The organism is Rhizobium sp. LjRoot30, from assembly GCF_964253915.1.
Taxonomy (GTDB): Bacteria; Pseudomonadota; Alphaproteobacteria; order Rhizobiales; family Rhizobiaceae; genus Metarhizobium.
On record NZ_CAXUSG020000004.1, the window covers coordinates 1 to 56,577 of the forward strand.

Annotated in this window: 52 protein-coding genes (1 of these 52 only partly in view); 29 read left to right on the forward strand and 23 right to left on the reverse strand. The window is 62.1% G+C overall.

All coding sequences use genetic code 11. From position 1 onward, the window contains the following. The coding region (locus ACSQ3I_RS09820) for a LysR family transcriptional regulator substrate-binding protein (RefSeq protein WP_435998356.1) at nucleotides 1-723 on the forward strand (723 nt) is incomplete at its 5' end. Nucleotides 724-749: 26 nt separating this feature from the next. Here ACSQ3I_RS09820 and ACSQ3I_RS09825 read toward each other — a convergent pair. Genes ACSQ3I_RS09825 through ACSQ3I_RS09840 form a run of 4 tightly spaced genes read right to left on the reverse strand, consistent with a single transcriptional unit; the run spans nucleotide 750 to nucleotide 5,308 of the window. Then, entirely contained in the window at nucleotides 750-1,691 is a 942-nt protein-coding gene (locus ACSQ3I_RS09825) for an ABC transporter permease (RefSeq protein WP_435998358.1), read from the reverse strand. Further along, nucleotides 1,688-2,758, reverse strand: coding sequence for an ABC transporter permease (locus tag ACSQ3I_RS09830; protein WP_435998360.1), 1,071 nt, complete (start codon nucleotides 2,756-2,758; stop codon nucleotides 1,688-1,690). Before ACSQ3I_RS09830 ends, ACSQ3I_RS09825 begins: the two co-directional genes overlap by 4 nt. Next, entirely contained in the window at nucleotides 2,755-4,287 is a 1,533-nt protein-coding gene (locus tag ACSQ3I_RS09835) for an ABC transporter ATP-binding protein (RefSeq protein ID WP_435998361.1), read from the reverse strand. Before ACSQ3I_RS09835 ends, ACSQ3I_RS09830 begins: the two co-directional genes overlap by 4 nt. 22 nt (nucleotides 4,288-4,309) lie before the next feature. Then, nucleotides 4,310-5,308 (reverse strand): BMP family protein, encoded by a 999-nt coding sequence (locus ACSQ3I_RS09840; protein ID WP_435998363.1) that lies wholly within the window; start codon nucleotides 5,306-5,308, stop codon nucleotides 4,310-4,312. Nucleotides 5,309-5,510: 202 nt separating this feature from the next. Here ACSQ3I_RS09840 and ACSQ3I_RS09845 point away from each other — a divergent pair, with 202 nt between their 5' ends. Continuing rightward, complete coding sequence (locus tag ACSQ3I_RS09845; protein WP_435998365.1) at nucleotides 5,511-6,290, forward strand: N-acyl homoserine lactonase family protein; 780 nt, start codon at nucleotides 5,511-5,513, stop codon at nucleotides 6,288-6,290. A 113-nt stretch (nucleotides 6,291-6,403) separates the two neighbouring features. Here the strand turns inward: ACSQ3I_RS09845 and ACSQ3I_RS09850 are convergent, their stop codons facing one another. Continuing rightward, on the reverse strand, nucleotides 6,404-6,871 hold the full coding sequence (locus ACSQ3I_RS09850; protein ID WP_435998366.1) for an Lrp/AsnC family transcriptional regulator: 468 nt from the start codon (nucleotides 6,869-6,871) through the stop codon (nucleotides 6,404-6,406). 153 nt (nucleotides 6,872-7,024) lie between these two features. Here ACSQ3I_RS09850 and ACSQ3I_RS09855 point away from each other — a divergent pair, with 153 nt between their 5' ends. The 17 genes from ACSQ3I_RS09855 to ACSQ3I_RS09935 all read left to right on the forward strand — a co-directional run bounded on the left by ACSQ3I_RS09855 (nucleotide 7,025) and on the right by ACSQ3I_RS09935 (nucleotide 23,815). Further along, nucleotides 7,025-8,002 carry a thiamine pyrophosphate-dependent dehydrogenase E1 component subunit alpha gene (locus ACSQ3I_RS09855; RefSeq protein WP_435998368.1) on the forward strand — a complete coding sequence of 326 codons (978 nt, stop codon included), beginning with the start codon at nucleotides 7,025-7,027 and terminating at the stop codon, nucleotides 8,000-8,002. An 11-nt stretch (nucleotides 8,003-8,013) separates the two neighbouring features. Next, entirely contained in the window at nucleotides 8,014-9,027 is a 1,014-nt protein-coding gene (locus ACSQ3I_RS09860) for an alpha-ketoacid dehydrogenase subunit beta (RefSeq protein ID WP_435998370.1), read from the forward strand. Nucleotides 9,028-9,032: 5 nt separating this feature from the next. Beyond that, a complete protein-coding gene (locus tag ACSQ3I_RS09865; RefSeq protein ID WP_435998372.1) occupies nucleotides 9,033-10,163 on the forward strand; it encodes an acetoin dehydrogenase dihydrolipoyllysine-residue acetyltransferase subunit in 1,131 nt (376 codons plus the stop codon). A 2-nt stretch (nucleotides 10,164-10,165) separates the two neighbouring features. Further along, nucleotides 10,166-10,756 carry a VOC family protein gene (locus ACSQ3I_RS09870; protein ID WP_435998374.1) on the forward strand — a complete coding sequence of 197 codons (591 nt, stop codon included), beginning with the start codon at nucleotides 10,166-10,168 and terminating at the stop codon, nucleotides 10,754-10,756. After that, nucleotides 10,753-11,445, forward strand: coding sequence for an amino acid ABC transporter permease (locus tag ACSQ3I_RS09875; RefSeq protein ID WP_435998376.1), 693 nt, complete (start codon nucleotides 10,753-10,755; stop codon nucleotides 11,443-11,445). Before ACSQ3I_RS09870 ends, ACSQ3I_RS09875 begins: the two co-directional genes overlap by 4 nt. Next, on the forward strand, nucleotides 11,435-12,085 hold the full coding sequence (locus ACSQ3I_RS09880) for an amino acid ABC transporter permease (protein ID WP_435998378.1): 651 nt from the start codon (nucleotides 11,435-11,437) through the stop codon (nucleotides 12,083-12,085). The genes ACSQ3I_RS09875 and ACSQ3I_RS09880 overlap by 11 nt, the downstream gene beginning before the upstream one ends. Before the next feature lie 99 nt (nucleotides 12,086-12,184). Further along, complete coding sequence (locus ACSQ3I_RS09885) at nucleotides 12,185-13,006, forward strand: transporter substrate-binding domain-containing protein (RefSeq protein ID WP_435998380.1); 822 nt, start codon at nucleotides 12,185-12,187, stop codon at nucleotides 13,004-13,006. A gap of 65 nt (nucleotides 13,007-13,071) precedes the next feature. Further along, nucleotides 13,072-14,289 (forward strand): diaminopropionate ammonia-lyase, encoded by a 1,218-nt coding sequence (locus ACSQ3I_RS09890; protein WP_435998382.1) that lies wholly within the window; start codon nucleotides 13,072-13,074, stop codon nucleotides 14,287-14,289. Between the two features lie 12 nt (nucleotides 14,290-14,301). After that, nucleotides 14,302-15,096, forward strand: a complete 795-nt coding sequence (locus ACSQ3I_RS09895) for an SDR family NAD(P)-dependent oxidoreductase (protein ID WP_435998383.1) — start codon at nucleotides 14,302-14,304, stop codon at nucleotides 15,094-15,096. After that, the gene (locus ACSQ3I_RS09900; RefSeq protein ID WP_435998385.1) at nucleotides 15,096-16,328 is read left to right on the forward strand and encodes a M20/M25/M40 family metallo-hydrolase; all 1,233 of its coding nucleotides are present in this window, start codon (nucleotides 15,096-15,098) and stop codon (nucleotides 16,326-16,328) included. Before ACSQ3I_RS09895 ends, ACSQ3I_RS09900 begins: the two co-directional genes overlap by 1 nt. A 3-nt stretch (nucleotides 16,329-16,331) precedes the next feature. Continuing rightward, nucleotides 16,332-17,075, forward strand: a complete 744-nt coding sequence (locus tag ACSQ3I_RS09905) for an SDR family NAD(P)-dependent oxidoreductase (RefSeq protein ID WP_435998387.1) — start codon at nucleotides 16,332-16,334, stop codon at nucleotides 17,073-17,075. Then, a complete protein-coding gene (locus ACSQ3I_RS09910; protein WP_435998388.1) occupies nucleotides 17,072-18,568 on the forward strand; it encodes a gamma-glutamyltransferase in 1,497 nt (498 codons plus the stop codon). The genes ACSQ3I_RS09905 and ACSQ3I_RS09910 overlap by 4 nt, the downstream gene beginning before the upstream one ends. A gap of 108 nt (nucleotides 18,569-18,676) precedes the next feature. Next, the gene (locus ACSQ3I_RS09915) at nucleotides 18,677-19,165 is read left to right on the forward strand and encodes a hypothetical protein (protein WP_435998390.1); all 489 of its coding nucleotides are present in this window, start codon (nucleotides 18,677-18,679) and stop codon (nucleotides 19,163-19,165) included. A 344-nt stretch (nucleotides 19,166-19,509) separates the two neighbouring features. Continuing rightward, nucleotides 19,510-20,346 carry an ABC transporter permease gene (locus ACSQ3I_RS09920; RefSeq protein ID WP_435998392.1) on the forward strand — a complete coding sequence of 279 codons (837 nt, stop codon included), beginning with the start codon at nucleotides 19,510-19,512 and terminating at the stop codon, nucleotides 20,344-20,346. Between the two features lie 56 nt (nucleotides 20,347-20,402). After that, nucleotides 20,403-21,464: an ABC transporter substrate-binding protein gene (locus tag ACSQ3I_RS09925; RefSeq protein WP_435998394.1), complete on the forward strand. Its 1,062-nt coding sequence runs from the start codon at nucleotides 20,403-20,405 to the stop codon at nucleotides 21,462-21,464. 94 nt (nucleotides 21,465-21,558) lie between these two features. Next, entirely contained in the window at nucleotides 21,559-22,413 is an 855-nt protein-coding gene (locus ACSQ3I_RS09930; protein WP_435998396.1) for an ABC transporter ATP-binding protein, read from the forward strand. A 10-nt stretch (nucleotides 22,414-22,423) separates the two neighbouring features. Continuing rightward, nucleotides 22,424-23,815, forward strand: coding sequence for an LLM class flavin-dependent oxidoreductase (locus tag ACSQ3I_RS09935; protein WP_435998398.1), 1,392 nt, complete (start codon nucleotides 22,424-22,426; stop codon nucleotides 23,813-23,815). Between the two features lie 83 nt (nucleotides 23,816-23,898). Here ACSQ3I_RS09935 and ACSQ3I_RS09940 read toward each other — a convergent pair whose 3' ends face one another. From ACSQ3I_RS09940 to ACSQ3I_RS09955, 4 genes are all read right to left on the reverse strand, one after another. After that, the gene (locus ACSQ3I_RS09940; protein WP_435998399.1) at nucleotides 23,899-24,201 is read right to left on the reverse strand and encodes a hypothetical protein; all 303 of its coding nucleotides are present in this window, start codon (nucleotides 24,199-24,201) and stop codon (nucleotides 23,899-23,901) included. Nucleotides 24,202-24,288: 87 nt separating this feature from the next. Beyond that, on the reverse strand, nucleotides 24,289-24,441 hold the full coding sequence (locus ACSQ3I_RS09945) for a hypothetical protein (protein ID WP_435998401.1): 153 nt from the start codon (nucleotides 24,439-24,441) through the stop codon (nucleotides 24,289-24,291). 12 nt (nucleotides 24,442-24,453) lie between these two features. Then, on the reverse strand, nucleotides 24,454-24,627 hold the full coding sequence (locus ACSQ3I_RS09950; protein ID WP_435998403.1) for a hypothetical protein: 174 nt from the start codon (nucleotides 24,625-24,627) through the stop codon (nucleotides 24,454-24,456). Then, nucleotides 24,617-24,853 (reverse strand): hypothetical protein, encoded by a 237-nt coding sequence (locus tag ACSQ3I_RS09955; protein ID WP_435998404.1) that lies wholly within the window; start codon nucleotides 24,851-24,853, stop codon nucleotides 24,617-24,619. The genes ACSQ3I_RS09950 and ACSQ3I_RS09955 overlap by 11 nt, the downstream gene beginning before the upstream one ends. A 448-nt stretch (nucleotides 24,854-25,301) precedes the next feature. Here ACSQ3I_RS09955 and ACSQ3I_RS09960 point away from each other — a divergent pair, with 448 nt between their 5' ends. The 7 genes from ACSQ3I_RS09960 to ACSQ3I_RS09990 all read left to right on the forward strand — a co-directional run bounded on the left by ACSQ3I_RS09960 (nucleotide 25,302) and on the right by ACSQ3I_RS09990 (nucleotide 33,130). Beyond that, nucleotides 25,302-26,351: a peptidase M29 gene (locus tag ACSQ3I_RS09960; protein ID WP_435998406.1), complete on the forward strand. Its 1,050-nt coding sequence runs from the start codon at nucleotides 25,302-25,304 to the stop codon at nucleotides 26,349-26,351. Nucleotides 26,352-26,425: 74 nt separating this feature from the next. Then, entirely contained in the window at nucleotides 26,426-27,736 is a 1,311-nt protein-coding gene (locus tag ACSQ3I_RS09965; RefSeq protein ID WP_435998408.1) for an acyl-CoA dehydrogenase family protein, read from the forward strand. Nucleotides 27,737-27,739: 3 nt separating this feature from the next. Next, a complete protein-coding gene (locus ACSQ3I_RS09970; protein WP_435998410.1) occupies nucleotides 27,740-29,056 on the forward strand; it encodes an alpha/beta fold hydrolase in 1,317 nt (438 codons plus the stop codon). Further along, the gene (locus ACSQ3I_RS09975) at nucleotides 29,053-29,736 is read left to right on the forward strand and encodes a TetR/AcrR family transcriptional regulator (RefSeq protein WP_435998412.1); all 684 of its coding nucleotides are present in this window, start codon (nucleotides 29,053-29,055) and stop codon (nucleotides 29,734-29,736) included. Before ACSQ3I_RS09970 ends, ACSQ3I_RS09975 begins: the two co-directional genes overlap by 4 nt. Then, nucleotides 29,733-31,076: a glutamine synthetase family protein gene (locus ACSQ3I_RS09980; RefSeq protein ID WP_435998414.1), complete on the forward strand. Its 1,344-nt coding sequence runs from the start codon at nucleotides 29,733-29,735 to the stop codon at nucleotides 31,074-31,076. The genes ACSQ3I_RS09975 and ACSQ3I_RS09980 overlap by 4 nt, the downstream gene beginning before the upstream one ends. 4 nt (nucleotides 31,077-31,080) lie before the next feature. Beyond that, nucleotides 31,081-31,596, forward strand: coding sequence for a flavin reductase family protein (locus ACSQ3I_RS09985; RefSeq protein WP_435998415.1), 516 nt, complete (start codon nucleotides 31,081-31,083; stop codon nucleotides 31,594-31,596). Nucleotides 31,597-31,687: 91 nt separating this feature from the next. After that, nucleotides 31,688-33,130: an APC family permease gene (locus ACSQ3I_RS09990; protein ID WP_435998417.1), complete on the forward strand. Its 1,443-nt coding sequence runs from the start codon at nucleotides 31,688-31,690 to the stop codon at nucleotides 33,128-33,130. Between the two features lie 171 nt (nucleotides 33,131-33,301). On the opposite strand, the gene ACSQ3I_RS09995 is transcribed toward ACSQ3I_RS09990, so the two are convergent. The 3 genes from ACSQ3I_RS09995 to ggt form a co-directional block, all read right to left on the reverse strand. Further along, nucleotides 33,302-35,863 carry a GcvT family protein gene (locus ACSQ3I_RS09995; protein WP_435998419.1) on the reverse strand — a complete coding sequence of 854 codons (2,562 nt, stop codon included), beginning with the start codon at nucleotides 35,861-35,863 and terminating at the stop codon, nucleotides 33,302-33,304. A 245-nt stretch (nucleotides 35,864-36,108) separates the two neighbouring features. Further along, on the reverse strand, nucleotides 36,109-36,588 hold the full coding sequence (locus ACSQ3I_RS10000) for a DUF2938 domain-containing protein (RefSeq protein WP_435998421.1): 480 nt from the start codon (nucleotides 36,586-36,588) through the stop codon (nucleotides 36,109-36,111). Nucleotides 36,589-36,774: 186 nt separating this feature from the next. Continuing rightward, nucleotides 36,775-38,358: a gamma-glutamyltransferase gene (ggt, locus tag ACSQ3I_RS10005; protein ID WP_435998985.1), complete on the reverse strand. Its 1,584-nt coding sequence runs from the start codon at nucleotides 38,356-38,358 to the stop codon at nucleotides 36,775-36,777. A gap of 451 nt (nucleotides 38,359-38,809) precedes the next feature. On the opposite strand from ggt, the gene ACSQ3I_RS10010 reads away from it, so the two are divergent. The 3 genes from ACSQ3I_RS10010 to ACSQ3I_RS10020 all read left to right on the forward strand — a co-directional run bounded on the left by ACSQ3I_RS10010 (nucleotide 38,810) and on the right by ACSQ3I_RS10020 (nucleotide 41,424). Continuing rightward, nucleotides 38,810-39,514 carry a WecB/TagA/CpsF family glycosyltransferase gene (locus ACSQ3I_RS10010; protein ID WP_435998987.1) on the forward strand — a complete coding sequence of 235 codons (705 nt, stop codon included), beginning with the start codon at nucleotides 38,810-38,812 and terminating at the stop codon, nucleotides 39,512-39,514. Between the two features lie 78 nt (nucleotides 39,515-39,592). Further along, a complete protein-coding gene (locus ACSQ3I_RS10015; RefSeq protein ID WP_435998422.1) occupies nucleotides 39,593-40,669 on the forward strand; it encodes a glycosyltransferase family 4 protein in 1,077 nt (358 codons plus the stop codon). Between the two features lie 8 nt (nucleotides 40,670-40,677). Beyond that, nucleotides 40,678-41,424, forward strand: a complete 747-nt coding sequence (locus ACSQ3I_RS10020) for a polysaccharide deacetylase family protein (protein WP_435998423.1) — start codon at nucleotides 40,678-40,680, stop codon at nucleotides 41,422-41,424. Here ACSQ3I_RS10020 and ACSQ3I_RS10025 read toward each other — a convergent pair. The 11 genes from ACSQ3I_RS10025 to ACSQ3I_RS10075 all read right to left on the reverse strand — a co-directional run. Next, nucleotides 41,419-42,249: an MBL fold metallo-hydrolase gene (locus tag ACSQ3I_RS10025; protein ID WP_435998424.1), complete on the reverse strand. Its 831-nt coding sequence runs from the start codon at nucleotides 42,247-42,249 to the stop codon at nucleotides 41,419-41,421. The genes ACSQ3I_RS10020 and ACSQ3I_RS10025 overlap by 6 nt on opposite strands. A 243-nt stretch (nucleotides 42,250-42,492) precedes the next feature. Beyond that, nucleotides 42,493-42,951 (reverse strand): cyclic nucleotide-binding domain-containing protein, encoded by a 459-nt coding sequence (locus tag ACSQ3I_RS10030; protein ID WP_435998426.1) that lies wholly within the window; start codon nucleotides 42,949-42,951, stop codon nucleotides 42,493-42,495. 45 nt (nucleotides 42,952-42,996) lie between these two features. Further along, nucleotides 42,997-45,696: an ABC transporter transmembrane domain-containing protein gene (locus tag ACSQ3I_RS10035; RefSeq protein WP_435998428.1), complete on the reverse strand. Its 2,700-nt coding sequence runs from the start codon at nucleotides 45,694-45,696 to the stop codon at nucleotides 42,997-42,999. 380 nt (nucleotides 45,697-46,076) lie between these two features. After that, on the reverse strand, nucleotides 46,077-47,225 hold the full coding sequence (locus tag ACSQ3I_RS10040; protein ID WP_435998430.1) for a glycosyltransferase family protein: 1,149 nt from the start codon (nucleotides 47,223-47,225) through the stop codon (nucleotides 46,077-46,079). Then, the gene (locus ACSQ3I_RS10045) at nucleotides 47,222-48,466 is read right to left on the reverse strand and encodes a glycosyltransferase (RefSeq protein ID WP_435998432.1); all 1,245 of its coding nucleotides are present in this window, start codon (nucleotides 48,464-48,466) and stop codon (nucleotides 47,222-47,224) included. The genes ACSQ3I_RS10040 and ACSQ3I_RS10045 overlap by 4 nt, the downstream gene beginning before the upstream one ends. A gap of 9 nt (nucleotides 48,467-48,475) precedes the next feature. After that, nucleotides 48,476-49,687, reverse strand: coding sequence for a glycosyltransferase family protein (locus tag ACSQ3I_RS10050; protein ID WP_435998434.1), 1,212 nt, complete (start codon nucleotides 49,685-49,687; stop codon nucleotides 48,476-48,478). A gap of 70 nt (nucleotides 49,688-49,757) precedes the next feature. Beyond that, on the reverse strand, nucleotides 49,758-50,849 hold the full coding sequence (locus tag ACSQ3I_RS10055) for an ABC transporter permease (protein WP_435998989.1): 1,092 nt from the start codon (nucleotides 50,847-50,849) through the stop codon (nucleotides 49,758-49,760). An 83-nt stretch (nucleotides 50,850-50,932) separates the two neighbouring features. Continuing rightward, on the reverse strand, nucleotides 50,933-51,931 hold the full coding sequence (locus ACSQ3I_RS10060) for an ABC transporter permease (RefSeq protein WP_435998991.1): 999 nt from the start codon (nucleotides 51,929-51,931) through the stop codon (nucleotides 50,933-50,935). 2 nt (nucleotides 51,932-51,933) lie between these two features. Further along, on the reverse strand, nucleotides 51,934-53,838 hold the full coding sequence (locus tag ACSQ3I_RS10065; protein ID WP_435998435.1) for an ABC transporter substrate-binding protein: 1,905 nt from the start codon (nucleotides 53,836-53,838) through the stop codon (nucleotides 51,934-51,936). Further along, nucleotides 53,835-55,727, reverse strand: coding sequence for an ABC transporter ATP-binding protein (locus tag ACSQ3I_RS10070; RefSeq protein ID WP_435998437.1), 1,893 nt, complete (start codon nucleotides 55,725-55,727; stop codon nucleotides 53,835-53,837). The genes ACSQ3I_RS10065 and ACSQ3I_RS10070 overlap by 4 nt, the downstream gene beginning before the upstream one ends. Nucleotides 55,728-55,875: 148 nt before the next feature. Next, nucleotides 55,876-56,577: the 3' portion of a polysaccharide lyase gene (locus tag ACSQ3I_RS10075; RefSeq protein ID WP_435998439.1), read on the reverse strand. It continues 267 nt past the right edge of the window; the window shows 702 of its 969 coding nt (coding positions 268-969); its start codon lies off the right edge, out of view — the gene reads right to left on this strand; its stop codon occupies nucleotides 55,876-55,878.

Consider the following 56,577-nt stretch of genomic DNA (forward strand, 5'->3'; position numbering starts at 1 on the left):
GGGAAGCGCATCCTGCTGACGGAACTCGGCCTGCGGCTGAGGCCATTTATCACCCAGATGGCCGAACAGGCGGAAAGCGTTCGCCAGGCCGCGAAGGATTTTCGCCTGCTGCGTCAGGTGCCGCTCAAAATCGGCATCATGAACACGATCGGGCCGATGCGGCTGTCGGCCCTGCTCGCAGGTTTCAAGGAGCAGCATCCGGGCGTCGAACTCGGTGTCCATGAGGGTGGCTTGGACGAGCTCCAGGCCAAACTTGATTCCGGCGAGATCGACATGGCGGTGCTGCACGCGCCGGGGGGCTATCCGCCATCGGTGCGGGCGATGCCGCTCTATCGCGAGCGTTATGTCGTGATCGTGCCGCCGGGTCATCCGTTTGAACGCCAGGATACCGTGCGGCTCGGCGACACCAAGCAGAAGGCCTATGTCGACCGCCTTGCCTGCGAGATGCGTGAGACGGTGATGCATGTCTGCGGGCAGAACAGCATCGAACTCTATGCAACATTCCGCTCTGAACGCGAGGACTGGATTCAGGGAATGGTGATGGCCGGCATGGGGTTCGCGTTCATGCCCGAATACTCGGTCACCCACACGGGCATCCTGCGCCGCCCCTTGGTAGAGCCCTCGGTCGAGCGCGAAGTTTGCCTCGTCAACATCGCTGGCCGGCAGCTCTCCCCGGCCGGTCAAGCCTTCACCCGAGCCACGCAGGCGCATCGTTGGGGATAGCTCGCGCGTTGGCTCCTGCCAAGCGTCTATCGTTGTTCGGCGTCGTAAGGCTGCATCAGGGCGGCGGGGCCGCCGCTGCGTCTGGAATTCAAGATCATCGCCACCAATGTTGCTGCATAGGGTAGAGCAAGAAGAAGTTGGTAGGGCAGATCGACCGAGCCGCTGGCCTGCAGGCGGAGTTGGAAGGCGTCGATGGCGCCGAATAGCAGCGCGGCGCAGGCGCAGCCTATCGGGTTCCAGCGTCCAAGCACGACAAGCGCCAGGCAGATCCATCCCCGTCCCGAGATGATTCCGAAGGTGAACGAGCCGAAGGCGGCGAGGTTGAGATAGGCACCGGCAAGTCCGGCAAGCCCGCCGGCAAAGATGAGCGCCAGCACTCGTATCCGGATGGGGTCGATACCGGCGGCGGAGGCGGCCTTAGGGTTTTCGCCGACGGTGCGCAGCGAAAGACCCGCCGGTGTCCTGTAGAGGAAGAAGGCCAGGGCGGGCACGAGCAGATAGGCGGCATAGGTCAGCGCGTACTGGTTGAAGAAGACCTGGCCGATCACCGGAATGTCGGACAGGAAGGGCAGTGGAATGGACTTGAACGGCGTGATCGACGGCGGGGTGCTGCTCTCGCCGAAACCCAGGCGGTAGCTATAGAAGACAAGACCGGTGGCCGCCATGCTGACACCGAGGCCGGTTACGGTCTGGTCGAGCCGCAAATGCACCACAAGCACTGCCATGAAGGCGCCCAGCAGCATGCCGATAGCTATCGCGGCACCCACGCCCAGCCACAGTGAACCGGTGGCGAAGGCGGTGCCAAAACCGGCAAGCGCACCCGACAGCATCATGCCCTCGATGCCCAGATTGAGCACGCCGGAGCGTTCGGCGGTGAGTTCGCTGAGCGTGCCGAGAAGCAGGGGGATGGACAGTCTTACGGCTGCTGCGAGGAAGCCGACGTCCAGGATCAGGTCGAAGATGCTCACGGAGTTGCCTTGCTTTCGGGGGACATGCGGAAACGGATCCGGTAGCGGGAGAGCATCATCGCCGCCAGGACTGCGATCAGGCAGATCCCCTGCATCGCATCGGCGATGAAGAAAGGCACGCCTGTCTGACGGGACATTTCGTCCGCACCGGTGGTGATGGCAGCAATGAAGAGTGCTGCCGGTATGATTCCGACGGCTGACAATCGCGCAAGCATCGCCACGACGATGCCCGCATAACCATAGCCGGATGAGATCGAGGCTATGACCTGGAACTGGATGCCGCCAATTTCGCCGGCGCCGGCCAGGCCTGCAAGAGCTCCCGACAGGAGTGCCGCCAGCAGCGTTACGCGGGAAACGTTCAAGCCGGCGTGCCGCGCGGCTTTCGGGTTTTCTCCGACGATCTTCATCGACAGGCCGAAAGTTGTCCGCTTCATGATCAGGCTGATGACACCAACGGACAGGAAAGCCAGCAGGACGCCCAGGTGCAGTCGGGTGCCTTTCCACAAGATCGGAAATTCTGCCGCCGGCAGAATGCTGGGGCTGTTCGTCCATCCTGTCACCGGGTCCTTCCATGGCCCGGAGAGCAGCGCCTGCATGAGATACATGACGATGAAATTCAGCATCAGCGTGCAGACGACCTCGTCGACGCCGAACCGGGTCTTGAGGGATGCCGGGACGGCCGCGAGGGTCGCCCCCGCCAGTGCGCCGCCGACAAGCATGGCGGGAATGAAGAGCGGTGCCGGCAGGCTGAGAGCACCGATCCAGGCGGCTGCCATGGCGCCGACGATGATCTGGCCTTCGCCGCCGATGTTCCAGAAACGTGTGCGAAACGCGACCAGCGCCGCAAGGCCCGACAGCATCAGCGGGGCAGCGCGCGCAAGTGTTTCGGTCAAGGCGAACTTCCCCCAGAAAGCCGCCGATATCATGATGCCGAAGGCCTCGATCGGGTTCGCGCCGGCCAGCAGGATAAGGATGGCACAGATCAGCAGACTGACGCCGACGGCCGCAACCGGCATCATGGCGTCATGGAGCGGGGAATTCCTGTCGGGTTTGGCGATCAGTCTCATGCTGCCTGCCTCCCCGCCGTCCGGCCTTCCGTCATGGTCAGGCCGACCGTGGAAATGCTGGCCTGTTCCACCGGGAGGTCACGGATGATCTCTCCTTCGTACATGACCGCGATACGGTCCGAGAGTTGGAAGAGTTCGTCGAGATCGTCCGAGATCAGCATGATGGCACAGCCTTCATTCCGCAAATTCATCAGTGCCCGGTGAACGAATGCGATGGCCGAAACATCCAGCCCCCGGGTTGGCTGGGCGATGACCAGAACACGGGGAGAAAAGGCCAGTTCTCGAGCGATGATGGCCTTTTGCTGGTTTCCGCCGGAAAACAGTCCGACCGGCATATGCGGATCGGGCGGGCGCACGTCGTAGGATGCGATCTGCTTGGCGGCGAAGTCGAGGATCGCCCGCCAGTTCAGCCAGCCCCGGTTTGCGAACGGTGCCTCGACATAACGCGACAGGACCATGTTTTCCAGGAGCGGCAAAGAGCCGACGAGGCCCGCGCCGATCCGGTCCTCGGGAATATAGGCGAGGCCTCTGGCCTGCATCTGTCTTGGAGAGGGATTCTTGACGATGCTTCCATCGATCCTGATTTCACCGGCGAGGGCCGCTTCCACGCCGGCCACGGTTTCGGCGAGCCGCACCTGTCCATTGCCGGAGACGCCGGCAATGCCGACGATTTCGCCGGCGTGGATGTCGAGATCGATAGGCTCCTTTGTATCGTTGTGCTTCGCATGGCTGAGCGTCAGGCCTTTGAGAGAAAGCCGCACATCGCCTTTCCGGGCGGGTTCGCGCACCACCCGTTCGGGCTCGTGCCCACACATCAGCGACGCCAGCCCGATGTTGGTGAGCGTCCCGTCATTCGGCATGTCGGCCACCACTTCCCCCCGGCGCATGACCACGATGCGGTTGGTGATCGCCCGGACTTCGTTGAGCTTGTGGCTGATGAACACGATCCCGACATTGTCGTCCCTGAGTGCCCGCAGGGCGGTGAACAGGCCTTCCGTTTCCCGTGGCGTCAGCACGGAGGTCGGTTCGTCCAGGATCAGCACGCGCGCCCTGCGGAAGAGCGCGCGGAGAATGTCGAGCCGTTGCTGTTCGCCGACCGCCAGATCGCCGGCCAGCCGGTCCGGATCGAGGTGGAGGCCGTAGGCATCCCGGATCTCGGACAATCTGTGCAGCGCGGAACGGCGGTCGAGAAGGCCGCGGCGCCCGGGCAGGCCGGTCATCAGGTTTTCCAGCACAGTGTGGCGGGCCACGGCGTGGCTGTGTTGATGAACCATGCCGATGCCCAGCGCAATCGCATCTGCGGTCGTGTTGATGCCGACGGGCTTGCCATCGATCCGGATCGTACCCTCATCCGGCTGGTAGAGGCCGAAAACCACGTTCATGAGCGTGGTCTTGCCGGCACCGTTCTCGCCCAGCAGGCCAACGATTTCTCCCTTGCCGAGGTCAAAATTCACTGCCCTGTTTGCTGTAGCACTACCGAAACGCTTGGTGATGCCGGTGAGTGACAGGATCGGCGTGTCTGTGGACATATCTGCTGCCTCCGAGGGCCCGTCAGTCGGATTTCACTTCGCCTTCTTCGTAAACGACCTTGGTCGCTCCGCTTGCGATTTCCTTGGACTTCGCGTCGATCGCGGCCTTGAGCTCGGCCGGCACCTTGTCCTCGAAGCTCTTGTAAGACGCGAGGTAGTTGACGCCATGGGCGATGTTCTCGAGTTCGCTGTAGTCCTTGGCAGCGAAAGTACCGGAGGCAACGGCTTCGGCCGATGCCTTGATGATCGGATAGGGATCCCACATCGCGCTGCTGACGACGGTTTGCGGGCTGATCGCCGACTGATCCGTCATGTTGCCGATTGCAAGCATTCCTCGTTCGGTGGCGGCCTCGATGACACCCATACGTTCGGCGAAAACCACGTCGACCCCCATGTCAGCCATGGCAATCGTTGCTTCCTTGGCCTTCGGCGGATCGAACATCGAGCCGATATAGGCAACTTTCATCTGGATGTCGGACTTCGTTGCCCTGGCGCCGGCGCGATAGGCGTTGAGCAGGCCATAGGTGGTCGGAACGGCAATGCCGGCGACGACGCCGATCTTTCCGGATTTCGAAAGTCCCGCTGCCAGCATGCCGGCGAGATAGGCGGCCTCGTAGTTCTGCCCATAGAAGGTCGAGACGTTGGGGGCCGTCGGACCCATCGCCGAGCCGAGGGTGAAGGCCGTATCGGCATAGCCGGCGGCAACGCGCCGACACATCTGCTCGGTGCCATAGGCGTCGCCGACGATGAGTTCGATCCCTTCCTCGCACCATTGGCGCAGGACCCGCGGGAAATCGGCGGCTTTCACGGATTCGGAATATTTGTAGTCAAGGCCGTTTTCCGACGCGACCCGCGTCATCGCCAGGTGAAGCTGGGTGACAAACGGTTCCTCCATGGGAGTCTCGAAAATGGCGCGGATGCGTGGCGCCGTGCCGGCAGCCCGTGCGGCCGGCAGGCCGGTTGCCCATATCCCCAGACCGACTGTGGTCAGTTTAAGCAGATCGCGTCGCTTGTGGTTCATTCCATCCTCCCGATTTCCCACTTGCTTTTTCCCCTCGACAACAAGTTAGCATCGCAGCAATGCGCAAAATTTGTGAAACACGCCTTCAAACGCCATAAAATCGCGTGATTTTTAGAAAAATGCAAAAAAACTGCGTAAGTTTGCGGGCACATTTCAAGTGCTGGGCGCAATCCCGGCAGACGGAGCGGACAAGGAGAGAGTTGTGACGCTTGCCAGAAAAATCACCGTCCTTCTCCTCGGCTACGAGGTCATTCCGAAGACGGTTTCGACCCGGAACCGGGGCAGCCGTTTCGTCATGGCCGAGCCGATCTGTGCCTATCTGATTGAAACCGCGCGGGGTTTTGTGCTGTTCGATACCGGCGTGAATGTCGACAACATCCGCGATCCCGTTCGGTGCGAGGATTATTTCATGAGCCGTGGCTGGCTGGCGCCGCCGATCGTCCTGCCGGAACATGATTTCCTGACGCAATTGGCGTCTATCGGCGTATCACCGTCCGATATCAACGATGTCGTGCTGAGCCACGTCCATTGCGATCATACCGGCAATCTCAAGCATTTCCGGCACGCACGGATCTGGATCCAGCGGCTGGAGCACGAATTCGCTTTCTCCGATCATGGCAGTCCCGCCGTGTTCAACGACGATTTCGATTTTCCGGATATGCGCTGGCAGATCGTCGACGGCGATTGGGAATTGATGCCGGGGATCGAAGGCATCTTTACCCGTGGCCATATGCCGGGGCATCAGTCGCTTGTCGTGACCTTGCCGAAGGAAGGCGTCAAGGTGTTGACAGCGGATGCCGGCGATCTCTGGGAAAACTTCGAGGAAGAGATCATTCCCGGCGAAAGCTGTGATGATGAAGCCGCTCTTGTGTCAATCCGCCGGCTGAAGGCGATCGCCCGGGAGCGTTCTGCCGAGATGATCCTGTTGCACGATCCGGTCAGGGTACAGACGCTGCGATTGGCACCGGAATTCTATAGCTAGACACTTGCCTGCGAAGCGCGAAAATCCTCCATATCCGGCATTGGCCCGCTTCCGGAGACCAAGCCGGCCTCCAGCCAGGGGCGGGGTGGCTCGGACAACGAGCCGTCGGCGTGTCAGCTTTCCTCGTCCAGGGGAACCGCCAGGCTTACCTTCACGCGATCCATGACGACGAGCGTGTTGAAGCGCTTGATGTTCTTGTTATTGAACAGAAAGTCGTTGGTGAAGGCCTCGTAGTCGCTCATGCTCTTGACCGCGACGATCAGGATGAAATCCACCTCACCCGTCACGTAGTAGCACTGAATGACTTCAGGCGTCATGCGCATCGCCTTCTTGAAGTCGCTCATGATGTCCGGCCGTTCCCGCTCCAGCGAGACTTCGACAACCATGGTGAGCCGGTGCCCGACAGCCGCCGGTGCGACCACGGCAATCTCGGCTTCGATGACGCCTGTCTCGCGCAGGCGGTTCAGCCGGCGCATGCACGCCGATGGCGACAGTCCGATTGCCTCGGACAGGTCCTGGGCCGTGCGCCGGGTGTCCGTCTGCATCAGATTGAGGAGTTTGATATCAAATTTATCAAGCATGCCCAAATCGCTTTATTTTTGCGCCTATCCAAATTTATTGCGTAAATTTCTCGAGAATGCAAGAAATTTGAGAAATTTACGCGCCACCTGCCTTTAGTATCCATGGCACGGCACCTTTAGTCCCATGAACCATTGCCCACACCGGAGTTCGCCATGAGTGGAATGCAGCTGTCACGAGAAAAATTGTTGGAGGCATACCATTTGATGCGGACGATCCGCGTCTTCGAGGATCGCGTCAGCAGTGAGATGGCGAGTGGCGACATTCCGGGCAACACGCACCTCTATGCCGGTCAGGAAGCTTCCGCCGTCGGCGTCTGCATGCACCTCACGCAGACCGACCACATCGCCTCGACGCATCGCGGCCACGGGCACAGCATCGCCAAAGGGTGTGATGTGGACGGCATGATGGCTGAAATTTTTGGCAAGGACACCGGTATCTGCCGTGGCAAGGGCGGTTCGATGCACATCGCCGACCTCTCGAAAGGCATGCTCGGCGCCAACGGCATCGTCGGCGGCGGTCCGCCGCTGGCGTGCGGCGCAGCCTTGACCGCCCAGGTTCTCGGCCGGGACGACGTGTCCGTCGTTTTCACCGGTGACGGGGCCATCAACCAGGGCACGACCGCCGAAAGCATGAACCTTGCCCAGGTATGGAAGCTGCCGGTGATCTTTGCCGTGGAAGACAACGGATTTGGCGAAGCGACGGCGAGTTCGTTTGTCGTCGCCGGCGAGATCGTCAAGCGTGCCGATGCACTGGGCATGGCCTTTGCGAAGGTGGACGGCGTCGACTTTTTCGCTGTTTACGACGCCATGGCCGAGGCGGTGGCACGGGCGCGCCGGGGTGAAGGCCCGACGCTGCTGCACATCGAGACGCCGCGCTACTACGGCCATTTCAGCGGCGATCCCGACAATTACCGCAGCGCCGAAGAGAAGGCGGCCATGCGCCGCGACCGCGATTGCCTGACGACCTTCCGTCGCCGCGTCGGCGAGACGAAGTTGCTTGCAGAGAGCGACCTGGATGCCGTCGATGCCGAGGTTCAGGCCCAGATCGACAGCGCCGTCAAGGCTGCCAGGGCTGCGCCGCAGCCTTCCCTCGATACACTTACCACCGACGTCTACGTCCGTTACGTCTAAGCGAGAGCGATATGCCGCAGAAATCCTACCGCCAGGCCCTCAACGAGGCCCTTCACCACGAAATGGCTCGCGACCCGCGCATGATCGTCCTCGGCGAGGACATTGCCGGCGGTGCGGGCGCATCCGGCCAGCAAGATGCCTGGGGTGGCGCTTTCGGCGTGACCAAGGGCCTGCTCGGCGCCTTTGGCCCCTCCCGGGTACGCGATACGCCGATTTCCGAGAGCGCCTTTGTCGGTGCCGCGGCCGGCGCGGCCCTCACCGGCCTGCGCCCGGTGGTCGAGATCATGTTTGTCGACTTTCTCGGCGTCTGTTTCGACCAGATCTTCAACCAGGCCGCCAAGTTCCGCTACATGTTCGGTGGCCGGGCGGTGACGCCTTTCGTTCTGCGCGCCACATACGGCGCCGGCACGCGGTCGGCCAGCCAGCACAGCCAGGCGCTCTACCCGATCTTTACCCATGTTCCCGGCCTGAAGGTGGTGATCCCGTCGAACCCCTATGACGCGAAGGGTCTGTTGATCCAGGCAATTCGCGACGACGACCCGGTGATCTTCCTGGAGAACAAGCTCCTCTACGATACGGTCGGGGAAGTTCCCGATGGGGCCTATTCCATTCCCTTTGGCGAAGCCAATGTCCTGAAGGAAGGTGACGACGCCACCATCATCGCCTTCGGTCGCATGGTGCATTTCGCAAAGGAAGCTGCTGCCATCCTGGCCGCCGAGGGCATCGATTGCACGGTGGTCGATCCCAGGACGACCTCACCGCTGGATGAGGACACAATTCTCGAGATGACGGAGGCAACGGGCCGCGTGGTCATCGTTGACGAAGCCAATCCGCGCTGCGGCATGGCTGCCGACATTTCTTCCATTATCGCCGAGAACGCCTTCGGTGCGCTGAAGGCCCCGATCATGAAGGTGACCGCGCCGCACACACCGGTGCCCTACGCCCCCAATCTCGAAGCGGCTTACCTGCCGGATGCCAAGAAGATCGCCGACGCGGTCCGCAAGACCATGGCCTACAGGAGATAACGAGCATGGACACTGAGATGCAAGCAATCACCATGCCCAAATGGGGCATGACCATGACCGAAGGCCGTCTCGCTGCGTGGCTCGTCAAGGAAGGTGAGCGGATCTCGACGGGCCAGGAAATCATGGAGGTCGAGACGGAGAAGATCACCAACGTGGTCGAGGGACTGGTATCCGGCCTGCTTCGGCGCGTCGTCGTCGAGGAAGGCGCGGTTGTTCCGGTTGGCGCTCTGCTCGCCGTTGTCGCCGAGACGAGCATTTCCGACGGCGAGATCGATACTTTCGTCGCCGGCTATGCCGAGCGTGCCGGAACGACCGGTTCAGATGCGAACGCCTATCCTGCGCCACGCATCGTTGAAGCCGGCGCTCACAGGCTCAATATTCTCAGCCTCGGCGCCGGCGCCGGCGCCACGCCCGTCGTGCTGGTTCATGGTTTCGGTGGGGATGCCGGTACCTGGCTGTTCACCCAGGATGCGCTTGCCAAGGACAGGCCGGTCCATGTCATCGATCTGCCCGCCCATGGCAGTTCGGCGCCAACCGTGCCTTCGGGCAGTGTCGATGCGCTTGCCGCATCGGTCATCGCCGCGCTGGACGCGCTGGGTATCGAGAAGGCGCATCTGGTCGGCCATTCGCTGGGAGGTGCCGTGGCATTGTCCGCGGCGGCCAGCGCACCGGAGCGTGTCCGTTCGCTCAGCCTGCTGGCGCCCGCGGGCCTGGGACCGGAGATCTCGACGGACTACATCGACGGTTTCCTTGCGGCCGACCGGCGCAGGCCCATGAAGGATGTCCTTTCCAAGCTGTTTGCCGATCCGGGCGCGATGAGTTCGGAAATGGTCGAAAACGTACTGAAATTCAAGCGACTGGAAGGCGTCCCGGAAGCACTGGCCTCCATTGCGGCGGGGCTTGTGGCCGATGGCCGTCAGGCCGTCGACCTGCGGGAGGCGCTTTCCGCCGCATCGGTTCCCGTGCTGGTCATCTGGGGGGAGAAGGACAGCGTCATACCGGCCAGCCAGGCCGACACCCTGCCGGAGAGTGTTCAGGTCGAGCGTCTGGCCGATGTCGGGCACATGCCGATGATGGAAGCGGCCGCCGCGGTCAATCGCCTCCTCGTTTCTCACCTGAACCAGGCGGATCGCTGACCATGCCGGCGTCAACAGGATTGCCGGGACTGCAAGGAGCCGAGCATATCGGCATAACGGTGCCCGACTTCGATGCCGCGATCGATTTTTTCGTCCGCGTCATCGGCTGCGAGTTCATTCTCGACGGGGGTTCTTATGCCGACCCAGACTTCATGGAGCGTCAAATCGGCGTCGACCGGCGTTCCAGTTTCCGCTGGGGTTTCGTGCGCTGCGCAAACGGATTGAACTTCGAGGTCTTCGAGTATTCGGCGCCGGAGCAGGCTGCCGTACCGCCGCGCAACAGCGATATCGGCGGCCATCATGTGGCGTTCTACGTCGATGACATCGATGCAGCCGTCGCGCATCTGCGTGCGCAAGGCGTGACCGTACAGGGAGAGGTGCAACGGATCGATTCCGGCCCGGCAAAGGGTTCGTTGTGGATCTACTTCCAATCTCCCTGGGGCATGCAGTTCGAACTGGTGAGCTATCCGGACGGCAAGGGCGACGCGGATTCTCCCGCTCGTCGCTTGTGGCATCCACGGCTTTCCGCGGCGGCGAAAGCGCAGGCCGGCCAAAACCCCTCCGAAAACGCACGAGTCGAGCAACAACGATGATCGATTATGCCTTTCTGCAATCACTGGATTTCACGGTCGCATGGACCTACCTGCCGGTGCTGCTGGGGGGCTTGCTGATCAACATCCTGTTGACCGCCATCGGCTTTCTCGGCGGCGGGGTCTTTGTCGGTACTTTCCTGGCGATAGCCAATCTGTCGCCCCATCGGATCATTCGCTGGCCGGCGCTGGGTTTCGTCGAGTTCTGGCGATCGACGCCGCTGCTCGTCCAGGCCATCTGGGTGCATTTTTCCGTCCCCGGTTTGACAGGTCTTTCGACAACCCCTTTCCAGAGCGCATCCATCGCATTGATCTTCAATGTCGCCGCCTATTGCAGCGAGATCATTCGAGGCGGCATCCTCGGTGTCGGGAAAGGCCAGTTCGAAGCCGCAAAGGCACTCGGAATGCGCGCTTATCCGACCTGGCGTACCGTGATCATTCCACAGGCGATCCGCCTGATGCTGCCTCCGTTGATCGGCACGATCATCAGCATCTTCAAGGCGACGGCGATCCTTTCCGTCCTCGCTATCGACGACCTGCTTCGGACCTCCAGCCGGCTGTCGAACTATACATTCCAGCCGGTCGAGATCTACACGACGGCGGCAGTTCTCGCCTTTGCCGTCGGGGCTGCCATCAGTCTTGCCGGCTATTTTGCGGAAAGCGCTCTGAAGGGGGCCTCCCATGGACGTTGATCTCATTTTGCGCAACAGCGGCGCATTGTTCGACGGTGTCAAAGTGACGCTCGCCATCACGCTGATCGGCGTCCTGATCGCCCTGGTCGGTGGCGGCCTGATCTGTGCGATGCGGCTTTCGACCTCTGCCGTCCTGCGCGCCTTTGCACGCTGCTACATCCTGTTCTTCCGCATCACACCTGAAGTCATCCTGATCTTCTGGGCCTACTACTGCATTCCGCTGATCTTCGGCACGACGGTCTCCGGTTTCTGGTCGGGATCGGTGGTGCTTGGGTTGATCGGTGCGGCCTATCTCGCGGAGATTTTTCGCGCCGGCATCGCGGCCGTGCCGCGTGGACAGAAGGAGGCGGCAGAAGCGCTCGGGCTCGGCGTGTTCCCGAAGTGGTCCATCGTCATCCTTCCCCAGGCGCTGAAGCTGGTGATTGCGCCGCTGGTGAACTACTTCACGGAGTTCCTGAAAGGCACGACCTTGCTTTCCGCCATCGGCGTCATGGACCTTTCATTGCAGGCCTATCTGCTTGGCGGTCAAACATTCCAATACGTTACATTCCTGTCCGCGATCGCGATCATCTATTTCGCGATCATTTTCCCCGTCACACTTTATGCGCGCCGACTTGAGAGGCGACTCGCCAAACGGTGACGAGATCACAGCACTGCCCGCGAAACTGGCTCGACATGGTTCGCCATGCGCAGACAGGCAGCTCTCTACAAGCATGAAAAACCAGAAAAGGGGAATGACATGAAATCACTTATGCATCGGTTAGGGCTCATAAAAGTTCTGCTCGTCCTGGCTTTGGCCTGGTTTGCCGCGCCCGCGATGGCCGACGACCTGATCAAGGAGATCAAGGAACGGGGCGTCTTCAAGGTCGGCATGGCCGAAAGCCCGCCATGGCAGGCACCGAACCCGGTCTCGGGGCAATATGAAGGCTTCAACGTCGACATGGCGCAACAGATCGCAAAGATCCTCGGTGTCGAACTCGAAATCGTCCCTGCGACCTGGGCGACCCTTATCCCGGGTCTCGAGGCGAAACAGTATGACATCGTCTGCGCCAATCTTTTCGCCACGCCCGAGCGTGCCGTTGTGGTCGATTTCACGGAGCCTTATGACACTTACGGCTTCCACCTCGTGACCAATGCCAAAAAGGGCATCACGTCCATTGACGCTCTCAATTCGCCCGATGTGACATTTGTCGGTCAAAGCGGCACCGTCGAGGAAAGCTATCCGAAGGAACTCTTTCCGCAGGCCAAGGTTCGCGGCGTCGTGACAAACGACATCGCTGCCTGGATCAGCGAAGTCGCCTCGGGCCAGGCGGATGCCGCCTTCCTGGATCCCGGCACGCTTATGCTTCTCAAGACCCGTAGCCCGGCGCTGACGGAACGGCTGACGATTCTCAACAAGGAAGATGCCCTGGTGAAGCCCGTCGGTTTGGCCTACGCCGTCCGCCCCGGCGACCCCCATCTGCTCAACTTCCTCAATACGTTCATCCGCAATGCCGTGCGCAGCGGAGACAATGTGAAGTTGCGCGACAAGTGGTTCGCTGAACTGGCCAAGCAAAAATAATCGAACCCCGGGGCCGGGCATGGAGCTGCCCGGCCTATCTCGGGCCCAATCTTTCGGAGGTGATTATGGAACTTAAACGCTTCGACGCACTGGCAATCCAAAATGCCCACTCAGACCGTTCTCGTCCCTATGGCGAGTGCGAGCGACGCGTTCTGAACCAGGAAGGCTTCCGCAAAGCCTATGCCGAGATTTCGTCCTGGCCGGGGTACAAGGAGACGCCCCTCATAAAGCTCGAAGGAATGGCGCAGCAACTGGGCGTCGGGGAAATATTCTACAAGGATGAAGGCCAGCGCCTCGGGCTGAAAAGCTTCAAGGCCATCGGCGGCGCCTATGCGGTGCTGGCGATTCTGCAGCGCTATCTGGCGGCGCAGGGAATTACGGAGCATGTGACCGCTGCCGACCTGATTGCAAAGAAACATCGCGCCGAAGTGGAGAAGGTGATCGTCGCGGCTGCGACCGACGGCAACCACGGCCGTTCCGTCGCCTGGGGTGCGCAGATGTTTGGTTGCCAGTGCGTCATCTATCTGCACGAGCATGTCAGTCTCACCCGGGAACAGGAAATCGCCCGCTACGGCGCGCGGATTGTCCGCGTCGCGGGGCACTATGACGACTCGGTTCTTGCCTGTGCGGCGGATTCGGCCGTCAACGGCTGGTATGTCGCCGGGGATACATCGAACGACGTCGGCGCGGATGTTCCATCGTTGATCATGCAGGGTTACACCCTCGTTGCGGCCGAGATCCTCAGCCAGCTTGCAGAGCGGAAGCCGACGCACGTTTTCGTGCAAGCTGGCGTCGGCGGATTGGCGGCTGCGGTCGCAGGACATTATTGGGAATTGCTTGGCACCGAGCGCCCGAACATCGTCGTGGTCGAGCCGCAACGGGCGGACTGTGTTTTTCGCAGCATCGCAGCCGGCCGGCCGACTCAGGTGCCGGGCGACACCAACACCGTCATGGCCTGCCTGGCGGCTGGCGAGGTGTCCGCGCCTGCCTGGGTCATCCTGCAACATGCCGTCGATAGCGTCATCGCACTGCCGGAGAGCGCCGCTGCGCCGACGATGCAGGTCCTGGCTGCCGGGATTGCGGGCGATCCGCCGATCGTCGCCGGTGAATCGGGTTGCGCCGCGACGGCGGGCCTGATCGCGGCGGCGTTGGATCCACGGCTGCGCGACATGCTCGGCATTGGACCGCAATCGCGCATCGTCACGATCGGGAGTGAAGGCGCGACGGATGAAGATGCCTATCAGCGTATCGTCGGCCGTGCGTCCGAGAGCGTTGCAGCCTGACAGGAGGATAACATGGACGTTCAAAACAATCTTCTTTCCGGAAAGAGGGCGTTTGTCACCGGTGGCGCCCAGGGCATCGGCCTTGCGGTGGCCGAGGCGTTCCTTCGGCAGGGTGCCAGGGTCGTCATTGCCGATATCGACAGGCGCACCCTTGATGCGGCCCAGGCACATCTGGATTCCGTGGCGCCCGGACAGGCTGAAGCCGTCGTTCTCGACGTTGCCGACTTCGATGCCACGGAACGTCTCGCCGATACCCTGTTTGCGGACGGCGGTGTCGATATCGTCGTGCCGAATGCCGGCATACTCGCCCTGAAGCACGGCATCGACACGGATATTGCAACCTGGCGCAAGGTTCTGGATGTCAATCTCACCGGCGCCTTCATCACTGCAACCTCGTTTGCACGACGCATGGTGTCGGCCGGGCGTACGGGCCGCATCATCTTCACCGCTTCGATTTTCGGATTGCGCGGCGGACGCGAAAACAGCGCCTATTCTGCATCGAAGTTCGGCATGATCGGGCTGATGCAATGCCTTGCGGCCGAGCTTGCCGGAAAGGGCATTCTCGTCAACTGCGTCTGCCCCGGGCAAATCGAGAGCAAGATGCTCCATTCGCTGTTTGACGAACGGGCCGATCTCCAGGGCGTAAGTGCCGCGACGCTGTATCAGGCGTTCGAGGCAAAGATCCCTATCGGCAAGCTCGGCACGGTGGAGGATGTGGCGGGAACCTATGTCTACCTCGCCTCCGATCTCGGGCGTTACGTTGCGGGGCAGTCGCTGGTCACCGACGGCGGCTGGCAGGTCGGCTGATGATCCCGACGCTAGACGATGGCGCGCTTGCAAAACGTTTTGCCCAGGACGGCCGGGAGATTCTGGTCGATCTGTGCGCCCGGTTGGTGGAGGCGCGCAGCCCGCAGCCGGTGGGGGACACCACCGCGCCGGTGACGGTGATCAAAGCGTTCCTCGAACAGGCCGGGCTGCAGCCGCGCATCGTCGCTGCCATGCCGAACAAACCCAATCTCGTGTGTTCGTTCGAGGGCACGCAGGCCGGTCCTCATCTTGTCCTCAACGGCCATCTCGATACCTTGAATGCCGGGGACGAGGCGGCCTGGACGGTGCCGGTCTTCCAAATGGCTCGAAACGCCGGCCGGCTGACCGGGCTTGGCATCGGAAACATGAAGGCGGGTTCGGCAGCGCTCGCGATGGCCTTTGTCGGGCTGTACCAGCAGCGATCCCGGTTGCACGGGCGCATCACGCTGACCCTCGTTGCCGACGAAGTGGTGTTCGGTCCCCATGGCGCGGCATTCCTGCTGGACAATGAGCCGGATCTCACCGGTGATCTGCTGATCAATGCCGAGGGGCCGGGTTTTATGAACCTTGCCGTGGCGGAAAAAGGTTTGCTTTGGGTCGCGGTGGAGGCCTCCGCGCCGGCGGGGCAGGGCATGCTGACGCGGGCCGGCGCGTCGGCGACAGCGCGGCTGGCGCGATTTCTCACCATTGTCGATGCCTGGAACGAAGAGCGGGTGGCTCCCCCGGCCGGTATGGAGGATCTGGCCGAGGGTCAGCACGGCCTCCGTCTTTCCGTCAATGCAGGCACCTTGCAGGCGGCTGGATTCGTGAGCCAAGTGGCGACCAGCGCCACGGCCGAGATCGATTTCCGTGTTCCGCCGGGAATGACAATCGAGGCGATCGAGGAGCGGCTGAATATCGAGGCGGGGCGCATTGGCGGTATCGAAGTCCGGCGCATCAAAGGTTGGAACCCGAACTGGACGGCAATCGATCATCCCCTCTGCCGGACGGTGCGCGCCGCCAGCGAAAGCGTGCGCGGCAAGCCGCCTTTGTCGGTCGTCAGGCTGCCCGCCAGCGATGCGGCGCGCTGGCGGGCGCGTGGCGTTCCGGCCGTGTGCTACGGGCCGCAGGCCGAGCTGGCCTCCGGTCTCGACGACTATGTTTTCGAGGACGACGTGGTGGACTGCGCGGCCGTTTACATGGCGGCCGGGCTCGGCCTTTGCGCGCCGTCCGATCAGGATCGGGAGGAGTGATCGATGGGTGTTGTTCTGATTGCCGGCGGATCGTCGGGCATCGGTCTGGCGGCCTTGCGTGCCTTTCGCGCCCAAGGTGACAAGGTGCTGCTCGCCGATATCGACGGCGCGCGTGCCGCAGAGGTGGCGGCGGAACCCGGTGCCGGCGAGGTAAGGGCCTTCCCCTGCGACCTGTCCACCGACGAAGGTCCTCGGGCGGCGGTTGAGGCAGCGCTCGATGCCTTCGGTGGGCTTGATTGCGTCTTCTCCAATGCGGCAGTGCTGGAATCGGCGCCCCTGCAGGACTGGACGCCGCAACGCTGGCAGAGATCCCTGTCTCTCAACCTGTCGAGCCCGTTCTTTCTGGCCCAGGCTGCGGCTCCGGCGCTGGCGCGCTCCGACAATGGCAGCATCATCTTCACGGCCTCGACCGGCGCATTGCGCGGCCATGCCGGAATGCCTGCCTATCATGCGACGAAGTCGGGTTTGCTCGGATTATGCCGGGCACTTGCCGACGAGCTTGCGGGGCAGGGGACGCGCGTTAACTGCCTGCTGCCGGGCTGGATCGACACGCCTTTCAACGACTCGTTCTGGTCGTTCCAGGCCGATCCGGCGGCAGCAGAGCGGGAGCTTCTGCGCCAGATTCCAATGCGGCGGCAGGGAACGCCGGAAGATGTCGCCGGAACGGTATTGTTTCTGGCTTCGCCGGCGTCACGCTACGTGACCGGCACGTCGATTGTCGTTGATGGGGGATATACAGCGGTATGACGAGACCTTGGGAGAAGTCGATGATTGCCGATGCTTTTGCATCCAAGGAAAGACCGGTTCTGACCGGACGCGGCGGCGCGGTCGCTGCGGCCAATCCCTTCGCCGTGGCGGCAGCCCAGGAAATCCTGAACGCCGGCGGAACGGCGGCCGACGGTTTGGTGGCGGCGCAGGCGGTGCTTGCCGTCGTCGCACCGGATGCCTGCGGACTGGGCGGGGATATGCTGTGCCTCGTACGCGAAGCCAACGGGCGGACGCGGGCGTTCAACGGCACCGGTGCTGCGCCCCAAAACCTCAAGACGGTCTCGGATGAAGGTGGGGCAAGCGTCACGGTGCCGGGCATGGTCGGCGCCTGGTTTTCGCTTCTCGACGCGTATGGGCGCCTGCCGCCGCATGTCGTGATGCAGCCTGCCATTCGGCTTGCGCGGCAGAAGATGCCCATGCCGCCATCGCTGGCCGCAGCGCTTCAGCGTCATCGCGCCCGGCTGGAACGCTACGGTGCCGGGCAATGGTCGCTTCTTTCCGCGGTGGCCGGGGATCTGGTCGTGCAGGAAGAGCTGGCGACATTGCTGGACCGCATTGTCAAGGAGAAGGACCACGCCTTCTATTCCGGCATCTGCGCGGAGGCCATCGTCAAGGCGGTGCAGGCGCATGGCGGCGCCATGAACATGGACGACCTGCAGTCGCATCGCACCGTCGTTGCCGACCCCGTTTCCGTCGATTTCCGCGGGCTGCGACTGCATGTCCAGCCGCCGGTCACGCAAGGCATATTGCTTGCCATGTCGATCAAGGCGCTTTCGGCGCTCGGCGACATCCCGCGCAATCGCATAGACCATGCCGGCATCGAACTGACCGATGCCAGCTTTGCTTTCCGGGACCGTGCCGCCGAGGGGGAGCGCCTGCTGGCAGAACCTCTGACGCTCGACATGAACAAGGCGGGAAACCGGGGTGGCCCGCGCGCCTATCTCCACACGGCCGGAGTGGCGGTCGCCGATCGGCACGGCTGCTGCATCTCCTCGCTGGTCAGTGTGTTCGACGATTTCGGGTCCGGGGTCTTCGTGCCGGAATTCGGCTTCACGCTCAACAACAGGGCTGGTGGCTTCACCTCCGCTCCCAATGATGCTGCTCCGGGCAAACGTCCGGTTCACACGCTGGCGCCGGCGATCCTCGAGACGCCGCGTGGGCCGCTTGCCTTGTCGACCCCCGGTGCGGACGGGCAAGTTCAGACGCTGCTCCAGGTCATCAGTGGCCTCGCAATCGAAAAGATCGATCTGGCGAAAGCGATCGACCGCCCGCGCTGGCGTAGTGAAAACGGTCGGCTGCTCATCGAGAAGAGCCATCCCCAGCGGGCGGAACTGGCCGCGCTGGGCCACGATGTGGTCGAGATGGCCGATGGCGACATGCGTGCCGGGGCGGTGACCGTTGCCGGTATAGTCGACGGACTGCCGGTCGCCTGCGGTGACTGGCGCCGGACGACCTGGGCGGGTGTTGTCTAGAGCAGTTCCGGCAAAAGCACGTCGCGAATTTTTTTCGTAAAAACAAAAGGATAGAACGGTTTCGCGATCTGGAGAAAAGCGGAAGCGTTCTAAGTATGGAGGTAGCTTGTGGCATCGATCTTGAACGAAACATTGGCGCGACGAGCCTTCGAGAAGGTTCTGCCGGCGCTCGAATTGATGATGCAGCAATCGATGCCGGACCGCCATGGATGCGCGATCGTCGTTGCGGCAACGGATGCGATCAGTGCCGAACGTGCCGGACAGGTGAGCTTCCGGGAGCGTTGCTACCTGGTTGCGTCTATCGGTGACCTGTCGCGTTCTCCCTACCCGAACATGGAAATCGCCCTGAAGAAGGCGGAGATGTCCGCGCGGACCGCATTGCCGACCTCCGCGCTTGCGCCGCATCATCTGCAGGCCGGTGATACGGTCTATTCCGGCAGCGCCGTATTGGAAGGGATCGTTGTGGCCTGTGCCGGACTGGAACCGCGCGATGACGAGATGTTCTCGTATTGGGTTGCAGCAGCGGTGAAGTCCGAGGCGGACCGCGCCCTTGCCGTCTATCTTGCCGACAGAGGCGATGCCGACTTCATCGATTGAACCCAGCGAGATCGCGGAACGGGTCGTGTCTGGACTTTCCACGAACTCTCCGAGACGGGATTGCTCGTCGCCACAAGAGCGTAGGCGTCATGCAAAGAAGCTATCTCCGTGCTGCACGACCCGCGTCTTGGCCGCAAGGAGCTCTCCGCACGATTTCTTGTCGCACTGCCATTCCGTCCACTTGCCGACGCCTTCCTGGCCGGCGTGACGGTGGCAGCCGGTCAATCCTCTTTCCGCCGATCGGTGCGAGCAAAAAAAATAACAATCTACAAATTTTATAGATTATTATTGCTCTCCAGTCGACGCGACTTTCCTTAGCTTAATCCGAAAGCGAGGGATTGGCGATGACAATAGAAGCGCATGGTTATGATCAGACGGATGCCCGACCGTACAACCGGGTCAACCTCTTCGACGTCTGGCGGCGGATTGAGCCATATGTGCGCGGTTCGGTAGCGCTTTTCCTGTTTCTGCTCCTGTGGGAATATGCGCCGCGGCTGGGCTGGATCAACCGGACGTTCTTTCCGCCGATCTCGGAAGTGGTAATCAAGGGCATCGAATTTGCTGCCAGTGGCCAGTTATGGCCACAGGTGCTGGTCAGTGTTGGCAGGGCGCTCGGCGGCTTTGCCCTCGGCGTCGTCACGGCGGTGCCGCTCGGCATCGTGCTCGGCTGGTCGAAATCGCTGGAAGCCTATCTCAATCCGCTGCTGCAGCTTCTGCGGCAGACAAATCCGGTTTCGCTTTTCCCGGTCTTTATCCTGTTCTTCGGCATCGGTTACGCCACCAACATCGCGATCATCTATTGGGTCGTCGTCTGGCCGATCCTGCTCGGCACGGTCAACGGCGTGCGTTATGTCGATCCGGCGCTGGTGAAATATGCCCGCTCCGTCGGCCTGCCGAGCTGGAAGATCTTCGTGAAGGTGGTTGCGCCTTCAGCCGTGCCGTCGATCATCACCGGCATGCGGCTGGCGGCGACCTATTCCTTCATGATGCTGGTGGTGTCCGAAATGGTCGGCGCCAGCAGCGGGCTCGGATACCTGATCGTCAATGCCCAGTACCTGATGAGTGTCCACCTGCTGTATGTCGGCGTCATCATCCTGGCGCTGCTCGGCATCGCCAGCAATTGGGGTCTCGCTTCGCTGGAGCGTTACCTCACCGCCTGGAAGCAGGACGTCAATCCCTAAACACCGATAGCGACGGCGCGCATTCGCCGGCCACGATTTTCCCAATGGAGGTTATCATGACGCAGATTACACGGCGGCAGCTCATTTCCCGCGCCGCAACGACAGCCGCAATCGCAGCCGGTGCCGGCACCGGATTGTTGCCCTTGCCAGGCATCATCGGCAGGGTGAAGGCGGAAGATCTTCCGTCGGTCAAGATCTTCTTCCCGCCCCTCAACCAGGGCTGGACGGCAGGCTATGAACTGATCGAAGTCGCCGATGCGACAGGCCTGTTCACCAAGCATGGCGTCAAGGCCGATCTCGCGGTCGTTCCCTGGGACCAGTATACGGTCGCGCTCGACAGCGGCGCGCTCGATCTGGCGCCTTTCTCGGACTATGCCTACTTCATCAACGTCTTCGACAAGGGCTTGAAGGCGAAAGAGATCGTCTCCTCGACCCTGCCTTTCAACCCGAGCAATGCGGGAGACGGCCTGATCGTCCTCGATGATGGCCCGATCAAGGGACCGGAGGATCTGCGCGGTAAGAAGATCGGGACGCAATGGCCGACCTTCTCCGGCGTCTGGTTTGCTCTCGACTGGTTGAGCAAGCATGGCGTCAAGAAGGACGAGGTGACGATCGTGCCGGTGCCGCAGGCGCAATATGAGCAGGTCCTGCAACAGGGCGGCATCGATGCGATCATCGCCTATTCGCCGCTTGATATCGAGTTCCGACGCAAGGGCGGGTTCCGCCAGCTGTTTTCCGTGGCCGACATTGCCGGTCGCTTCATCACCCGCGGCGGCACGATGGCGACCGACAAGTTCATCGCCGAACATCCCGATCGCGTCAAAGCCTATGTTGCGGCAATCGCAGAAGCGGCTGATTGGGCCAACAGCAATCCGGCCGAAGTCATCAAGATCGGTCTTGAACGTGGCCGGCTGGACAAGAAATACCTGCCGGATCTCTACAACAAGGACGGCAAGGAAGATTACAGCCATCTCCGCTGGTCGGAGCACGGGCTGAATGTCGAGGAAGATCTGGCATTCTGGCTAAAACTGGTGGAAGACGCCGCGATCGTTCCCGCCGGCAAACACAAGCCTTCGGATTTTTACACCAACGACTTCAATCCTTTTGCGGCGACCTGAGCGGAGCTGGCCCGTGGGGCGGGGGAACCTGCCCCACGCAACCAGTCCCTCGTGTTCCGAACCCGCACGAACGTGAAAAGATCCGGATGAAACGATGAGCAGCACGATCGAAATTCAGAACCTCAGCAAGACTTTTTCGGTCCGGACACCGTCGGCGGGCAATCCGTCCGGAACGGCGGATTTTGTCGCGCTGGAAGATATCAACCTGCAGGTGAAGGCGGGCGAGTTCCTGGTGATCGTCGGGCCGAGCGGCTGCGGCAAGTCGACATTGCTCGATCTGCTCGCCGGCCTTGCCCAGCCAACGCGCGGACGCATCCTGATCGACGGCCGGCCGAGCGTCGGGCCGGCGCTCGATCGTGGTCTGGTCTTTCAGCAATATGCCCTGTTTCCGTGGCGCACGGCCATCCAGAACATCGAGTTCGGGCTGGAGGCGAAGGGGATCACCAAGAAGCAGCGCCGGGAAACCGTCTTGCATTTTCTCGACATGGTCGGCCTCACCGGCTTTGGCGACCGGTATCCGCATGAACTTTCCGGCGGCATGAAGCAGCGCGTGGCGATCGCCCGCAGTCTTGCCATCGATCCCGGCGTTCTGCTGATGGACGAGCCGTTTGCGGCGCTCGATGCGCAGACCCGCGAAAACCTGCAGGCGGAATTGCTGCGCATCTGGGAGCGGTCGGGCAAGACGATCGTCTTCATCACCCACGGTATCGACGAGGCGGTCTATCTCGGGCAACGGGTTGCGGTGATGACGTCGCGTCCGGGCCGGATCAAGCATATCGTCGATGTGCCGCTCGGCAACCGTCTGCTGGACGAAGACCTGCGCGCCAATCCGGAGTTCGCCCGTATCCGGCATGAGGTCTGGAGCCTGCTGCGCGACGAAGTGAAACTTGCCGAGGATCTGGAGCGCAGCCGGGTTTCCGGCCAGCGCCAGGCAGCAACGGCGATCTAGGCTTTTATTGATGACAAAAACCATTCGCTTCAATGCCTTCGACATGAATTGCGTCGGGCATCAGTCACCCGGTCTGTGGGCGCATCCGCGGGATCGTTCGACGCAATACAAGGATGTCGAATACTGGACGGACCTCGGCCAAATTCTCGAACGCGGCATTTTCGACGGCATCTTCATCGCCGATGTCATCGGTTATTACGATGTCTATCGGGCGAGCGTCGACGACGCCATCCGACAGGCAGCGCAACTGCCGGTGAACGACCCGCTGCAAGTCGCGGTGCCGATTACCATGGCGACGAAACATCTGGGGGTGGGCATTACCGCCTCTACCTCCTTCGAGCATCCCTACACCTTCGCCCGCAGGCTTTCGACCGTTGATCACCTGACGAAGGGGCGGATCGGCTGGAATATCGTCACATCCTATCTGCAGAGCGGCGCACGCAATGTCGGCGAGACCGGTTTGCGCCAGCACGACAACCGCTACGAAGTCGCCGAGGAATATGTCGAGGTGCTGTACAAGCTGTTCGAGGGCAGCTGGGAGGAGGGCGCCGTCGTCCGTGACCGGGAGCGGCGCCTTTACGCCTTGCCGGAGAAGGTTCACGAGATTCGCCACAAGGGCAAGTTCTTCGACGTACCGGGTTATCATCTCTGCGAACCGTCGCCGCAGCGGACGCCACTTCTTTATCAGGCAGGCTCTTCCGGCGCCGGCCGGGATTTTGCCGCCCGCCATGCAGAGTGCGTGTTTGTGGCGTCACCGACGAAAACGATGCTCAAGGATTATGTCGCCGATCTGCGCCGTCGCCGGGCGATTGCCGGGCGGGATCCAGCCAAGCTGCTCGCCTACAATCTGGCGACGATCATCGTTGCTGAAACGGACGACAAAGCCGAAGCGAAGTTCAAGGAGTATCAGGATTTCATCTCCTACGAAGGGTCGCTGACGTTCCTGTCCGGCTGGAGTGGCGTCGATTTCGGGCAATATGCGCCGGATGAGCTTTTGGGTGCCAAAGGCCCCAATTCCCTGACCTCGATGATGGACACGTTGGCAGGAAGCGGCCGTTCCTGGACGGTCGATCAGCTGTCGAAGTGGGCCGGCATCGGCGGGCTCGGCCCGGTCTTCGTCGGTTCTCCGTCCACCGTTGCGGATATTCTGCAGGAATGGGTTGAAGAGACCGATGTCGATGGCTTCAATCTTGCTTATGCGGTGACCCACGAAACCTTCGAAGACATCGTCGATCATCTCGTGCCGGAGCTGCAGCGCCGGGGTGTGTACCCGACTCATTATCGCGAGGGCACCTTGCGGGAAAAGCTGTTCGGCAAGGGGCCTTATCTTCCCGCCGATCATCCGGCTGCAGATTATCGCCTCCTGACGGAACCGAAAACCGGCCGGGCAGTCGCTTTCTGAGCGAACACGATGGCGGGCGATTGCCGGAGGTGAAGGCCATGCCTTCGTCGAGCCCGGATCGTCTGCTTGCACGCGTCATTCCCTCAATGAATCCTGAATGCCGTCCCGCCGGCGTGCCGCTGCTGCAGACTTTGCACCAGCATGGCCGCTTCCTTGACGATGGCCGAAAAGGTCGCATCATCCGCCTGGGCGATCTTTCCCGTCAGATCGCCAATGATCTCCGTCAGACGGATGACCAGGGCCTGCTCCCGGGCATCGTCGCCACCGGTCTCGGCCATAACAAGCAGCATTTTCACCAGCTGGTTCATGGCCTGCCGGCGCTCGTGGCTTGAGGCGGCTGCAGGGGCGTCGCTGAGGCTGAGAAGGTTTTTGACGAAATCCGACATTGCCGGTCTATCCCGTCACGCATGAACCGGCGAAAGGACCCTGCGATCCTTGCTCGCCGGCGTACAGGTCTGGATATCCGAACCTGCTCACGCGATCAGGCCGATCACCACTGCGAACAGGAATGTGAAAGAACTGATGACGGTGCACAGGCCGGCCACATGCCTGAGACGCGGCACGATGCTTGTTGCCGATCCGCCGGCGTATCGCCGACGAACACCGATCCCAACGACGACCGCCATGATATCTTCTCCTCAATACCAGGGGCCGTAGGCGAGGCTTAGATAGTGAAGTTCATATTCGCGGGCGGACCGATCGGCCTCGTCATCCCGGCGGGCCGGTTCGCCGGTGTTTATGGAGCGTTGCGGCTTCCAATGAAGGAAACGGTCGATAGCGCGCTTCAATTTCGAGAAGAAATCAGGCTTCATGCGAACCTCCATGTCTTGGGTTGGATGATGATGGGATCAGGGAGCGACGCTGTGCATTGGCCAGGAGATCGCGAGAGGATGCGAACGGCCCGTAAAGAGCGAGCAGACGGTTCTCCTCCCATTTCTCCAGGCGGTACCGCCGAGCGAAATCGAGGACGCTCCACAGTTGCTCGCTTGCAAGCGGTCTGCTTTCGCCATTTTTTTCAACGCCTTGGGTTACAGTCACAGCGACATCCCTTTTCTGTTCCCGGCAGCGACTCCCGCAAAATATGTGCGTATACGCTTACGTTCTGTGTCGTCCCGTTCTTTCCCGGCGGTACAGAACAGGCTGATCGGTGGTGCGTATCCGACCCGTCATTCTGTAGATGAATTTAGTCTATTAATTTTATGTACTAAAGGAAGATGCATCTCCGCGGCATCCTCCGGGAGAAAAAATCGTCCCCGTCTCTGGCAATCGCATGCGCTTTTAAGGGGGCGTGTCGCGACCGCGCCCGATTGGCGGACGTGTCGGTAGAACCAGCTTATCGTGATCGGCATGTGCTCGGATGCCGGGAATTTTGCGTTCGAAACGACAATCGCAAAATTGCCTATTGACAGAAGTTCAAGCCTCAAACAAATTTAACTCATAAGTAAAGAAATCGCTGAGGGGCGGTTCACAAAACTGGGAGAATTCGATGCTGCAGGAGCGCATTGAAGGGAAGTGGCTTGCCTGCTTCCGACGAGTTTTCACGCTGAATGGGATTGGCCGCGGTACGCGTGTCGCGATCGTTTCGGAGACGCAGTCACGCCCCGTTCTGGTCCAGCTTGCGGACCTCGCCTGCCACGATCTTGGCGCCGATTATTGCATGATCACCATGCCGACGCCGCGCCAGACGGCACCGGTGCCGGTAAAGTCGACGGGTACGTCGCTCGCCATCCAGGGAAACCGCGCCGCCATCGAGGCGATGAAGCAATGCGACATCATCGTCGATTGCACCGTCGAGGGGATGATCCACGCTGTCGAATGGCCCGAGGTGGAAGAGGCCGGCGCCCGCATCCTCGTCGTCTGCAACGAACATCCAGAAATCCTCGAACGCTGCGAACCGACGGCCGAACTCGGCCCCAAGGTTGCCCTCGGTATCCAGATGCTGCGCGAAGCCAGGGAGATGCGGGTGACGTCTGCCGCCGGTACGGATCTGGTCATCGACCTCACCGATGCGCCCTGCGGCGGCACGCCGGGTTTCGGCACGACGCCGGGCGCCGTGGCGCATTGGCCGGGCGGCCTCTGCCTGGCATTCCCCGGCCCGAACACGGTCAACGGCCGCATCGTCATGGATGTCGGTGACATGAACCTCACCTTCAAGAGCTATCTGACCAGCCGCATCGATTTCACCGTCGAAAACGACTTCGTTACCGCCATCAAGGGTGATGGTTTAGATGCCGAGCTGTTCCGTGACTACATGGAAGCCTGGGAAGACCCGCTTGCCTATGGCTTCAGCCATGTCGGCTGGGGCATGAACCCGGCGGCACGCTGGGTTTCCGGTGCGCTCTACGACAAGCGCGACATGCAGGCGGTCGAATTCCGCGCCTGGGCCGGCAACTTCCTCTGGTCGACCGGCGCCAACCAGTATGCGGGCCGTTTCACCCAAGGGCATTTCGACCTGCCGATGCGCAAATGCACCATCGCGCTCGATGGCCGCGTGGTGGTGAAGGAAGGCCGTCTGCAGGGCGACCTCGTCCTCTAAGGCGTGATGGCTGAAGGTGTATCCGCACCTTGCCGACAGGCATGCGCGATCGAGAATTTCAAGGGAACTGACTGATGAGCGAACCCGCAGATTATTACGACCTTTCCCGCATCCGGCCCGAGGTGCTCGATGTGCTGACGCGCATCAACGAATTGGGCCGCGAGCGTTTTGCCCCGCGCGCAAAAGGCATCGATGACGAGGCGTCCTTTCCGGTTGAGAACTACAAGGATCTCGCCGCCGAAGGGTTTTTGACGTTGACCGTGCCGAAAGAATTCGGCGGCCACGGTTTCAGCCTCGGCGAATATGCCATGGTCGGCGCCGAGATCGGCAAATATTGCGGCGCCACGGCGCTGACTTTCAACATGCACAACTCGTCGATGATGTGGTCGCGCTTCATGTACGAGCTGCCGAATCTGACGGACGAGGACCGTGCCGCCTTCGCGCCGCTGCGCGAGCGGCAGTTCCGCCGGGCGGTGAAGGAGCAGGGCATCTATTCGCAGCCGATCTCCGAAGCCGGGCAGAACTGGACGTCGAAGCCGGCTCAGACGTCGTGCCGCAAGGTTGAGGGCGGCTGGAAAATCAACGGTTTCAAGAAGTTCGCTTCACTCGCCGGCTACTGCGATTATTATTCCATCGTCTGCACCGAACATTTCGAAGGCATCGAGCCGCGCCACGAGGACACGATGATCTTCGTCGTGCACAAGGATGCACCGGGGCTTTCCGTCACCGGCTCCTGGGATCCGCTCGGCATGCGCGGCACCAACAGCCGCGACCTGGTGCTCAAGGATGTCTTCGTCACCGAGGACGACCTGATGATGCCGCGCGGCATCTTCATAAAAACCCTGCCGCACTGGCCGCACATGATGGCGACGTTGTCGCCGACCTATATGGGTGTCGCCCAGGGCGCCTTCGATTTCACCGTCGCCTATCTGCGCGGCGAGGTGCCCGGCCAGCCGCCGGCCGACCGCCGCATGTTCGGCACCAAGCGTATCACCGTCGGCAAGATGTATACCAAGCTTGCCTCGATGCGGGCGCTGTGGTGGCAGGTGTTCATGGAGGCGCAGGGCATGCCCTCCAAGGCGCAGGTCATGCGCATGTATGCGGCGCAATTCAACGTTATGGAAGGCGTGCAGGAAATCGCCGCCCTTGCTATCCGCACCTGCGGCGGCCAGTCGATGCTGAAATCCCTGCCGCTGGAGCGCATGTACCGCGACAGCCGCTGCGGTGCGCTGATGCTGCCTTATACCTCCGAGATCATGGAGGATTATCTCTCCGTCCTGACGCTCTACGACATGGACGAACTCGACAAGGCGCCGGGCGACGAGGGCGGCGCGCGTTCCTCGCTGTGGCGCGGCACGTCGGGCACGCTCAAGGGGCTGCGCTGAGACATGGCGAAACAGCGGGTGGAGGTCTTCGGTTATTCGGCGGCGGAGCCCTCCGCCGTCTGGGCCGTTGCCGGCGATTTCTGCGGCGCGTGGCATCCGGCGATCGACCGGATGCAGGCGGAACGCGATGCGCGCGGTGCCCTGATCCGCGCCTTCACCGTCAAGGGTGAAGAAACGCTCTACCGCGAACAGCTCGTCTATCGCTCCGACAGCGACCGGACGCTTGTCTATACCCATCTCGAAGGCATAACCGGCGCCGATCGTTATGTCGCCCGGCTGGCCATCTCGGCGCGGGAGGAGGGCGGCAGCGTCATCACATGGTCTGCCGACATCGAAGCGCCTGCCGGCCGGGCCGAAGGCATCGCCGCGGGAACCCGGATGATTTTCGAGGCAGGACTGGCCGCGCTTTCGGAAAAAGCTGAAGGCGAAGGCCTGCCGGAACAGGTCGCAACCCCCGCAGAATCGGCCGTCTCCGGCGGTGCATCACCGGTGCTGCTCGAAACGATTTTCGTCGATGACGGTCCGCGTCTGGCACTGACCGCCACGTCATCGCAACAGGGTGCACTGCTGCTGTTCCTACATGGCATCGGCGGCGGGCGCTCGAACTGGATACCGCAGTTGCAGGCTACCGCCCCCTTCATGCGGGCCGCCGCCCTCGATTTCCGGGGATATGGCGGCAGCGCCCTCGGCCCGGCCCAGAGCACGATCGAAGATTATTGCGCCGACATCCTGCGCGTTGCCGAAGCGCTGAAGGCGGATCGCCTTGTCCTTTGCGGCCTCTCCTACGGATCATGGATCGCCACGTCCTTTGCCATGCGCCATCCCGAGAGGCTGGCCGGGCTGGTGCTCTCCGGTGGCTGCACCGGCATGTCCGAGGCGCCGGCCGAGGAGCGCGAGGCCTTTCGCCGTTCGCGACAGGTACCACTCGATGCCGGGCAGACGCCAGCCGATTTCGCACCCGCCGTGGTCAACGTGCTGGCCGGCCCGGACGCCGATGAGGAGGTGCGTGAAAGACTGCGCGCCTCGATGGCGGCGATCCCGGCCGCCACCTATCGCGATGCGCTCAACTGCTTCACTCATCCGCCGGAACGGTTCGATTTTTCGCGGCTCACCATGCCGGTGCTGATGATGACCGGCGAACACGACCGGCTTGCCCCGCCCGCCGAAATTCGCAGCGTGGCCGGCCGCATCGCGGACAGCGCTCCGCACGCCTTCGTGCGCTTCGAGACCATCGCCGGTGCCGGCCATGTCTGCAATGTCGAGCGTCCGGACCGATACAATGCCATACTGGCGCAATTTCTCTCGGAGTTGCCCGCATGACCGCCCTTCCCAAACGCCAGCAGAACCGGATCGAACGCGAACGGCGCATCCTCGATGCCGCACTCCAGGTGTTTTCCGAAAAGGGTTATGTCGGCGCCTCGATGGACGATATCGCTGCCGGTGCCGGCCTCACCAAGCCGACGCTCTACCAGTATTTTCCCTCCAAGGACGAACTCTTCACCGCCATGCTGACGCAGGAGCGCGATCACATGCTGGCGGATTTCGAGCATCCCTCCGCCTCCGGCATGGTGGCCGAACTCTACGCCTTCTCCTGGCACTACGCTGAAACCGTGCTCCGGCCGGACATGCTGTCGCTCGCTCGGCTGATCATTGCCGAAGCGCACCGGGCGCCGGATGTCGGTCGCGCCTACCAGGCGTCCGGTCCGGACCGGCTGCTGGCCGGCATGATCTCCTACCTGAACCTGCAAAGGCAGGAAGGCCGGCTCGTTTTCGAGGATGCCGAACTCGCCGCCGAAGATCTCTGGGGCCTGATCCTGTCTGCCCCGCGCAACAGGGCGCTGCATATTCCCGATACGCTGCCCGACCGCGCCACCATCGAACGTTACATCCGCAACGGCCTCGGCGTTTTCCTGCGCGCCTATTCCACCCGGCCAGCGGACGATCTTTCAGCCCTTGCCGCCCTCAAGCCGCCGACCGACGCGCAACCGGAGCACAGATGACCCTCGACGCCTTTCTTTCAGACCCCGCAAGCCGCTTCGCCACCGTTGCCATGACCGATACCAACGGGTTGTTGCGTGGCCAGATGGTCTCTGCACGCTCGCTCGCAGGCATCGCCAAAAATGGCATGGGCATGTCGCCGGTGACGCTGGCGCTCGATCCGACCGATGTCGTGCTGAACGTCCCCGGCGTTTCGGACGATACCTCGGATTTCCACGACGATCCGCTGACGGTCGATCCGTCCACCGTCCGTCGCCTTCCCTGGTCGAAGCCGGGCCATGACCTGCTGGTGCTCTCCAACTATTCCGGTGCTTCCGCCGAGCTTTGCCCGCGCTCGATCCTGCGCCGGGTGCTGGAGCGGGCCAATGCGGCCGGCTTCGTTCCCCGCTACGGCCTGGAACTGGAATACACGCTCTTCGACGAAACGCCGGAAAGTGCGCGCGAAAAGGGCTACCGCAACCTCAAGACCGCCACCCCGCACAAGAGCCACGACCTCGTGCTCTACCAGGTGCAGCAGACCGAGTGGTACGAGGCGGTGGCAGAGATGTGCGAACCGCTCGGCATCGACATCGCCAAGATGCATGAAGAGATCGGCGGCGGTTTTCTCGAGGCCTGCATTGCCGCCGGAACCGGGCTGGAGCCGGCCGACCAGCTGATCCTGCTCAAGAATTTCCTGCGGGCCTTGGCGCTGCGCCAGGGCAAATGCATCACCTACATGCCGCGCTGGACGGAGGATGCCGACAGCCAGTCGATCCATGTCCATGTCAGCCTCACCGGCACGGACGGCAAGTCCGTCTTCCATGATCCGTCGCAGAAGAATAGCGTCTCGCCGCTCTTCCGGAATTTCATCGGCGGGCTGCAGCGCTATATCGGTGACATGACGCTGGTCTTCCAGCCGACCGTCAATTCTTACCGCCGCTTTGCACCCGGCACCTTTGCACCGCCCGGCCTCACCTGGGGTTACGAAAACCGCACCACCTGCTTCCGCATCGTCGGCCATGACGCCGGATCGCTGCGGGTGGAAAACCGCCTGCCGGGCGCCGACACCAACCCGTATCTTACCGTCGCCGCGACTGTGGCCGCCGGCATCGCCGGCATCATTGAAGGCATCGAGCCGGAGCCTGAAGTGGCCGGAAACGGTTACGCGCAAGCAGGCGAGGGACCGGATTTCGCCCGTTCCATGCCGGAAGCGATCGAGCGTCTGCGCGGCTCGGCCTTTGCCCGTGATTGGCTGGGCAACCGTTTCGTCGATGCCTTTGCGACGAGCCGGCAGAGCCAGTTCGATGAATTCCGCAAGAAAGTGCCTGACGTGGAACTGCAACGTTTCTTCGATTTGGGGTAGCACGATGACATCAGACCTGCGCATGCAATTTCTGGAAGGCATGAGCCGGGCGGCGACCTTCGTCGCCGTGGCGACGACCGATGGCGAGGCCGGGCGTTTCGGCGTCACGGTCAGCTCGCTCACCTCCGTCTCCGCCGATGGAGCTGGGCCATCGCTGCTCGTTTGCCTGCATCACCTGAGCCCGGCGGCATCTGCGATCCTGAAAAATGGTGGTTTCTGCGCCAACCTGCTGCATGAGGACCAGCGGGAGCTGTCCGATCTTTTCGCCGGCCGGCTTTCGGCGGCCGATCATGGCGAGCGGTTTGCGCGGGCGGCCTGGTCGCAAGGGCCGCAGGGCCAGCCGCTGCTCGACGGGGCGACGGCGAGCTTCGAATGCGCGGTCGCAACCTCGATGCCGTGGGAAACGCATCACATCATCGTCGGGCGCGTGACGTCGGTCAGGCTGTCGGAAAGTCCGGCAGCCCTGCTCTACGGCCAGCGCGCCTATCGCCGGGCGGTGCAGCTCGGCTCGACCATTTGAAGACGGGGGCGGCGAAGGATCAATCGCCGCCTTTTCACTGACTGGGCCGACAAAAAGATCGGCATTCGGGAACCTGGAACTGGAGAGGACAATGACTGATACATCCGATGCGGGGCCGAACAGGCTTCGCAAAAATTCCCTCGGCCTCATCGCCGTAACCTTTATGGTCATCTCGGCGGCGGCGCCGCTGACCGGTGTCGCCGGCGCCGTGCCGATCGCCTTCCTGATCGGCAACGGCACGGGCGTGCCCGCGACGTTTCTTTTGATGACCCTGATCATGCTCGCCTTCTCGGTGGGTTATGTCGCCATGTCGCGCTACGTCAACAACGCTGGCGCCTTCTACGCCTATGCCGCCCGCGGCCTCGGCGGACGGATGGCCGGCGCGGTGGCGATCATCGCCGTGGTCGCCTATAACGCCATGCAGTTCGGCCTCATCGGCCTGCTCGGCGGCATCGCCTCCGGTGTCTTCGCCGGTTTCGGCCTTGTCCTGCCGTGGTGGGGGTGGAGCCTGATTGCCATCCTGCTGGTGGCGGTGCTGGGGTACCGGCAGGTGGATCTGTCGGCGAAAGTGCTGATCGTGCTGGTGGCGCTGGAATATCTCGTCGTGCTCGTCGTCGATTTCGCCATCCTGGGATCGGGTGGACCGAGCGGCCTGTCGTTCAATTTCTTCGACAGCGGTGCCTTCTTCTCCGGTTCACTGACGGCGGCGGTGCTCTTCTGCCTTGGCTCGTTCATCGGTTTCGAAGCGACGACCATCTATGCCGAAGAAGCCCGCGATCCCGAAAAGACCATTCCGCGCGCCACCTATCTTTCGGTGCTGATGATCGGCGTGTTCTTCGTCTTCACCACCTGGCTGATGATTGCCGGCGTCGGTGCCGACAAGCTGATGCCGACCGTCGGCGGGCTTGCCGATCCGACCTCGTTCTTCTTCGACCTCGCCGGGCAATATGTCGGCGGACCGGTGCCGGCGATTGCGGGCCTGCTTCTGGTGTCGAGCCTGTTTGCGGCACTCAGCGCCTTCCACAACTACATCGCCCGTTATTGCTACGTCGCCGGCCGCGAAGGCCTGCTGCCGTCCGCCTTCGGCCGTACGCATGATGCACACCAGAGCCCGCATGTCGGCTCGGTGACGCAGTCGGTCATGGCGCTGGTGGTGCTGGCGATCTTTGCGGGGCTGGGGCTCGATCCGGTGTTGCACATGTTCACCTGGATCAGCCAGGTCGGTACGCTCGGCGTACTCGGCATGATGACCATCACCTCGCTGTCGGTCATCGCCTTCTTCCGCAAGTCCGGCAAGCCGGGTTCGCCGCTGGCGACCCTTATCCTGCCGGCCGTTTCGGGTTTGGTCATGGCGGCGCTGTTCGTCTACATCTTCATCAACTTCGGCGACCTCACCAGCACCAAGGGCGGCGCGCTCGGCATCATCCTGCCGGCCCTCATCCCGGTTGCTGGCATCGTCGGTTTCCTGATGGCGAGCCGGCTGCGGTCTGCCGATCCAGCTGCTTTCGCGCGGATGGGGGAAAATAGGGCGTAGAAGTTGGCGTGGGGAAAAGCCCCTCATCCGCCTGCGTCCTGCGGACCCTTCTCCCCGTTCTGACGGGGAGAAGGGGGTGTGCCGCGCCCTTTCCGCCACATTCGACGTAGCGTGTGGCAAGTCCCCTCTCCCCGCAAGCGGGGAGAGGGTTAGGGTGAGGGGCAATTCCGCCTACGTGCGCGGCTTCAGGTTCTCGGGATCGTAGAGCGGCTTGTAGCCGATGCCGACCACCTCGACCGGGTAGGTCTCGGCAAAATATTCGACGTTCAGCTTGCGGCCGACCTGGCAATGCGACCAGGGCAGATAGGCGAGCGCGATGTTCTTGCCGATCGTCGGACCGAAGGCGATCGACGTCGTGTAGGAGCGGCGGCCGAGTTCGTCGACCAGCACCAAACCCGTCTCGGGATCGATGACCGGCAGCGTGCCGACCGGATAACGCTTCACACCCTTGGCATCGACGTTTTTGGTCATGACCAGCGTGCAGAGCATGGCCGGCTGGTGGTCGCGTGCCTTGTATTCCAGATGTTTGGCCTTGCCGCGGAAATCGGCATCTTTGACCTTCGGGCGGGCAAGGTCGGCTTCGATCAGGTTGTACTGGGTCAAAAGGTCGGCATTCTGCAGGCGCAGGCTCTTTTCCATGCGGCGCGAGTTGGCGTAGGTCTCGACGCCGAAAGCCATGACGCCGGTGGCGCGCAACGCATCCCAGACGGCGAGGCCGTCCTCGTATTTCATGTGCAGTTCCCAGCCCTGCTCGCCGACATAGGAGATGCGGAAGGCGGTGACCGGCTTGCCTGCAATCTCGATCTGCTTGATGGCCGCGAAGGCGAAGTTTTCGATGTCGAGGCCGGCCGGATCGGCCACCACCTTCTTCAGCGTTTCGCGGGCATTAGGACCCCAGATGCCGATGGTGATGAATTTTTCCGATACGTCGGTGATCGTGACATCGAGGCCACGATCCTCGGCGACGCGCTTCATGTAATGGAAGTCGCGCGGGCCGGCATCGGCGCCGTTGACCAGGCGGCAGCGGTCGGCCATGCGGAACACGGTGAAATCGGCGCGCACCATACCTTCGTCATCGAGGAAGTGGGTGTAGACGCCCTTGCCGATGTTGGCATCGCCGCCGATCTTGGCGGCGCAGAGCCATTCCAGCAGCTCGACGTGATCGGGACCTTCGATGTCCACCATGTGGAAATGCGACAGGTTAACGATGCCGCAATCCTCGCTCATCGCCAGGTGCTCGGCATTGGAGACGCGCCAGAAGTGCCTGTTATCCCACTCGTTTTCACGCACCGGGACTTGGTTGCCGTATTTTTCGAGCAGGTGCTCGTTGGCGGCGTAGCCATGGGCACGCTCCCAGCCGCCGAGTTCCATGAAGTAACCGCCGAGTTCCTTCTCGCGCTCGTAGAAAGGCGAGCGCTTGACGTTGCGGCCGGTGCCGTAGGGTTCGCGGGTGTGAACGGCCGGGAAGTAGATCTTCTGGGCGGCCTCGTAGCAGCGGCCCTCGATGAATTCTTCCGTCAGCTGGTGCGGATAGAAACGGGCGTAGTCGATCGAATTGTGGTCGATTTCGGTGCGGCCGTCGGTCATCCAGTCGGCGATCAGCTTGCCGTAGCCGGGGCCGTCCTTGACCCAGATGGCGACGCAATACCACAGGCCGCGCACCTTCTGGCTTTCGCCGCAGGAGGGGCCGCCGGCGGCGGAGACCTGCAAGAGGCCGTTGAAGGAATGGCTTTCGTTATAGCCGAGCTCGCCGAGGATCGGCGTCAGCTCCATGGCGCGTTCCAGCGGGGTGAGGATCTGCTCCATGTCGAGGTCGCGCTGCGACGGCGAAAGGCGGGCCTCGTTCTTTTCGAGAATGTCGCGCGGGTGGCATAGGCGCGGATTGTCGGTTTCGTAATAACCCCACTCGATCTGGCCGCCCTCGGTGGTCTTCGGGTCGCCGGTATCGCGCATGTAGGCGGAGTTGCCCTGGTCGCGCAGAAGCGGGAAGCCGATTTCCTTGCCGGTGCCTTCGAATTCGTTGTACGGGCCGAAGAAGGTCAGCGGATGGTCGACCGGCATGACCGGCAGGTCTTCGCCGACCATCTCGGCAATGAGACGGCCCCAGATGCCGGCACAGACGATGACGTAATCGGCCATGATCGTGCCGCGATGGGTGACGACGCCCTTGATGCGGCCGTTCTCGACGATCAGCGACTGGGCCGGGGTATTCGAGAAGACCTGCAGCTTGCCGCTCTTTTCAGCGGCATCGACCAGCTTGCCGGCAACCGTCTGCGAGCGCGGAATGACGAGGCCGGCGTCGGGATCGAACATGCCGCCCATCACCTGGTCTTCCTCGATCAGCGGGAATTTCTGCTTGATCTCGGCCGGGCTGACATAGTGGGCGCGGGTGCCGAAGGCCTTGGCGGAGGACAGTTTCCGCTTGATTTCCTCCATCCAGGTGTCGTCGCCGGTGCGCGCCACTTCCAGGCCGCCGATGCGGGCGTAGTGGCCCATCTTTTCGTAGAAATCGATGGAATATTGCGTCGTCCAGACCGAGAGGTAGTCGTGGCTGGTGGTGTAGCAGAAGTCGGAGGCGTGGGCGGTCGAGCCGATGTCGGTCGGGATGCCCGACTTGTCGATGCCGACGATGTCGTCCCATCCGCGTTCGATCAGGTGATGGGCGATCGAGGCACCGACGATGCCACCCAGTCCGACGATGACCACCTTCGCCTTGTTCGGAAACTCTGCCATTGATTGCGACCCCAGTTGCTGTTGAGTGCGGATTTTAGAATTTGCCGAGCCGCGACCAGAGCCTGTCTACGACATTCTCATCCTGCTGCACGACCACCGATGCAGCGCAGAGCCGGGAAGATATCACTGATATTGTGGGATAAACAGGTCGGGATCCCGCCGGGCGCAAAGAAACGCCCTTGGCCGGAGACCGTTGCGTTGACCAGACGAAAGCGACATGGGTGCCGCTTCCAATCCGCCTGATTTCACCGGATAATCAATGCGGTCACATACATGCCGAGCGCAAAAACGGTATGGGCGACGAGATTGAGGGCGCGTACCTTGTTGGGGTTCGGTGTCTTCGATGCCGCCCAGCCGATGCCAAGCCCCGGCTGCAGCAGGAACCAGCCGGCACCGACCGTCACGATGCCGACGATGAAAGCCGGCAGGAAGGTCGGCGAAACGAGCCAGGCCGGCCCCCACAGAACGGCGAGGATGAGGCCGTACAGAATGCCGACAGCGTAGTGGCTGATCCAGCCGATCGCGAGTTCGTTCGGATGGCTTTCCGCCTTGGCGATGTTGTCGTGAAACACCTTGCCGCGGCCGAGATGCCAGAACCAGCGGCCGACCGGCGCCCAGTTCGGTGGGTTCTGACCGAAAAACCGGGCGAGAATGATCGCCCAAACATCCATGAAAACCGTGCCGCCGATGCCGATCGCGACGCCGCGCCAGAAAATATCGAACATGATAATCCCAAAATACTGTGTTTGCCCGTTGCCGTCAGCAAATCATCGCCGCCGCCCCGATGCAAACGGTTTCCGCCATAATTCAAGGGTTTGGCGGGATGATCTGGTGTCTTGGCGATGCCACCGGCGGTCCAAAATGTGGGGCGAAAGCGGCAAGCAGAGTGCCGCCTTCGCCGGTTCAGATTATCAGTAGCCGAGCGCGATCCCGTCCTTGCGGTGGTCGGTTGCACCGAGCAAGACGCCGCGCTCGTGGTCCATCCAGATCGCCTGGCAGCTGCCGAGTGGTTCATCGGCCCACTCGACCCGATGGCCGCGGGCTTCGAGATCGGTCTTGATCGCCTCGGAATAGGTGGTTTCCAGCGACAACGTGCCTTCGAAAGCGAAGCTGCGCGGTGCTTCGCTCGCCTGCTGCGGATCGAGGCCGCGATCCAGCATGCCGGTGAGGATCTGTGCGTGGCCGGTGGACTGATACTGGCCGCCCATGACGCCGAAAGGCATCACGGCCTTGCCGTTCTTCTGCAGCATGGCTGGAATGATGGTGTGGAACGGTCTTTTGCGCGGGGCGATGGCGTTGGGGTGGCCCGGTTTCAGCGAAAAGCCCATGCCGCGGTTCTGCAGCAGCACGCCGGATTTCGGTGCGTAGATGCCGCTGCCGAAAGCCCAGAAGACCGAGTTGATCAGCGACATGGCATTGCGATCCTTGTCGACTACCGTGACATAGACCGTATCCTTGTGGACAGGCAGATCCCATTCCGGCCCGGCCGTGGCGCGGTCCATGCGGATCTTCGCCCTCAGGGCATCGATGGCCGCGTCGGTCAGCACGTCGGCTACATCCGTGGTCATGGCGGAAGGATCGGCGACGATCGCATCGCGCTGCGCATAAGCTGCCTTCGACGCTTCAGCCAGGATATGAACGCGGTCGGCTTCGCTCAGCGAGGCGTCCGAGAGATCAAAACATTCGAGGATGCGGGCGATGATCAGCGCTGCCAGTCCCTGTCCGTTCGGCGGGCATTCGAGCAGGGTATGGCCGCGATAGTCCGCCGAGATCGGCTCGGTGAGGAAGGTCGAGAATTCAGCGAAATCGTCGAGTTCGTGCAGGCCGCCCACGGCCTTCAGCACATCGACGATCTCTTCGGCGACGGCGCCCTGATAGAAGGCCGAAGGGCCATGCTTGGCGACGGCGCGCAGCGTGGCGCCGAGGGCGGGGTTGGCCATGCGGTCGCCGATGGCGGGGACGCGGCCGTTCGGCAGGTAATGTTCGGTCGCGGCCGGATGGACTTCGAGCTGGTCACGGTAACGCTGCCAGTCGAGATAGACGCGCGGCGTGATGCGGTAGCCGTTTTCGGCGGCATCGATGGCCGGTGCCAGCACTTGGGCGAGATCAAGCTTGCCGAAGTTTTCGATCAGCCGGCACCAGGAGTCGATCGCGCCCGGCACGGTGACGGAATGCACCGACGTCTCGCCGATCGCTTCGATGCCGCGCTCGCGGTAGAAATCGAGATTGGCCTTGGCAGGCGCCCAGCCGGAGCCGTTGAGCGAAACCACCTTGCCGGATTCCGGTGCGTAGAGCGCAAAGCAGTCGCCGCCGATGCCGGTCGAATGCGGATCGACGACACATTGCACGGCAACGGCCGCCACGGCGGCATCGACGGCATTGCCGCCCTGGCGCAGGATATCCAGCGCCGCCAGCGTCGAAGCCGGGTGGGAGGTTGCCGCCATTCCCTTTTCGGCAACCGCAACCGAACGCCCCGGCTGCATGAAGTCACGCATCGACATTTACAAAGCTCCTTGAACAATCTCGACCCGCCGCCCTCACGGCGGGTGTGGGATGCCATTGCTCATTCTTCCGGAGCGCGGCGTCAAGGTGTGTCGTCATCATCGACACAGGCATTTCGCAAAGGGTGCTCTTCCGCGGCCCGATGCCGTCCTCAAGGCTCTTCCGTCTCATTTCGGGACTGGAGTTTTCCCACTTCTGGCTTTGTGTTCTTTATCGATGCAATTATCGCGTGCATTAACCATCGCTGGCGATTCGAATTGTGAAAAACGGCGAGAGGCATATATCTAGCGTAAACCACAACGGTAAACACGCAGGCCGGGCCTGCCCTTCGTGCTGCATTCAGGGTCTTCGTTGGCAAGCTTTGGTTTGAAATCATCGGTAGAGGTGCCGACAGTGGAAGCTACGACCACATTGCTGGGCGGCTTGCCGATCGCGCGCATCGGCATGGCCGAAACCGCCGACGATTTCATCCGGCGGGCCTTGGAGGCGCGGGGCCGGCAGGAACGGCCGTTTTATTCGTCCTCGGCCAACGGCCAGGTGATCGCGCTCTGTGCCCGCGATCGGGCGCTGCAGGATCTGATGATGCAAAGCGACCAGATCCATGCCGACGGCATGCCGATGGTGCACTTTTCCCGGATTTATTCTTCCCATCCGCTGAGCGAACGTGTCGCGACCACCGATCTGGTGCATGTCGTGGCGGAACGGGCACAGAAGGCAGGCGTCAGCTTCTATTTCCTCGGTGGGGAAGAGAGCATCAATGCGCGCGCTGTGGATGCGATGCGTCTTGCCTATCCGGATCTCGTTTTTGCCGGACGCCGCAACGGCTTTTTCAAGCCCGAGGAAGAGGAAGAGGTCTTGGCGGATATCCGCGCGGCGGCTCCGGATATTCTCTGGGTCGGCCTGGGTTTTCCGCTGGAGCAGCAATTCATCACCCGCAACATCGATCGTCTGCGCGGCGTCGGTGTCATCAAGACAGCCGGTGGCCTCTTCGATTTTATCTCGGGCAAGAACAGCCGGGCACCCTCATGGATGCAGAAGGCCGGCCTGGAATGGACCTACCGCACATGGCTCGAACCGCGGCGCCTGCTGATGCGGTATCTGGTGACCAATCCGGTTGCCATCCATGCACTGCTGCGCCATTCCGATTGAGCCCAGCGGGCTAGGCGCCTGCGCCGATGGTTCCCCAATCCATTGACAGCCGGAGCGGCGGGCGTTTAGGCATGCCCGATGAAGATCGCATTTTATTCGCCGCTGAAATCGCCGAACCATCCGGTGCCGTCGGGCGACCGGCTGATGGCGCGGCAGTTGATTGCGGCGATGCAGCAGGCGGGACACACGGTCACGGTCGCGTCCGAATTGCGCAGTTTTACGCCGACACCCGAAGGTGAAGGTCTGCCGGTTCTTCGCCTTGCCGCCGAAACGGAAATCGGCCGCTTGTCTGGTGAATGGCAGGCGGCAAAACCCGATGTCTGGTTCACCTATCACACCTATTACAAGGCGCCCGACCTGATCGGGCCGGTTCTGGCGCGCCGGTTCGGCCTTGCCTATGTGACGGCCGAAGCCTCCTATTCGCGGCGTCGCAACATCGGCGTCTGGGCGGAGGCGCAGGCGGACCTCCTGGACGCCGTGGCGATGGCGGCGGCGAATATCTGCTTCACGCAGCGGGACCGACAGGGCCTCGCGCAGGCTGTGCCGTCCGCCTCGCTGGTCATGCTGCCGCCGTTTCTCGATGCGGACCCGTTCCTGGTGTTGCCTCCCCGGCCGGAGCCGGGGCGGTTGATCACCGTGGCCATGATGCGGCCGGGCGACAAGATGGCGAGTTATCGTCTGCTGGCTGCGGCATTGGAGCGGATCGCCGACCTGCCCTGGACCCTGTCGGTCGTTGGCGACGGCCCAGCGCGGGATGAGGTGACGGCGCTGTTTTCGGCCTTTGGTGACGACCGGGTGATTTTTCACGGCGAGAAGGCCCCGAAGGAGATCGCAAGCCTGTTGTCACACAGTGCGGTCTATGTCTGGCCGGGATGCGGTGAAGCCTATGGCTTGGCCTATCTGGAAGCACAGGCCGCCGGTCTGCCTGTTGTCGCCCAGGCGACCGCAGGTGTCCCCGAGGTCGTTTCCCACGGTGCAACCGGGCTTTTGACTCCACCGGACGATCCTGCGGCCTATGCCGAAGCGATTGCCAGGCTGCTGCGCGACGAGCCGGAACGGCAGAGACTGGCCGCCGGCGCCCGCAGCTTTGCCCGTGACCAACGGTCGATGGCACGGGCTTCTGTTATTCTCGACGATATTCTGAAGAAGCTATAGGCAAGCGCATGGACGATACGATGGCATGGGCGCCGCTGATGGCGGAACTCGATCGCTGGCAGAAAGCGGGGCGGGTCGCCGACCTCTGGCTGCGGGACGACGATGCGGTGGAGCCGACGCCGGCCCTCGACAGGTTGTTGACCCTGACCGGCGAACACGACGTGCCTCTCACGCTGGCGGTTATCCCCGAACATACCGGCGCTGGACTGTTGGAATGTCTTGACCGTGCCCCTTGGGCGGAGGTCGCTGTGCATGGCTGGTCGCATCATAACCATGCCCCCGCGACGGAAAAGAAGCAGGAACTCGGGGCGCATCGACCGGCGGAACTCGTGCTCGGCGAACTCGGCGCCGGTCTCGACAAGCTTGCCGTTTTGCACAAACAACGGTTCGTTCCGATGCTGGTGCCGCCCTGGAACCGTGTCGCTGCCGCCGTGGTGGCTGGCCTGCCGGCTCTCGGCTTTCAGGCGCTCTCGGTTTTCGGACCGGAAAAATCCGGTCCGCTGCGCCTTCTCAATACGCATGTCGACCTGATGGACTGGCACGGCACGCGCGGCGGCCGTGACCATGGCATCCTGGCGGCGGAGCTTGCGGCGAGACTGAAGCTGGTCTTCGAGCAGGGGGAAGGAGCAACCGGCTTCCTCACCCATCACCTGGTTCACGACGAGCAGGCCTGGCTCTTCCTCGAAACGCTGCTGGCGCTGACGAAAAACCACGCCGGATGCCGGTGGCGAAAGGCGGCAGCGCTGATCCTATAGGTCGATGATCTGCCGGTCGCGGCCGTTGAAGGCTTCGGGGAATTCGCGCTGGGCCGCGCTTTCGATGGCATCCAGCTCGTCGTCGGTGCGTGCCGGCAAGTGATGGATGAAGGCGATGCGCTTGGCATCGGCCACCTTCGCAAGCCGGATGGCCTGCTGCCAGGTCGAATGGCCGTACCCGCGATACCGTTCCATCTCGCTGTCGACATAGGTGCAGTCGTAGAGGAAAAGATCAGCGTTGCGGATCAGTTCGAGGACGACCGGGTCGAGAATGCCGGGTGAGTGCTCGGTGTCGGTGACGAAGCAGACCGTCTTGCCTGCCCATTCGACACGGTATCCGATGGCACCGCCGGGGTGGACGAGATTGTGGGTCTTGATCCGGATGCCGGGGTGGGGGGTGAGCACGTCGCCGGCGCGAAAATCGCGGGCGGAAAGCCGGGCGCGGCAGATGTCGGGTTCGACCGGAAACCAGGGCGGCCGCATGAACTGGCGGATCATGTCCTCGGTGGTCATCTTGCCCGCCATGTGGCCGGACCACATCGTTACCGCCGTCGTCGTATTGTAGAGCGGCATGAAGTAGGGAAGGCCGACGATATGATCGTAATGGCAGTGGGAGAAAAACAGGTTGATGTCGGTCACGCCTTCGGCAAGCATCGCAGCTCCCGCCTCGCGGATACCGGAACCTGCGTCGAAAAGAAGCCGGTGAGGACCGCATTGCATTTCGATGCAGATCGTATTGCCGCCGTAGCGCTGAAACTCCGGGCCTGAGACCGGAATGCTGCCCCTGACGCCCCAAAATCGAACTCGAAACACGTCGCTGATCACTCTGTCACATTTCCCATGGGGTTTCGGTCTTCCGTCTCGCTCTCCCTAGAGGCAATGATCCCAGAATTGCCCAATTGAAATTAATAGAGTGTACCGTTTTCCCTGCCGCGCCAAGCTGGCCCAGCCCTAATTTTGCCATGGTAAACAAAATCGCATTGTTATGCGAGTCGCTATTTGCCCATCACCGATGGCGGCGCGCGGGCAAATTTGCCGGATCTGGCCGTGGCTTGGGCGCCCTGCTGCTTAGTGCTGGCGTTCGCGGCTACGCGCTTCGGTCAGTTCCGACGTCGTATGGCTCAGCCGGTCGGCGAGCACGCGCATGATCTCGATGGTAATTTCGGGGAAATCCACCAAAAGCTTGAGGAAATGCTCCTTGCGAATGCGCAGTACTTCCATCGGCGAGCTGGCCATGACGGTGGCAGTACGCGACACATCGCAGAGGATAGCGATCTCGCCGACGATGGAATTGGTTTCGAGTTCGGTGATCTTGATCTGCCCGTTCGGCGAATCCACCAGGATGTCCGCCTTACCCGAGAGAATGACATAGGCAGCATCGCCCGGATCACCCTGCCGGAAGAGAATTTCTCCGGTGGAGTAACTCATGCGATCGGATGTGAAGGCAAGCAACTTCAGCTTTGCCGGGGGCACGCCGGCAAAGAGCGAGACTTGTTTCAGTGTTTGAACTTCGTCCTTGAGCAGCATGGCCTTCATTCCCCGAAAACGTCCCGACTGGAATAGCATATACTGTCAGGAAGACACCAGTTGTTTGGCCTCGTCTTTGTCTGAGATCAAGTCCGGCTTGCCGTCTGCCGTCAGTGTCCCGCGCTCGAAAACGACGACGCGGTCGAAAAGTGTTGTCAGGGCCGGGTTGGACAGGACCCAGACGACGGCGGGCTCGTTGTTGTTTTGCTTCGTCAATTCCAGGACGTTGCGGACGATCTGGTCCTGGATGCGGTGATCCAGGCCGGGCAGCGGCCGGTTGAAGATGTAGTAGTCGGAATGGCGGATCAGAGAGCGGGCAAGCCCCAGCTTCTGGCGCTGCACGCTCGTCAGCCGCCGGCCGCCGGCGCCGACGTGGTAGTTCAGCCCCAAAGCCAGCACCTGGTCGTAGAGGCCGAGCGTATTCAGGAGCGTGCGGGCGATCGTGCGGATGCGCTCCGAACCATCGGCGTGCTTGTGGCTGATACGGCCGAAGAGCACGTTGTCCATCACGCTGGCGGACGCCATGTAGCGGGCATCGTCGTATCGCTCGATCTCGTCTTCCATGTCCTTCGGCAGGTTGTCGTGGAAGATCTTCCGGGCTCGAACGATCTCGGCCATCAGGTCGTCGTCGAGCAGACCGAAGCGGTGCCGGGGCTCGATATAGGCGAAACTCAGCTTGATGATCTTGTAGCGCTCGTTGTCGGTCACCTCCTCGAAGGACTTTCCGCGCAGCTTCTGCAGCAGGAGCTGGTATTCCGGAATGTCTTCCGGGGTCATGAACGTCAATTGCTGGAAGAACGGATGGTCCGGCGGCAGGTCGGCGAAGAGTTCGACGGCGTTCTCGGCGATTTCGTAACCCATCTGGAAAAGCCGCGGGCCGAGGCCGGTCTGTTGCATCACGGAGCGGAAATACCGGTTTTGTCCGATGGCGCGGCCCTTCAGCGTCATGCCTGTCGTCGTACCGAACAGCAGGTTTTCACCAACGGTGGCTTCGCGATTGTAGCTGTCGGGTTCGAAGGTCACGATCAGGCTATTCAGCCCTTCGGCATCCAGTTCCTCGCGCAAGGCGTGGCGCATCTCGACGATGCGGGCGGCGAGGTCCGGGTTTTCCGAGGGGTCGAATGTCGAGCGCAGGGCGAGGTCGAGAATATCCTTGGACAGAAGGACGGCATCGAGCACGGTGCGCACCGATGCGAAGAGATGGTCCGGCCCCTCGGCCCCGGCGGTGCTGTAATCGATCCAGTCGCTGTTGATGTCGTAGTCCGGATTGCCTGCCAGCTTTGCTTCGTTGATCTGCCAGCGATGATGGTCTTCGCCCTGCTGATCGTAGACCGCCGGCGTCAGCGGCGCATGTTTCAGGCCATAGAGCAGGTTGTCGCCCAGCGTACCGTGGAACATGTAGACCTCGGCCGCGGCGTAGGAAATTTTCCGGCCAGTGACCGATTCAGGCAGGTCCCAGAGATCGTCGCCGCCGGCGACGACCTTGCCGCTCTCCGGCCAGATGATCCGCGCCACGGCTTCGGCCAGCGCCTCTCCGCCGAGCACGGCGACATGTTCGCCGGGAGCGATCTGCAGCGATACGCGCTCGAGCAGCTTGGCACCGCTGTCGTCGACGAGCGAAAGATTGACGGCGGCGAGCGGCGGCTTCAGCACCTGGTCGTTGTCGGCGGCAATCGCCTGCAGTTTCGGATCGAGAAGCCGGTCCACCTGGAACTGCTCGACAACCTGGACGTATTTCACCTGCACATCCTGGCGGGTCTGGTCCCAGTCGATCAGGTCCTTGAGTGGCCCCGGCAGGTCCTTGTAGGCATTGATGACGGCGACGAGCTGGCCGACGTCCAGCCGGCCATTCAGCGCCAGATAACCGCCGATGCAGTAGAACAGGAACGGTGTCACCTGGGCGAGGAAGTTGTTGATGAACTTGACCAGGAATTTCCACTGGTAAAGATCGTAGCGGATCTTGAAGATGTGCCCGAGGCGGGCGGAAATATCGGCACGCTCTAAATTCGAGGTGTCGAAGGCGTGGATGGTGCTGATGCCGTCGACGATCTCGCTGACGCGGCCGGAAAGCTCGCGGGCCGTCAGCTGTCGTTCGCGGCCGAGGATCAACAGCCGCTTGCGCATGCGCGGGATGATGATCGCCTGCACGACGACGATCAGCGCTGCGATCATGCCCAGCCAGAAATGCTGCATGAAAATGAAGATCAGTGCTGTCAGAGCCTGGCCGCCGAGCAGGGCGGGCTGCACGAAGGCATCGCCGGTAAAGCCGCCGAGCGGCTCCACCTCGTCCTTGATCATGCTGGCGATTTCCGCGCCCTTGACGCGTTTGAACTGGCCGGGTGGAAAGCGCAGGATCCGGTCGACGAGTTCGAAGCGGATACGCCGCAGCAAACGTTCGCCAAGGCGGCCCTTATAGGTGTTGATGTAGAGCTTGAAGAGGCCGTTGATGATCACCAGCAGCAGGAAAACCATGCTGAGGGCAAAAAGCGTCTGCACCCGGTTCAACTCAAGTCCCGGAAAGAGCACCACGTTGCCGATCAACGGCAGCGAGAATTCCAGGTGCATGAACAGCTGTGTCGCCCCGTCCGTCTCGAAACCCTTGCCCTGAATCGGACCGTTGACGATCTGTTTCGGCAGGTCGAAGGAGAGGAAGTACGGAATCATCGAGATGGCGACGACGAACAGAATCCAGATCTGCTGACGACTCGTATGTTTCCAGATGTAGCGGCTGAGACGATTTTCCATAGACAGATCAGATGGTACGAGAAGGTATGAAAAGAAGCTGCGCCGCGCGCCCGGAAGGCTGCTCGGAAACGATCGGGGAAGGCAAATCCTGAACCGCCTGCCTCAGCCGTACGGCCGAACATATCAGTTTTCAAATCGATCCGTAAGCGGCGTTCGACCGCTGTTGTCGCCGATATGAAAAACCGTGTGAACGCTGTGAGTTTGGCCGCTGCATGGCACCTGCGCGACGCGGGAACGGTTTCATGCACCCGATGTTGGCTGCGGTCAAGAATAAACGGAGGATGCGTCCGTTTATTTTCGGCGCGGCGAGAGATGCGGTTGCCGGAGCAGGCCTGATTTCTCTGAAACGCGATTTTCGGCACGAAGCCGCAGGGCATGTCCTACAGAAGAGCGCGCAGGATGGCGGCGGCGTGTTGCGCGCCGTCAAGGTCGAGCGCATAGGCGGGCGGTTTCGGCCGTGACAGGGCCTCGCGGATTTTTGCGGTCATCGCCGTGGCCGTCAGTTCGGCTTCGGTCAGCACCGAGGAGATATGCATCGCTTCGAGGCGGCGCGCCCGCACCGGCTGTTCCGTCTCGCCACCGGCGGTGAACGGCACCAGCAGCGACCGGCATCCGGCGCGAAGAATGTCGCAGACGGTGTTGTAGCCGGCCTGTGACACCGACAGTTTCGCGCCGGCCAGCAGGCTTGCAAAATCCTGGCGGAAACGGACGAGGCTGACGCCGGCCGGCGCTTCCGCCGCCAAGGCATCGAAATCCGCTTGCGGCAGGTTTGGCCCGGTTATCAGGCACCACGAACCTGCCTCGGGAATGGCACGGGCCGCCTCGCAGGCGGTGCGGATCAGGTCGCGGCCGACGGCGCCGCCGCCAGCGGAAACGATGATGTCGAATGTTTCGCCAGGTGGTGCCGGCGGCGGTGCGGCAACGAGGCCGGTATAGACGATGCGGTCGGCGATCTCGCCGGCGAGCGGAAAGGTTTCCTCGATACGGGCGAAGGACGGATCGCCATGCACGAGGACGCGGTCGAAATGCGCCTTGACCAGTGCGACGGTCTCTTCGTCACGGCCGGGTTTGGCGCGTTCCTGAAGGATATCGCGCAACGAGGTGACGACGCGGGGGCGGGGATGCATGGCCTCGACTGCGGAGAGAAGCGGCAGCAGTTCGAAACGCACCTGCCGGCGGCCGAACGGAAAGGCCTCGATGACGACGATATCCGGCGCCGTCTCGTGGAAGGCGTCGAGCAGCATCTGCGTGCGGCGGGCCTTGAACGCGTCATCGACCGGTCGGCCTTCGGCATCCGCTATGCCGGAAAAACCGGCGTCGCCGGCAACGATGGTCGGCAGGGCGACGTGGTGCATGCCGGGACCGGGAAAACCCGGCACCGGAGTGCCGCCGGTCACCATCGTCACCTCAAAACCATCCTCGACGAGCGCGCGCGCGATGCGGCTCGCCCTGGCCAGGTGACCGATGCCGAGCAGATGCTGGACATAGAAGAAAACGCGCGGTGCGGTACGGGACGTATCGGTTGTCATGCGGATTGCCATTCCTGCAGGAACAGGGAGGAAAGCTGGCGGATGCTCGCCTTGTTGTCGAATTGCTCGCGCACACGCTGCTCGGCGGCCGTCGCCAGCCGGGCGCGCAATGCCGGGTCGCGAATGGCGCGCTCCAGTGCGCCCGCGAGGGCTTGCGGGTCCTCCGATGGTACGAGGAAGCCGTTTTCGCCGTCGCGCAACAGCTCGGGAACCCCGGAAATATTGGTGGAAATGCAGGGCAGGCGCTGGCTGGAGGCTTCGACAAGCACGTTCGGCAAGCCATCCCGGTCGCCGTCTGCGGTGATGCGACAGGCGAGCGCGAAAAGATCGCGTGAGCGATAGGCGGCCAGAACGTCCTTCTGGTCGAGCGCACCCTTCCAGGCGATCCTGTCGGCAATGCCGAGCTCGGTTGCCAGGGATTTCAACTTTGCCACTTCGGGACCGCTGCCGATATGTTCGAACCGCCAGGAGAGATTGCGCGGCAACAAGGCAAAGGCCCGCAGCAGCACGTCGTATCCCTTCTTCTCGACGGCACGGCCGACACTGAGGACCGTCACCGGATCGGCCGGATCGCTGCCGTCCCGCGCCGGCCGGTCGCCGTCAAACGGCCCGAAGCGGGTGAGGTCCAGGCCGTGGTAGCTCAGATGCACATGGCCGCGGCCGTCGGCCAAGGTCTTCAAGTGGTCGAAGCCGGTATGCGTGCAGGTGACGGTCCAGCGGGTGCTTTCGAGTTTGCCGGCAAGCTCCCAGTTCTCCGAGGTCCAGATATCCTTGGCATGTGCCGAGCATGTCCAGGGCGTGCCGGTCATCAGGCTGGCATAACGGGCGACCGAGGCCGGCGTGTGAATGAAATGGGCATGCAGCCAGGCACCGCCTTGCGGCCATTCGGCGGCCAGCACGGCGGCCTGGCCGAGGCGGCGGAAGCGGTTGCGGGTGAAGTCGCGCCTGAGGTCTGTAAGGAAGGCGGAAAAGGCGGCCTTGAAGCCGGGAAGCTTGCGCGCTTTCAGCCACGAGCGGAAAACGCGCAGCGGTTCTTCGTGCAGATATTCCGGCAGGTAATGCACCGGTGCGCGGATCTCGTCATGCACCGGATGGCGCTTCTTGTCGGTCGGCCGGCGCAACGCCACCAGCGTCAGGTCGAAACCGGCCTGTTCGAGGCCGAGCAATTCCTGGGCGATGAAGGTCTCCGAAAGCCGCGGATATCCCTTCAGGACGACGACGATTTTTCTATTGTCGGGCAAACGTTCTGCCTATCTCTTGAGCACGCGCAACGGCTCCTTGCCGCCGCGACCGTCGATCCATTCTCCGACGATGCGCGAGATATTCGGCAAGCCTTCCAGGCGCAAGCCCTTGGCGTTCACCGAGGGCGGATTGCGCGAGGGCAGGGCTTTCAGCGCCGCGGCAAACCGCAGCGGATCGGCGGATTCCTCCGGTAGCAGCATGTCGATCAGGCCAAGTTCGGCGGCGCGCTGTGCCCGGATCAGCTGCTCTTGGCGCGGCACGATGCGTGGCACGATCAGCGCCGGCTTGTCAAAGGACAGGATCTCGCAATAGGTGTTGTAGCCGCCCATGGCGACGACCGCCTTGGCGCCGGCGATCAGCTCTTCCATGCGATTGTCGAACTCGATCACCTCGATATAGGGGATTTTCGAGCCCTTGCGCACCAGCTTGCGGCGCTGCTTGGCCGGCATGTAGGGGCCGAGCACCATCAAGGCGCGGTGGGTCAGCGTCGGGTCCTGCTGGTAGGCGTGGATGACGTCGTGGATCAGTTCCGCGCCGTCGCCGCCGCCGCCGGTGGTGACGAGAATGTAGTCGCCGCTCGGCCGATGGTCGTCGCCGTGGTCATGCGAGACGCTGCGCTGCAGGAAACCGACGAAATCCATCTTCGAGCGTACGGTGGGCGGCACGTCGAGCCCGACCAGAGGATCGTAGAAATCCGGGGGGCCATAGACCCAGACGCGGTCGTAATATTGACCGATCTTGCGCATGACGTCGTTGCGTTTCCATTCGGCGTCGAGGAGATGCGGCGCATCCATGACTTCGCGCAGGCCGAGCACCAGCGTCGTTCCGCGGGTCTTGAGATAGGCGAGCGTTTCTTCCACTTCGCCGCGCAGGCCCATCGGCTCCTTGTCGACGATGAAGATGTCGGGCTCGAAGGTCTCCGCCGTATGGCGGATGATCGACTGGCGCATCTTCAATGTTTCGTGAAGATCGATGTGTTTTTCCAGCGAGGTGTATTCGCCGTTGCGCAGCTTGATGACGCTCGGGATCTTCACGAAATCGACGCGGGCGCGATAATCGAAGGCGCCGGCGATCGTCGCTCCCGAGATGATCAGGATGTTGAGGCCGCGATAATCCTCGACGAGGGAATGGGCAATGGTACGGCAGCGCCTGAGGTGACCAAGCCCGAACGTGTCGTGGCTGTACATCAGGATGCGGGCATCTTCGAAACGGCGCATCATGCGCTGACCTTCCAATCGGCCCCGTCCGGACCAGCTTTACGTTTACAGGTGCTGTTCATCGTCGAACCCGTTACTTGTACGGATCGGCCGCGTCGCGCAAGCCGTCTCCCAGAAAATTGAACGCCAGTATCACAAGGATCACAGGTATGGTGGGGAACAGAAGCCAGGGATAGAAAGCGATGACGCTCACGCTCCTGGCTTCGGTGAGAAGAATGCCCCAGCTGGTGATCGGCGGCCGCAGGCCGAGACCGAGGAAGCTGAGCGCCGTCTCGCCGAGAATCATTCCGGGGATCGATATGGTCGCGGTGGCAATGAGATGGGACATGAACCCCGGCACCAGGTGGCGGCCGATGATGCGGCTCGATTTCGCCCCCATCAGCTGCGCCGCCAGCACGTAGTCTTCTTCGCGCAACGACAGGAGTTTTGAGCGCACGGCGCGGGCAAGCCCCGTCCAGTCGAGCAGGCCGAGGATGACGGTGATGCCGAGATAGATGAGGATCGGGCTCCATGTCACCGGCATGATCGCCGCCAGCGCCATCCATAGCGGAATGCTCGGGATCGACTGCAACACCTCGATGATGCGTTGCGCCACGAGGTCGAAAATGCCGCCGTGGTAACCGGCCAAGCCGCCGATGACGATGCCGAGGATGAAGCTGACGGTGATGCCGAGCAGGCCGATGGTCAGCGAGATGCGGGCGCCATAGATGATGCGCGACAGCACATCGCGGCCGAGCCGGTCGGTACCGAGCAGGAAGAACTGCCCGTCCTTGGCCGGACAGACGAAATGGGTGCTGGCATCGAACAGGCCCCAGAAACGATAGGTATCGCCGCTGCAGAAGAAACGCAGCGGTTCGATGTCGTCCGTCTTTTCGGTGTAGACGCGCCGGAGCGTGTCCATGTCCAGCGTCATTTCCCGGCCGTAGACGAAGGGTCCGACGAACTGGCCGTCATGGAAGAGATGGACGCCTTGCGGCGGCGCGTGGATGAAATCGACGTTGCGGCTGTGCAGGTTGTAGGGCGCCAGAAACTCGCAGATGAGGATCATCAGGTAGAGCACGGCGAGGAAGATGCCGGAGGCCAGCGCCAGCTTGTGACGCTTGAATTTCCACCACATCAGCCGCAGCTGCGAGGCGCTGTTGACGCGTATCTGCGCCGGCGTCATTTCCTTGACCGCATAGGGATCGAAGGGGGCGGTGGAAACGAAGTGCGCCAGCGGTGCGCCGGGTTCGGGAAGAGGCGATGACGTCACTTGGCACTCCCACCCTGAAGCCGGATGCGCGGGTCGAGAAAGGCGAGCGCGATATCCGATATCAGCATGCCGATCACCGTCAGGAAGGCGAGGAACATCAGGAAAGAGCCTGCCAGATACATATCCTGGCTTTGCAACGCCTTGATGAGCATCGGTCCGGTGGTTTCCAGAGACAGTACGATAGCGGTGATTTCAGCGCCGGAAATGATTTGCGGCAGGATGGAGCCTATATCGGCGATGAAGAAATTCAAGGACATGCGCAGCGGATACTTGATGAGCGCCCGGAAGGGGTGCAGCCCCTTGGCACGGGCGGTGACGACATATTGTTTCTGCAGCTCGTCGAGCAGGTTGGCACGCAGGCGCCGGATCATGCCGGCCGTGCCGGCGGTGCCGACGATGATCACCGGAATCCAGAGATGCTCCAGGATCGACTTCGCCTTTTCCCAGCTCATCGGCTCGCCGAGGAATTTCTGGTCCATCAGGTGGCCGATGGAGATGCCGAACCAGATGTTGGCGAAATACATCAGGATCAGCGCCAGCGTGAAATTGGGAATGGCGATGCCGAGCAGGCCGAGGAAGGTCAGGCCGTAGTCGCCCCAGCTATACTGATGCGTCGCGGAATAGATGCCGATCGGGAAAGCCACCAGCCAGGTGACGAGAATGGTGCAGAAGGAGACCAGAATGGTCAGCCACAGGCGGTCGCCAACCACTTCGTTGACCGGCAGCTGATACTCGAAGGAATAACCGAAATCGCCGGTCAGCATGCCGCCGACCCAGTGGAAATAGCGCAGGATCGGCGGCTTGTCGAAACCGTATTGCGCTCGCAGTTCCTCGATTTCCTCCATGTCCACGCCTTCGCCCTGCGCTTGCAGTTCGGAGATGTAGCTTTCGAAATAATCGCCCGGCGGCAGTTCGATAATGGTGAAGATCAGCGCCGAAATGATCAGCAGGGTGGGGATCATCGCAGCGATGCGCCACAGGATGTATCGCATCATCATCAGGCGATATCCTCGCCGTACCAGAACGTATCGGGCATATAGACACCGAGATAGCAGGTGGGATCGAAACCGTAGAGGCCGGTTTCGGGCACGTTGCGCATGAGCGCCGAGCGCAGAACGGGCTGCAGTGTCTGGTTGACGATACCGATGGAAAAGACCTGGTCGGTGTAGATCGCCAGCATCTCGCCCCAGATGTCGGTGCGCTCTTCGGGCGTGCGGGCGTGGTACCAGCCCTTCAGAAGCTCGACCAGCCGGGCGGCTTCGGCCACTTCCGGGGCGTGTCCCTTCTGGCCGTTGGACAGATAATGCATGCCCCAAACCGGCCATTGCAGCTGGTCGTCGGTCGTCGGTGCCAGCTGGCTGGGGTTCATGTCGCGGGTCGGTACGCCGTTTTCCAGTCCCGGCCACATGGTCATCATGATCTGGCCGCCCATGGTGCGCGAACGGAAGACGTCGCGCTGCGAGGTGCGGATGAACAGCGAGATGCCGATCTTGCGCCAGTGGTCGGTGATCAGTTCCAGCACGTCGGTGTCGAGCGTGCTTTCACCGGCGGTTTCCACGACGATCTGCGCCTCGCGTCCGTCCGGCAGCAGGCGGATGCCATCGTCGTCGCGGTTCTGCAGGCCGAGTTCGTCGAGCAGCCTGTTTGCCGCGTCCGGATCGTGGGCGCTCCAGGCCGCGGCATAGTCCGGCTTGAAGAGCGGGCTGTCGGGCAGGATGGTGTCGCTGCTCGGTTTTGCGAGGCCGTAGAAGACGACCTTGTTGATTTCCTCGCGGTCGATGGCAAGCGACAGCGCCCGGCGGAAATTGGCATTCTGCAACAGGCCCCGCCAGGCATCGTCGCCATAGTTGAGATTCGGCAGCAGGGCGATCTTCGAGCCGCGCGTCGCCTTCCACAGTCCAACCTTCACCGGATAACGCTTCTCGGCATCCTTGAGGAAAGCGTAATCGACAAAATCGATACCGGTGGCCTGCAGATCGCTTTCGCCGGTACAGGCCTTGGCGGTGATGATCGACGACGAGCTGACGTTGAGCAGGAAACGGTCGATATAGGGCAGCTGTGTGCCGTTCTGGTCGACGCGATGAAAATAGGGATTGCGTTCGAAGACGAACTGTTCGGCCGGCGGTTTTGTCGTGTTGCGCCAGGGATCGAGCGTCGGCAATTCGGGATTTTCCGGCCGGTAGCTGCGCGACATCTTGATGTGCAGATCGACCCAGCTTTTTGACCGCTGCTCCTTCATCAGCCCGGCCAGCCGGTTGGCGTTCTGATATTTCTGGTGGAACTGCTGCATGTAATGCGCCGGCATGAAGATGGTCAGCGGCTGCGGCGCGGCCAGGCGCGGCAGGAAGTCCGGGTTGGGGCCATCCCAGCTGTAGCGAACGGTCAAGTCATCGAGCTTCTCGAAGCGTGGCGGCTTGCCGTCGACCAGGAGATCGGTCGGCAGCCCGCCCTTGCGCAGGTTTTCGTCGAGGATGACGTCTTCCCAGCAATAGCGGAAATCCTCCGCGGTAAAGAGCCGGCCGTCCGACCAGCGATGCCCCTCGCGGATCTTGAAGGTGAAGACCTTCTCGTCGACATGTTCGTAGCTCTCGAGAATGTCGGCGGAGAGGTTCAGCTTGTCGTCATAACCGACGAGCCTGGAATAACCGCAGATGGTCATCAGGCGGATGTCCTTGGCGCTGCCGATCAGCATGCGCGCCGTGCCGCCGTATTTTCCGACCTCCCGGCCCATGTCGGCGAGATCCACAGTCCGCGGATTTTTCGGCAGTCGCCCAGCCGCCGTCGGCAGCTTGCCGGCGTTCATCAGCGGCACCAGGAAATCGGGCTCGAGGCGGCGTGCAGCGGCTGTCGCCGGAATGACCGTCGAAGCAAGCATTGCCAGAAGCGTTCTGCGCCGGATCATGGCTGAAGCTCCCTGACATCGGCATTTCGGCGCGCCAGGACGATGTGCCCGCCGCCGAGATCCGCCGCTCCAAGTGCGTCGTCATCGTCATCTGCACGAAACTGTTTCGCCCAGCTTGCCGTTCCCGTTGCGCCGCAGGCCTGCACGGTGGCGAAATCCAGCGGCCGGTCGAGATCGGGAAAGGGCACCGCGGCCAGAAGGGCCTTGGTATAGGGATGGACCGGCGAGCGCATCAGCGTTTCGCGCGGGGCCAGTTCGACGATCCGTCCACCGCACATCACCGCGATACGGTCGGCCATATAGTCGACCACGGCGAGATTGTGGGAAATGAAGAAGTAGGTCAGGCCCAGCTCCTTCTGCAGATCCTTGAGAAGATTGAGGATCTGCGCCTGCACCGACACATCGAGCGCCGAGACCGGCTCGTCGCAGATCATCAGGTCCGGGCCGAGTGCCAGGGCGCGGGCGATGCCGATGCGCTGGCGCTGGCCGCCGGAAAAGCTGTGCGGGTAGCGGTTCAGCGCGCTCTGGTCGAGACCGATGGCCTGCACCAGCCGCAAGACCTTTTCCTTGCGCTCCTGCGTCGAGCCCCGGTCGTGGATTTCCAGCGGCTCGCTCAGGATGTTCTGGATGGTCATGCGCGGCGAAAGCGAAGACACCGGATCCTGGAAGACCATCTGGATCTTGGTGCGCAGCGTCTTCAGGTCGCCACCATCGGATGACAGCACATCGATGGCTTTGCCGTCGCGGTCGAAATAGGTGACGGAGCCGGAATCCGGCGTCACCGCCCGCATGACGATCTTGCTCAGCGTGCTCTTGCCGCAGCCGCTTTCACCGACGATGCCGAGACATTCGCCACGGCGCACGTCAAAGCTGACATCGTCGACGGCGCGAACGCCGGCCGCCGTATTCTTGCCGAACCAGCTGGATTTGCGCGTGCCATAGGTTTTGACGACGTTGCGGACGGACAGGAGGATTTCGGGGCCTTGCTTCTCCTGTCTTTTCTTGCCGATCAGCGTATCGGCATTGACGGGAATTTCGCGCAGCGCCTTCAGCCGTTCGCCGGGTTTCATGTCGAAATGCGGCACGGCCGCCATCAGGCCCTTGAGATAGGGATGTTCCGGCCGGCGGAAGATCGTTTCGACCGGGCCGGCCTCCATGATCTCGCCGCGATAGATGACCACCACCTCGTCGGCGACATTGGCCACCACGCCGAGGTCGTGGGTGATGAGCAGCATCGCCATGTTGAGTTTGGTCTGCAGCTCCCGCAAAAGCTGGAGGATCTGCGCCTGGATGGTGACGTCGAGCGCCGTGGTCGGCTCGTCGGCGATCAGCAGGGAGGGCCGGCAGATCAGGGCCATGGCGATCATGGCGCGCTGGCGCATGCCGCCGGAAAGCTCGAACGGATACATCTCGCGGGTGCGGGCGGGATTGGCAAAACCCACCAGGCCCAGCATTTCCTCGACGCGGTCGCGCGTTTCCGCCTTGCTGACCGGTTCATGGATGCGCAGGGCCTCGCCGACTTGGTTGCCGATGGTGTGCAGCGGCGAAAGCGAGGTCATCGGCTCCTGAAAGATCTTGCCGAGCCGGCGGCCGCGCAGGTCTCTGATCGCCTTGCCGTCGCGCGGCAGCGCCAGGATGTCGATCGGGCTGCCCGGATTTTCAGGATCGCAGAAAAGAATGCGGCCGGTGGCGGAAGCGGTGTTCGGCAAAATGCCCATCACCGCCTGGCTGATCACCGATTTGCCGGAGCCGGACTCGCCAACGAGCGCCGTCACTTTGCCAGGCAGAACGCGCAAGCTGGCGTTACGAACCGCTTCCAACTGGCCACCCATCATTTTGAAGGCGATGCCCAGTTGCTCGATGCGCAACAGATCTGCCCCTGAATTCATGCCAGCAGCTTTCCCTTGTTGCTTGCGAAATGGCTGTATGATTTCAAGACTAGCGGAGGGCCAAGTCACTGTCCATGGCCTTCAAACTGTAAAAGGTATAGGGAAAAATGAACGGGGACAGTCAAGTTTTCCGGTGTATTGCCGATCGTCAATTGATCGCGGCACAGGCAGCCTTGTCCGCTAGAACATCTTCGCATTTGGACGATCGGCGGAAGTCGTCGTAATAGAGCGTCCAGTTGGTGGTGTCGGCGGCCCGGTAAGGACCGAACTTGAAATACTGGTTGTCACCGAGGCCGCGATCGTTGTGGCCGATATGGCCCTTGATCGAAACGATCCACTTGTCGTTTGCAAAGATTTCGATGCGACCGGTGCCTTCCGGTCCCGGCTGGGTCATGATGGCGAAATCGATCCAGCCGGAATCCGGCTTCGGCAGAAAATTGCCGCGATCGATCACCTGAAGCCTGTCGCTGCAGGAGTTGAAGAGGCCGGCGTCCGCGGCGGTATAGGTTTCGTCCCCGACGATGAAGGCGCGGATCTGGTTCGTCTCCGGGCGCAGCCAGACCGGCACCTGTCCCGACGGACAATTGGCGGCCTGCCCCTTCGGACCGGTGGAGGTGCCATCGAAATAGTTGGTCTCGACGGTGGCGAAAAGCTTGCCGCCGTTCATGCGCAGGGCGAGGAACGGACTGAAATCGCCTTCGGCATCGGGACCGATTTCGCGCTTCCATTGGGCGATCAGGTAGCGGTGGTCGTCCGAGGGGATGGGATCGGCAAATTTGACCGCGAAACCGTACCAGACGGCGGCTTCGTAAGGCACGCGCAACGCGGTTTTTTCCCAGATTTCCGCCCG

Coding starts and splice junctions, on each gene's coding strand:
- ACSQ3I_RS09905 (WP_435998387.1), top strand. CDS start 16,332: ATGGGTGTTGTTCTGATTGCCGGCGGATCGTCGGGCATCGGTCTGGCG.
- ACSQ3I_RS09940 (WP_435998399.1), bottom strand. CDS start 24,201: ATGTCGGATTTCGTCAAAAACCTTCTCAGCCTCAGCGACGCCCCTGCA.
- ACSQ3I_RS09925 (WP_435998394.1), top strand. CDS start 20,403: ATGACGCAGATTACACGGCGGCAGCTCATTTCCCGCGCCGCAACGACA.
- ACSQ3I_RS09910 (WP_435998388.1), top strand. CDS start 17,072: ATGACGAGACCTTGGGAGAAGTCGATGATTGCCGATGCTTTTGCATCC.
- ACSQ3I_RS09920 (WP_435998392.1), top strand. CDS start 19,510: ATGACAATAGAAGCGCATGGTTATGATCAGACGGATGCCCGACCGTAC.
- ACSQ3I_RS09855 (WP_435998368.1), top strand. CDS start 7,025: ATGAGTGGAATGCAGCTGTCACGAGAAAAATTGTTGGAGGCATACCAT.
- ACSQ3I_RS09865 (WP_435998372.1), top strand. CDS start 9,033: ATGGACACTGAGATGCAAGCAATCACCATGCCCAAATGGGGCATGACC.
- ACSQ3I_RS09985 (WP_435998415.1), top strand. CDS start 31,081: ATGACATCAGACCTGCGCATGCAATTTCTGGAAGGCATGAGCCGGGCG.
- ACSQ3I_RS09995 (WP_435998419.1), bottom strand. CDS start 35,863: ATGGCAGAGTTTCCGAACAAGGCGAAGGTGGTCATCGTCGGACTGGGT.
- ACSQ3I_RS10065 (WP_435998435.1), bottom strand. CDS start 53,838: ATGATCCGGCGCAGAACGCTTCTGGCAATGCTTGCTTCGACGGTCATT.
- ACSQ3I_RS10035 (WP_435998428.1), bottom strand. CDS start 45,696: ATGGAAAATCGTCTCAGCCGCTACATCTGGAAACATACGAGTCGTCAG.
- ACSQ3I_RS09900 (WP_435998385.1), top strand. CDS start 15,096: ATGATCCCGACGCTAGACGATGGCGCGCTTGCAAAACGTTTTGCCCAG.
- ACSQ3I_RS09935 (WP_435998398.1), top strand. CDS start 22,424: ATGACAAAAACCATTCGCTTCAATGCCTTCGACATGAATTGCGTCGGG.
- ACSQ3I_RS09850 (WP_435998366.1), bottom strand. CDS start 6,871: ATGCTTGATAAATTTGATATCAAACTCCTCAATCTGATGCAGACGGAC.
- ACSQ3I_RS10020 (WP_435998423.1), top strand. CDS start 40,678: ATGGACGATACGATGGCATGGGCGCCGCTGATGGCGGAACTCGATCGC.
- ACSQ3I_RS09875 (WP_435998376.1), top strand. CDS start 10,753: ATGATCGATTATGCCTTTCTGCAATCACTGGATTTCACGGTCGCATGG.
- ACSQ3I_RS10010 (WP_435998987.1), top strand. CDS start 38,810: ATGGCCGAAACCGCCGACGATTTCATCCGGCGGGCCTTGGAGGCGCGG.
- ACSQ3I_RS09990 (WP_435998417.1), top strand. CDS start 31,688: ATGACTGATACATCCGATGCGGGGCCGAACAGGCTTCGCAAAAATTCC.
- ACSQ3I_RS09965 (WP_435998408.1), top strand. CDS start 26,426: ATGAGCGAACCCGCAGATTATTACGACCTTTCCCGCATCCGGCCCGAG.
- ACSQ3I_RS09835 (WP_435998361.1), bottom strand. CDS start 4,287: ATGTCCACAGACACGCCGATCCTGTCACTCACCGGCATCACCAAGCGT.
- ACSQ3I_RS09980 (WP_435998414.1), top strand. CDS start 29,733: ATGACCCTCGACGCCTTTCTTTCAGACCCCGCAAGCCGCTTCGCCACC.
- ggt (WP_435998985.1), bottom strand. CDS start 38,358: ATGCGTGACTTCATGCAGCCGGGGCGTTCGGTTGCGGTTGCCGAAAAG.
- ACSQ3I_RS09880 (WP_435998378.1), top strand. CDS start 11,435: ATGGACGTTGATCTCATTTTGCGCAACAGCGGCGCATTGTTCGACGGT.
- ACSQ3I_RS09890 (WP_435998382.1), top strand. CDS start 13,072: ATGGAACTTAAACGCTTCGACGCACTGGCAATCCAAAATGCCCACTCA.
- ACSQ3I_RS09970 (WP_435998410.1), top strand. CDS start 27,740: ATGGCGAAACAGCGGGTGGAGGTCTTCGGTTATTCGGCGGCGGAGCCC.
- ACSQ3I_RS10070 (WP_435998437.1), bottom strand. CDS start 55,727: ATGAATTCAGGGGCAGATCTGTTGCGCATCGAGCAACTGGGCATCGCC.
- ACSQ3I_RS10000 (WP_435998421.1), bottom strand. CDS start 36,588: ATGTTCGATATTTTCTGGCGCGGCGTCGCGATCGGCATCGGCGGCACG.
- ACSQ3I_RS09840 (WP_435998363.1), bottom strand. CDS start 5,308: ATGAACCACAAGCGACGCGATCTGCTTAAACTGACCACAGTCGGTCTG.
- ACSQ3I_RS09930 (WP_435998396.1), top strand. CDS start 21,559: ATGAGCAGCACGATCGAAATTCAGAACCTCAGCAAGACTTTTTCGGTC.
- ACSQ3I_RS09975 (WP_435998412.1), top strand. CDS start 29,053: ATGACCGCCCTTCCCAAACGCCAGCAGAACCGGATCGAACGCGAACGG.
- ACSQ3I_RS09830 (WP_435998360.1), bottom strand. CDS start 2,758: ATGAGACTGATCGCCAAACCCGACAGGAATTCCCCGCTCCATGACGCC.
- ACSQ3I_RS09885 (WP_435998380.1), top strand. CDS start 12,185: ATGAAATCACTTATGCATCGGTTAGGGCTCATAAAAGTTCTGCTCGTC.
- ACSQ3I_RS10040 (WP_435998430.1), bottom strand. CDS start 47,225: ATGACAACCGATACGTCCCGTACCGCACCGCGCGTTTTCTTCTATGTC.
- ACSQ3I_RS10050 (WP_435998434.1), bottom strand. CDS start 49,687: ATGATGCGCCGTTTCGAAGATGCCCGCATCCTGATGTACAGCCACGAC.
- ACSQ3I_RS10060 (WP_435998991.1), bottom strand. CDS start 51,931: ATGATGCGATACATCCTGTGGCGCATCGCTGCGATGATCCCCACCCTG.
- ACSQ3I_RS09945 (WP_435998401.1), bottom strand. CDS start 24,441: ATGGCGGTCGTCGTTGGGATCGGTGTTCGTCGGCGATACGCCGGCGGA.
- ACSQ3I_RS09960 (WP_435998406.1), top strand. CDS start 25,302: ATGCTGCAGGAGCGCATTGAAGGGAAGTGGCTTGCCTGCTTCCGACGA.
- ACSQ3I_RS10030 (WP_435998426.1), bottom strand. CDS start 42,951: ATGCTGCTCAAGGACGAAGTTCAAACACTGAAACAAGTCTCGCTCTTT.
- ACSQ3I_RS09950 (WP_435998403.1), bottom strand. CDS start 24,627: ATGAAGCCTGATTTCTTCTCGAAATTGAAGCGCGCTATCGACCGTTTC.
- ACSQ3I_RS09860 (WP_435998370.1), top strand. CDS start 8,014: ATGCCGCAGAAATCCTACCGCCAGGCCCTCAACGAGGCCCTTCACCAC.
- ACSQ3I_RS10015 (WP_435998422.1), top strand. CDS start 39,593: ATGAAGATCGCATTTTATTCGCCGCTGAAATCGCCGAACCATCCGGTG.
- ACSQ3I_RS10055 (WP_435998989.1), bottom strand. CDS start 50,849: ATGACGCCGGCGCAGATACGCGTCAACAGCGCCTCGCAGCTGCGGCTG.
- ACSQ3I_RS09895 (WP_435998383.1), top strand. CDS start 14,302: ATGGACGTTCAAAACAATCTTCTTTCCGGAAAGAGGGCGTTTGTCACC.
- ACSQ3I_RS09870 (WP_435998374.1), top strand. CDS start 10,166: ATGCCGGCGTCAACAGGATTGCCGGGACTGCAAGGAGCCGAGCATATC.